Source organism: Streptomyces rubellus, from assembly GCF_036323805.1.
In the GTDB taxonomy this organism is placed as follows: Bacteria; Actinomycetota; Actinomycetes; order Streptomycetales; family Streptomycetaceae; genus Streptomyces.
Map to the genome: position 1 here is coordinate 170,118 of NZ_JAZDCX010000011.1, position 56,291 is coordinate 226,408.

Below are 56,291 nucleotides of genomic sequence, written 5' to 3' on the forward strand. Positions count from 1 at the left end.
TGACGGTGTCGGTGGTGCGCAGGACGTGGTCGGCGACGCACAGCAGGGTGTTGGTGTCCGGCGGCAGGTAGACGCGCACCACGTCCGGGCTCTTGTTGAGGACGTGGTCGACGAAACCGGGGTCCTGGTGCGAGAAGCCGTTGTGGTCCTGCCGCCAGGCGTGCGAGGTCAGCAGGAGGTTGAGGCCGGGCACGGGGGCCCGCCAGGGCACCTGGCGGGCGCTCTGCAGCCACTTGGCGTGCTGGGTGACCATGCTGGCGACGACGGGGGCGAACCCCTCGTAGGAGCTGAACAGGCCGTGCCGCCCGGTGAGCGTGTAGCCCTCCAGCCAGCCCTCGCACAGATGCTCCGAGAGCACCTCCATCACCCGGCCGTGCGGCCCCAGGTGGCGGTCCGTCGGCAGCGTCTCCCCCTGCCAGGCGCGGTCGGTGACGGCGAAGACCTCCCCCAGGTGGTTGGACTCGGCCTCGTCGGGCGCCATCACCCGGAAGTCGCGCCGCTCCTCGGTGTCCTCCAGGATCCGGCGCAGCATCCCGCCCAGTACCCGCGTCGGCTCGTGGGAGGAGGCGCCCGGCCGTTCCACCGGCACCGCGAAGGGCTCCGGGCCGGGCAGCGGCAGGGACCGCCGCAGCCGCCCGCCGTCGGCGTGCGGGTTCGCCCCCAGCCGCCGGTCCCCGCGCGGCACGCAGGCCAGCACCTCGGGACGGGGACGGCCCCGCTCGTCGAACAGCTCGTCGGGCCGGTACGAACGCAGCCACCGCTCCAGCGCGCGCAGCCGTTCCGGGTCCTCCCGTGCCCCGGCCAGCGGAATCTGGTGGGAGCGCCAGGTGTCCTCCACCGGCTCGCCGTCCAGCTCGTGCGGACCGGTCCAGCCCTTGGGGGTGCGCAGTACGAGCACCGGCCAGCGCGGCCGCCCGGTGCCGCCGCCCGCCCGGGCCGCCCGCCGCGCCGCGGCGATCCGCTCCAGGGCCTCGTCCAGGGCGGCGGCCAGCGCGCGGTGCACCCGGTGCGGCGGGGTGTCCGGCTCGGCCGTCACGTGCAGCGGCTCGTGCCCGTAGCCGCGCAGCAGGGCGTCCAGCTCCTCCTCGGGGAGCCGGGCGAGCACGGTCGGGTTGGCGATCTTGTAGCCGTTGAGGTGCAGAACGGGCAGCACCGCACCGTCGTGCACCGGATCCAGGAACTTGTTCGCGTGCCAGGAGGCGGCCAGCGGGCCCGTCTCGGCCTCGCCGTCCCCAATGACGCAGACGGCCAGCAGGTCCGGGTTGTCCAGGGCGGCCCCGTAGGCGTGCGCGAGCGCGTACCCCAGCTCACCGCCCTCCTGGATCGAACCGGGCACCTCCGGGGCCGTGTGGCTGGGCAGCCCGCCGGGGAAGGAGAACTGCTCGAACAGCCGCGCCATCCCGGCCTCGTCCCGTCCCATGTCCGGCCACCGCTCCCCGAAGGTGCCCTCCAGCCAGCTTCCGGCCAGCACCGCGGGCGCGCCGTGCCCGGGCCCCCACACGCACAGCGCGTCCAGGTCACGGGCCGAGATCACCCGGTTCAGGTGGGTGTGGACGAGGGCGAGCCCCGGGCAGGTGCCCCAGTGGCCCAGCAGCCGCGGCTTGACGTGCTCGGGCCGCAGCTCCTCGCGCAGCAGCGGGTTGCCGCGCAGATAGAGCTGGCCGGCGGCCAGGTAGTTGAGCGCGCGCCAGTGGGCGTCCAGCTCCGCGCACTCGCGGTCGGTGAGCTTTCGCTGCGTCTCCATCGGTCTCCTGGTGGGGGATCGCTTCTCGGCCCGTGGTGGTCTCCCGCCGCTCCGGGGAAGGCCGGTTCGGACCGGACCGCGCCTTCGGGCCCGGAACCCTCCTCCCCGGGCGGGGAGCGGGGCCCACCGGGCCGCCTTCCGCCGTGACCCGCACCGGCACCCGCGCCGGGGCGGGTGCGAGCGGTGCCTCAGGGGGCGTGTCCCCGTTGACCGGTGTGTCACACCCGTACGCCCCGGATGGCCCGCCCCACGCCCTCCGCCGGTGTCCGTCCCGCCGGTGGTGCCGCGGTGTGTCGCGCGCGGGAGTGCGCGCCCCCGTGCGACACACCGTGCCGGTCCTCCTGTTGCCGTGGCACCGCCGGCGGCGGCACGGTGGCCGGCGTGCTCACTCCACGGCCGGTGCCGGAGGCGGGCGCCGAGCGGCTGTCCCCGCGGGCGGCGCGACGCCCGGGAGCGGGGCGCGGAGCGGCGCCCTCCCGGAGGAGCCGGGTGGTACGGCAGGGACGCGGCGCGGCCTGCCTGACGGCGGGCAGGCCGCGGGCGGCGTCCCGGCAGGTCCCGGCGTGCGCCGGACGTCCGCCGCCCGTCGTACCGCCTCGGGCCCGCGGACGGACGCTTTGTGGATGTCAGCCGAGGACCTCGAAGGGATCCCCCGTGCGCAGGACGCCGGTGTGCTCGGGGATCAGCTTCTGCCCGAAGACCAGCGCGTCCCCGAAGCGGCGGTGCCGCGCCAGGGTGCGCAGCGGTTCCTTGCCGCGCTCGCCGGTGGTCTGGTCGGTGGTGGTCACCACGCAGCGGGCGCAGGGCTTGACGACCCGGAAGGATACCTCGCCGATCCGCACCCGCCGCCAGCCGTCCTCGGCCCACGGCGGGGTGCCCTCGACGACGGCGTTGGGCCGGAAGCGGTTCATCGGGAGCGGGCCCTCGTCCGGGTGGTCCCCCTGAGCTATCAGCAGGTTGAGCGCCTCCAGCGAGGACGCCGTGGTCAGCAGCAGCGGGAACTCGTCGGCGAGGTTCACCGTCTCGCCGGGGCGGCTGTACTCCGGATCGACCGGGCGCCGGTGCCCGGGCGCGTCGAGGTGGACCAGCCGTGCCCCGGTGCCCAGATACGCCGTCAGCCAGGTGTGGGCGCCGGGCGCCGCCTCCACCACCTCCACCTTGGTGCGCCACATCCGCGCCACGACCGTGCCGGTGGCCGGATCCGGCACCTCGACGGTCAGCGGCGGCATCCCCGGGCCGGACAGCCGGAGGCCGCCGCCGGGCAGCGGCTCGGCGGCGGCCAGCGCCAGACGCGGGTGCTCCCGCTGGGTGAGCAGCGTGCCGTCCGGGCCGGTCACCATCCAGCGACGGTCCCCCGACAGTCCCCAGGGCTCCACAGCGGCACGGGCGGTGTCGGCACCCGCGAGCGACTTCACCGGGTAGCGGACGAGTGCGGCCAGCACAGGCATGGTCATACGACCACCCTGCCACCCGGGTCGGACAGTCGGGTCAGTAACCACGCCCCTGGTACGGGTGGCCGTACGGCTGCTCCTCGTAGGACCCCGGGTACGGGGCCGGGGCGGAGGCGGGAGCGGGCATCTGCCGCGGCGGCACCGGACGCGGGGCGACCGGACGCATCTGCGGCTGCTGCTGGTTCGGGTAGCCGTAACCGCCCCGCGGCGCGCCGGCCTGCTGCGGGATGTACGGCGCGGGCGCCTGCTGCAGCGGGGCGGGCTGCTGGACGGGCGCGGGCTGCTGGTAGGCCGGAGCCTGCTGGTAACCCCGCGGCGGTGCCGCCGCCTGCGGCTGGTAGCCGGAGGGCCCGGACGGCAGCGCGGGCAGCGCGGCCGGGAGGGCGGGCAGGTAGTCCGGGGTCTCGTACGGGGACGACGGGACCCGGATGGGCGCGATCTGAGGTTTACCCCGCTCGGCGACCAGGCTGTCGTAGATCGGGGTGTCAGCGAAGGACGGCGTGGAGTAGTAACCGCCGCCGTAGGTGCTGCGGGGGGACGTCATACTCATAAGTTAAGCCCACGATGTGCCAGTTGGGGAGACCGTTAGGAAGGTCATTTCCCGGGTTCTCCGGGGTCATGAGCCGCCGCTGTGGACAAAGGGGGATTTGAGCACCCATCCCGCCCGTGGGCCGGGAGGCGGGAACGGCCTCCGCGGAAAACGGCGGTCCCCTTCCGCTTCCTCTGCGGGCTCTCCCGTCCCCGTCCGGCTCCTCCTGCCCTCTTTCCCCGTCCTTCCCCGTCCTTCCCCGTCTGCCCCCGGCCTCCTCCTCCGCCCCTGCCGGCGGTCCCGTCCGCCGTCCTGCCCCGCCCCCCGCCTCCGTTTCCCGCCGTGACGTCCCCGGGGGCAGAGCCGGGTGCAATAAGTTGTGGCTCGGCAGAGCGTCCGAAGTGCGCGAGGGCCCGGCAGCGAGGGGGAAGCATGAGCATGCTCAAAGGCACCAACGTCCCGGTCGGGGCGGAGGCCGTACGGGTCGAGGTGGGATGGCGCAGCGAGCCGGGCGTACCGGACGTGGACGCCTCCGCGCTGTTGCTGGTCTCGGGACGGGTCCGTTCGGACGGCGACCTCGTCTTCTACAACCAGCCCGGACACGCCTCCGGCGCCGTGCGCCACGAGGGCAAGCGGTCCGTGCCCGCGGAGGGGGCCGGCGGCGCCGTCACCGACACCCTCGCCGTGGACCTGGCGCGGGTGGAGCCGGCCGTCGAGACGGTCGTCGTCGCCGCCTCCGCGGACGGCGGCACCTTCGGCCGGGTGCCCGGCCTGTACGTACGGGTGGTCGACGCGGGCAGCGGAGCCGAACTGGCCCGCTTCGACAGCCGGGACGCCACCGTCGAGACGGCCTTCGTCCTGGGCGAGCTGTACCGGCGGCAGGGCGCCTGGAAGTTCCGGGCCGTCGGGCAGGGCTACGACAGCGGACTGGCCGGCCTCGCCACCGACTTCGGCATCACCGTCGACGAACCGCGGGACCCGGCGCCGGCGCCGCCCGCACCCCCGGCCGCCGCGCCCGCACCCCCGGTGCCGCCTCCGGCGCCCCCCGCGCCCCCCGCGGCACCAGCCCCTCCCGCACCTCCGCAGCCCGTGCGGCTGACCAAGGTCACCCTGACCAAGGAGGCGCCGAGGATCTCCCTCGCCAAGCAGGGCGGCACCTCCGGTGCGATGCGGGTCAACCTCAACTGGCAGGTGCACAAGCAGTTCAAGGGCTGGGGCGCCAAACTCGGCCGGGCCATGGCCATGCACGCCGACCTCGATCTGGACCTGTGCGCCCTGTACGAGCTCGCCGACGGCAGCAAGGGCGTCATCCAGGCGCTCGGCAACGCCTTCGGCGCCCTCCACCGGCCGCCGTACATCCTCCTCGACGGCGACGACCGCACCGGTGCCGTCGAGGCCGGTGAGAACCTCACCATCAACCTCGACCACAAGGAGGCCTTCCGGCGCGTCCTGGTCTTCGTCACGATCTACGAGGGCGCCCGCAGCTTCGCGGGCCTCAACGCCACCGTGACGCTCACCCCGCAGCACGGAGCGCCCGTCGACTTCTCCCTCGACGAGTGCACCGTCCCCTCGACCGTCTGCGCGCTGGCCCTGATCACCAACAACGGCGGCGACCTCGTCGTCCAGCGCGAGGCGCGCTACCTGATCCCCGAGCGGGGAGTGAGTCCGCAGCGCACGGTGGACCACGCCTACGGCTGGGGCATGCAGTGGACCCCGGGCCGCAAGTGACGCACTCCGGGCCCCGCGGGCCGTCCGCCGGAGCCGGTACCCGTCCGGACTCCCGCGGGCGGTCCGGGAAGCCGCTGCCCGTACCCTGTTCCCCGTGAAGATCGCGCTTGTGGACTCCGGCCTCGGGCTGCTGGCCGCCGCCGCCGCGGTACGCCGGGCCAGGCCCGACGCCGACCTGGTGCTGTCCAGCGACCCCGACGGCATGCCCTGGGGGCCGCGGACCACCGAGGACATCACCGCCCGTGCCCTGGCCTGCGCGCGGGCGGCTGCCGCGCTGTCGCCCGACGCGCTGATCGTCGCCTGCAACACCGCCTCCGTGCACGCCCTGCCGGTGCTCCGCGCCGAGCTGGAGCCGGCCGTCCCGGTCGTGGGCACCGTGCCCGCCGTCAAGCCCGCCGCCGCGGCGGGCGGCTCCGTCGCCGTCTGGGCCACCCCCGCCACCACCGGCAGCCCCTACCAGCGCCGCCTCATCGCCGAGTACGGCAACGGCACCGAGATCACCGAGGTGCCCTGCCACGGCCTGGCCGACGCCGTGGAGCGCGCGGACGAGTCGCTGATCGACGCGGCCGTGGCCGCGGCCGCCCGGCTCACCCCGGCCGGCGTGCGGGCCGTGGTGCTGGGCTGCACCCACTACGAGCTGGTCGCCGACCGCATCCGCACCGCCGTGGGGCCCCCCGGCGCGTTCGGCCCGGAGCCCGCCCTGTACGGCTCGGCCGCCGCGGTCGCCGCCCAGGCGCTGCGCCGGATCGGCGCGGAACCGGCTCCGGCCGCCCCCGCCACCGGGAGCCTGGCCGTCCTGCTCAGCGGCCGTCCGGCGGCGCTGACCGCCCCCGCGCACCGCTACGCCGAGGGCAGACTGCTGGCCGCGGCGGACGGGACGGCGGACGGGTCCGGGCGGACACCGGCCGAGGTGGCGGAGTAGCGGCAGGGAGCGGGGCGAGCGGGGGAGGCAGGGAAGCCGGGGAGAAGCCGTTCACGGCAGTCCGCCCTCGGACGGCCGGTGGGCCGTCGCCACCCCCGCCAGCAGGCCCGCGCCCACGGTGACCTGGTTGAAGCTCAGCGCGTTGCCCGCGCTCGCCAGCACGGCCAGCGCGGTGAGCGAGGCCCCCGCCACCAGCACCGCCGGTGTCGGCCGCGGGGACCGGTACAGCGCCAGCAGCAGCCAGCCGAAGGCGCCGCCCAGCAGCAGCACCCCGGGCAGTCCCTGCTCGGCCGCCAGTTGCAGCGGCGCCGAGTGCGGCTTGCCGTCCGCCGCCGGGTCCTGGGCCGCGGTCGGGCTCAGCTCGCCGAACCGGTCGGGACCCGCCCCGCGCACCGGGTCCGCCGCCGCCAGCGCCAGCGCGTCCTCCCAGAGCCCGACCCGGTACGTGCCGAGCCGGTCCTCCAGCACGTTCTCCACCGGACGCAGCCCGGGTGGCGCGGTGTCGTCGGCCACCACCCAGACGGCGGCCGACGCGGCGGCCGCGACCGCCGCCAGCACGGCCAGCACCGGAAGCCGGCGGTGCGCCCGGCCCGCGGTCAGGGAGAACAGCAGCACCCCGAACGCCGCGGCGCCCCCGGCCGGCGAGCCGAGCACCGGTGCGGCCACCGCGATCGCCAGGGCCAGCAGGTGCAGCAGCCGGCGCGCCGGGCCGGTCCGCGCGGAGTGGGCCGCACAGCAGGCCGCGCCCGCCGAGAGCGCCAGCAGGGCGGCGTCGGCGCCCATCCGGCCGTCCGGCCCGGTGGCGTACGGGACGCCCAGCGGGGAGTACCCGGAGGCCAGTACGATCACCGGTCCGGCCACCGCCGCCCCGGCGGGCAGGGCGGCGGGGAGCAGGGAACCACCTATCCGCCCGCAGGCGTAGCCGGCGGTCACCGCCAGCACCGCGAGCAGCAGCCCCTCCGGGCGGGCGTCCCGCCCCGCCGCGCAGATCAGGACCCAGCCGACCCAGCAGCTCAGTACCGCGGTGCCCACGGCATGCGGTGAGCCGTTCCGCTCCGGTGCGACGGACACTGTTCCGAGCGCCGGTGACGCCATCGTCTGCGAACCCCCGATACAGGCGGTCCCGCGGTGGCCGCCGGGGAGTGTCCGGGCGGCGGCGCGGGCCGTGACTTCGGAGGCCACCGTAGCCGCTGGGACCCGTCCGCGGGTATGCGCCGGCGCCGAAAAGGGTCGACAACCGGTGTCCGGCCGGTCACCCGAAGGCATGAAGGGGGCACGTAGGCTCACCGCATGGCGATTCCCGACTTCATCCGCGAACTGCGTGCGAGTGCGGGGCGGCAGTTGCTCTTCCTGCCCGGGGTCAGCGCCGTCGTCCTCGACGACGGGGGCCGGATCCTGCTGGGACGGCGGGCCGACACCGGGCGCTGGGCGATCATCGGCGGCATACCCGACCCCGGTGAGCAGCCCGCCGACGCCGTGGTCCGCGAGGTGTACGAGGAGACCGCCGTGCGGGCCGTACCGGAGCGGCTGCTGCTGGTGCAGACCCTGGACCCGGTCCGCTACCCCAACGGGGACGTGTGCCAGTTCGTGGACATCGCCTTCCGCTGCCGCGCGGTCGGCGGGCAGGCACGGGTCAACGACGACGAGTCCCTGGACGTGGCGTGGTTCGCGCCGGACGCCCTCCCGCCGCTGGACGAGTTCGCGCTGACCCGCATCGCCCGGGCGACCGAGGACGGCCCCGCGTGGTTCGAGACCGCCGTGCCGGACCCGCGCACGGGCGCCTGACACGGCGGCGCGGCCCGCCGGGCACCGCCGGGCGCGTGAAAAAGTGTGCCAAGCAGTGAGGGAAACGGCTCGCCCGCCACCCGGTGCGTCAGCCGCGTGGACGAATCCGGTCAGTACGGGCCGGGCCCGGCGGGGAAGTCGCCGCCGAACGCCAGCACCGAGGACACCCTGCCGTCGCGGCGCCGCAGTTCGGTGAGGCGGGGGACCAGGTGCGTGTCGCCGTCGTGGGCGGTGTACTCGGCGTAGCCGCTGACGAAGGCGCGGTCGTCCACGACGGTCACGCCGACGTGGTCGTGCCGTACCGCGGCGTGCCGGCGGGCCACCGTCTCGACCGCGGCGACGGCGGCGGCCCGTCCGGTGGTCTCGGGCCCGTCCCCGAGCCGGAACCGGCAGTCCTCGGTGAGCAGCCCGCCCAGCGCGGCGGTGTCCGCCGCGTCGAGCACGCCGAAGAACTCGGCTGCCCAGCCGGGGATCCGCACGGGGTGCTCGGCGAGGTGCTTCAGGTGGAGCACGCCCTCGCGGATCATCCGGGCCGCCTCCTCGTCCGGCAGGGGGTCGGTGCCCGACCGGGGCCGCCAGTCCATGCGGTACCCGAGCGTCACGCCGTCGGGTCCGCGGCGCAGCGTGTTGTGGAACGCGCCGGTGTAGGTGGCGTTGTCGACGTGCTCGAACACCACGTCGACGCCGTCGTCCAGCGGGATCTCGCGGATCCTCTCCCGGATGGTCAGCGGTACCGGGAAGGGCTGGAACATCTCGCGCAGGAGGTGGTCGCCGGTCCGCTCCAGGATCCTGCTGCGGGTCACCGGCACGTACTTGCGCGGCCGGTCGATCTTGTCGGTGAGCAGGGCGCGGACCTCCTCGTAGGAGGCGTCGACGACCGTGCTGTACGAGGCCTGGGGCATGGGGTGCTCCTTGTCCGTTCGTCCGCTGTGCCGGAGGGGGCGGCAGGGCTCCCGCAGCCGGTCCCGCGAGCTGTGGGGGGTGGCTCTCTCCGGTTTTTGTGTAACGCACTTTATAAATTACTTTACACGATGCGGTGTGGTCGCCGGACGCGGATGGCATAGGGTTGCCATGATCGAAGGGGAGGGTGAGATGGCCGTCCAACCGACCACGAGGTTTCCGTACCTGGTCTGGATGCTGTCGAACACGCTCAACCAGCAGATCGAGCGGGCGCTGCGGCCGCTGGGCCTGACGCAGGCGCAGCTGGCCGCCCTCGCCCAGCTCTCGCTGGAGTCCGGCGGACTGTCCGGCGCGGAGCTCGGCCGGCGTGCCGGAGTGACGCCCCAGGCGATGTCCGCCTCGCTGGCGTCGCTGGAGAAGCGGGAACTGGTCCTGCGCGGCCCGCACCCGACGCACGGCAGGGTCATCGAGGTGCGGATCACCGATGCGGGCCGTGAGCTGCTGGAGCGCGCGAAGGCGTGCACGGAGCCGGTGCACGAGCGGGCGGTGGCGCTGCTGGACGGGAAGGAGCAGGGGGAACTGCGCCGACTGCTGCTCCGGACGATGGCGGCGCTCGACATCCCGTACCCGCGGGACCTCCCGGAAGGCGGCTGAGCCCCGGCGGCGGATCCCCGCCGCACCGCCCCCGTCCGCCGGGTGCCGGTGGAGCCCCTGGCGGCGATCGCCGGCAGGGGGCGTAGGAGCGGACCGACTCGTCGAGCCGGGGGAGACCGGTCGTCCGGCCGGCCGTGCCCCGCGCGGGCCGGAGGTGAACCGCATGCCGAACTCCCGCGTCGGGCGGGTGGGTCCGCCATGCCGCCGGGTCCGTCGGGGCGCTGGGGGCCCGGCCGGAGCGGTCGGGGACGACCGTGCGCTGTTCATGTCCCCACGCTGCCGCCCCCGCGCGCAGCGGCGGGAGCTGTGGCGGCCACCGCGCGCGTCGGCGCGGGCCTTACGCCGCCAGCCGCGCGAGGTCGTCGGCGACGGCGATGCCCAGCGGCGCCTCGGTGGGTTTCCCGTTGTGGGTGATGATGACGGCGGTCAGCGGCCTGCCCTCCTCGGCGGCGGTGGCGAACCGCCAGACCACCTCGGGGGCGGTCGTCCCGCGGGACAGGTGCTCGACCCGCTCGATGCCCTCGGAGAACCGGAGCGCCTCCTGCACGGGGGCGTCCTCGGCCAGGCCGTCGTGCCGCCGCATCTGGTCGGCCACCCACCGGGCGACCGTGTTCGTCGTCAGCAGTCCGACGTAGGCGCTGCCGTCGTACACCGGTACCTGGGAGAAGTCGTTCTCGTACATCTTCTCCAGCACCCGGCGCACGGACTCGCCGGGGGCCACGGTCACCGGCCGGCCGCGCTGCCCGAGGGCGGCCAGCACGAGCTTCGGGCCGAGGAGTTCGTCCCGGAGCCGCCGTACGGCCGCCACGGCGGCCTCGGTCGGTTCCGCCAGCGGCTGGTCGTTCAGGTGCCGGCCGTGGGTGAGGGCGTTCCGGAGCTCCGCGAGCGGCAGGAGCTCCCGGTACTGCCTCGGGTTCAGGCGTCGGCCCCGCTTCGCCTGGTACTCGTCGAGCATCGCCCGGAAACCCTGGTATCTGTCCTCCTCCCGGTACAGGCTCTGCCGGAGGTGCGCCTCGATGTCGTTGAAGGCGGACATGAACAGGTCGTACGGGCGCTGCGCCATGGGGAGTCTCCTCCTGCCGTGCTCACCGGCCGCCTCCTGGTGCCGGGCGGCCGGACATGGAGCGGAGGCTATTCCTCCGGTCTTTCTCGCGGTTCACCGGCCCGGTGCCCGCCGGGGCCGGGGAGGGCGCCTTCCCCGGTGGCCGCGCCGAGTACGCGGAGCACGCTGGTGCGCAGGGCGTGCTCCGCCTCCGGGGCGGACAGGCGGCCGGTGTCCTGTTCCTCGCCCGCGGTGTGGGCGAGTCCGATGGTGACGGCGACCAGCCAGTCGAGTGGGAGCCGGTCGTCGAACTCCCCGGTCTGCCGACCGCGCCGGAGCACCGCACTGATCCGGTCGGCGATGGGTGTGTGCCGGTCCCGGTCGGCCTGCGGGCCGACCAGGAGTGTGCTGATCTGCCGCAGCAGCGCGGGGTGGCGGCGGGCCGCTCGGCCGGCTGCGTCAAGCAGGCGCAGCAAGGCGTCCGCGGCCGGCCCGGTGTGAGGGTCGGCGGCGTCCATCACGGCGGCGACCTCCTCGGTGATCCGGTCGGCGACGGCCAGCAGCAGCCGTTCCCGGGAGGGGAAGTGGGCGTAGACGGTCTGCCGGGTCACGCCCGCCGCACCGGCGATCGTCTCCAGGCTCGCGTCGGGCCGGGCGTCGAGAACACGTAGGGCGGCGTCCAGGATGGCGGCCCTGCTGCGGCGGGCGTCGGCACGGCGGTTGTGAACCGGGGAGGAGGGCATCTCTTACACCTTGTCAGAATTGCCGGGCGGCGCATGTCTTACAGGTCGTAAGAGATCGCAGGGGCCAACTGAACAGGAGTGCCATGCGCCCACGTGTCGGCACCGATCCGAAGCGGTTCATCGCCGACTTCTACACCTCCTTCACCGAGGAACTGCTGCGGAGCGACGAGGACGCGGCGCTGATCGTCGACCGCTACCACACTCCGGACGTCATCCAGGTCGCCGACGGACACCGGATCGACCGCGACAAGCTCATCGCGCACACCCGTCCCGTGCGCAAGAACCGGCCCGGCAGCCGAATGGAGGTGCACGAGGCCCTCGCGGACGGCGACCGGATCGCCGCCCGCTACACCCTGCACGTGCGGCAGCGCGGCAAGGATCTCGTGATCGAGGTCTGCTTCTTCGGGCGGTTCACCGAGGACGGACGGATGCGCGAGGCGCACCTGCTCATCCGTACCGCCCCCACTGCGGGCCCGGGACAGCCGACCCCTGACGCGCCGGACGGGAAGAACACACCGGGGGACCCGGCGACCGGCACCTGAGCACCCGCCCCGGCCCTCGTGCCCCTGCACCGCCCCTGTGCGACGGAGGTTGCCGTCCCGGAAGGCCCTGCCCGCGGCCGTTCGCGAGGCGCGCGTGCGGGGCGGTAGCCTCACGCGGCGGGAGCGGGCCGCGACCGGGGGACGAGACGCGGGGGTGCGGGTGGGGAACGGGCTGCGCGCCGCGTGGATCGCGGCGCTGACCGTCGTGGTGAGCGCTGCGGGTCTGCTGGTCGCGCTGGCCGCCAATGCCGCAACGGGGCAGGAGCGCTGGCCGGGTGTGCTGGACGTGCTGCGGCGGCATCCGTGGCCTGCCACCGGTCTCCTCGCCGCCGTCCTGGTGGCGGGTATGGTGGCGCTGTGGTGGTTCCAGGACCGTCCCGGCGCCGTGCCGGACGGCGACCCGCCGCCCCCGCCGCCCCCCGAGGTGCCCGGCTGGGTGGTGGACCGCGCCGAGAGCGCCCGCGTGGTCGCCGCCGTGTGCGACGGGCGCCGCACGGTGGGCATCACCACCACCCTGCACGGCGCGGGCGGCTTCGGCAAGACGACGCTGGCGCGGGTGGTCTGCGCCGACCGCCGGGTGCGGCGGCACTTCCGCGGCCGGGTCTACCTGGTCACCCTGGGTCGGGAGGTGCGGGGACGGGCCGCGATCGCCGCCAAGGTCGCCGAGGTCACCGCGTTCGTCACCGGCGACACCGCCGCCTTCGACGACCCGGACACGGCCGGCGCCCACCTGGGGCGCCTGCTGGATGCCCGCCCCCGCACCCTGCTCGTCCTGGACGACGTGTGGACGCCCGAGCAGCTCGCCCCCTTCCTCTCCGGGGGCAGCAGGTGCGTGCGCCTGATCACCACCCGCGTTCCCGCGGTCCTGCCCGGCGGCCCCGGCGACGCGTCCGTCCCGGTCGACGAGATGTCGCTCGCCCAGGCCCGGAAGGTGCTCACCCACGGCCTGCCCTCCCTGCCCGAGGAGACGGTGCGGGCCCTGCTGACGGTCACCGGCCGCTGGGCGCTGCTACTGCGCCTGACCAACCGTCTGATCGCCCAGGAGATTGCCGCCGGCCTGCCCCCGGCCGGTGCCGCGTCCGGCGTGCTGGAGCGCCTGCGGCGCGGTGGGCCGGCCGCGGTGGACGGCCCGTGGACACCGCTGGACCCGGACGATCCCGCCCAGCGCGCCACGGCGGTACGCGCCACGCTGGAGGCGGCCACCGGCCTCCTCCCGCCCGGCGGCCCCGAACGCTTCGCCGAACTGGGCGTGTTCGCCGAGGACGAGGCGGTCCCCGTCCCCCTCGTCGCGAAGCTGTGGCGGGCCACCGCGGGACTGGCGGAGCACGAGGCGCGGGAGCTCTGCCGCATCCTGCACGGACTCTCCCTGCTCGGCCTCGACCCGGCCGACGGCGGACGGATCACCCTGCACGACGTCATCCGCGATTACCTGCGCGCCGGACTCGGCCCCGACCGCCTGGCCGCCCTGCATGGCACCCTGGTGGATGCCGTCGAGGCCGCCCTGCCCCCGGCCGAGCCCCTCACCCCCGCGCTCCACGCCGCCTGGTGGACACTGACCGACGACTACCTCCTCGACCACGCCGTCGCCCACCTGCTGGCCGCGGACCGCACTGTCCGGGCCGAGGCACTCGCCGCCGACCTCCGCTGGATCGAAGCCCGGCTGCACCGGCGCGGCCCCTCCGCCCCCTGGTCCGACCTGGATCGCATTCCCACCCATGAGGCCGCCGCCCGAGCCCGCGACCTCGCCCGGGCCGCCCACCTGCTCACCCCCACCGACCCCGCCCACGCCCTTACCGCCGTCCTGCACAGCCGCCTGGAGCCGCTGCCCCGCTGGCACGCCCAGGTCACGGCCCGGCGCAACCAGCCGGACCAGATGGAGCACCCCGCCCTGGTCAACCACTGGCCCCCGCCCGACCTGCCTCCCCGGGCGCTTGTTCGCACTCTGGCTGCGGGCCCCAGTTCGGTGACAGCCGTGGCGTTCTCCCCGGATGGAAACCGGATTTTTACCAGCAGCATTAACGGGGTGGTACGGATCTGGGATCGGGCCACTGGTGCTCTCGTTAGCACCCGCAGACGCAATAAAGCCAACAGGGTCGAGAAATCAGGGAGAGTGGCGGCATTCTCCCCGAATGGAACCTGGCTGGCCGTTGCCGACCGGAATGGAACGGTGCGGCTCCGGAATTGGGGGAGCGGTGATGATGTCGCTGTCTTGGTTGGACACACTAAACAAGTGGATGCGGTGGCCATTGCTCCAGATGGCACCTGGTTAGCCACCGCAGGCAAAGGTGACAAGGTCGTTCGCCTTTGGGACCGGAACGCGAAATCTCAAATTGCCGCTTTTGGTGTGTATGTCAGATCATTGACTATCTCCCCGGATGGGGGGATCTTGGCTGCTGTCGATCGGAATGGCGCGGTGCATTTCTGGGACCGACGGGGCAACCCCAGCCCTGCTCCCTTTCCCGCCGCCGGAGTCGGGGAGAGAGTTGCCGCGCTGGCGTTTTCTCCGGATGGGGAATCGCTGGCTGTCGCTGCTTGGAACAAGGAAGTGCGAATCTGGAACCGGCGGACGGGCGAGATCACCGCAGCTCTCGATGGACCCGTCGGCAGAATAAGAGGGCTGGTCTTCTCTCCAGACAGCTACTGGCTGGCCGCCGTCGATGGAAGCAGAATGGTGCGAGTTTGGAATTGGATCACGGGCAGGTCCGTCACTGTTCTTCCTATGCCTTCCGCTCCGGTGCAATTGCCAGCCTTCTCACCAGACAACACCTGTCTGGCCGTTATCGCCTGGGATGGGACGGTGCGGATTTGGGCACCGGCGGTTGGTGAGGCTGACGCAACTCGCGACCGGCCCTTCGTTCCGGTGCGGGCAGTGGCGGTTACTCCAGACGGGGCGCGGATTATCGGAGTCGCCAGAGATGGAACAGTGCGGGTTTGGGATCGAGAGAAAGGTCGTGTTCTTAACACCTTCGAGCGGGCCACTGGGTGGAAAACGGAGAGGGTGCTGGCGCTCTCTCCGGATGGGGTATGGCTGGTTACTGTTGGCCTGGGGCGAGTAGTCCGTGTATGGAACTGGGCGTCCGGTGAGGTCGCCGCCAATTTCGATATAGCCGTTCGGCAGATAAGGAGACCGGCATTCCTCCCGGACGGCTCCTTGGCTGTCGGCTACGACGAGGAGGGGAGACTGCGGATATGTGACCGGGAATCCGGTGAGGTCACCACCGTCCTTGGTGAGCCCAATGGTCGAATACGGGTACTGGCGTTCTCCTCGGATGGTCTATGGGGCGCTGGTGGCGATGGCATTGGACCGCTACGGGTGTGGGAACGGAGGAGTGGCGGCACCGTCGGAGTCCTCGGTAGAGGAGTTGGTTCGGTGACCGCGCTGGCGTTCTCCCCAGACGGCGCCTGGCTCGCCGTCTGCCGCAGCGGAGGAACCCTTCAGATCTGGGACCGGTTGCGGCGGCGCTTCGCCGCCCTGATGCGGGTTGACGACCGGCTGCGGGACTGCGCCTGGACACCCGACGGCCGGGAACTGGTGGCGGGTGGCGACCGGGGTCTGTACTCCTACGAGTTCCGCCCCGCCGCCCGCCCGTCGGACACCGGCGGCGTCCCCGGCTGACGGACGGGTGGCCGGCGTCCGGACTGTGCGCGACGGGCGGCTCGGCGTCACCCCGTTCCGCTCCCCGGCAGCCCCGGAGCGGGGCGCCGTCCACACCGAGGCCCGGGCCCTGGCCGCCTTCCTGGACGAGGGCGTCGACGACGTGCGCGTCACCGCCGCCGACGGCTGAGCACGCGGTGCCGGTCCGCCGTGGAGTCGGCGGGCCGGGGAGGCTCAGCCGGTCTCCCGCCCGTCGTGGGCCGTGCCGCCGGACGGGGACAGGCAGCGGCGCACCAGGTCGAGGGTGCGGTCGGTCACGGTGCCCGGCGGGGCGCCACGCTCCACGGCGGCCAGGGCCGTGTGCAGCATCCCGGCGATCAGGTCCGCAGTGAGCGCGGGGTCGGGGACGCCGATCTCCCGTACGGCGGCACGGAACGGCTCCACCTGCTCCAGGTGGAGTTCCATCAGCCGTTCCTGGCAGGCGGGCGGCAGACCGGCGCCCATGAGGGCGGCGGCCGGACGGTGCGCACCCTCGGCGCCCAGCCGCAGGCTCTCCCGGAAGAACGCCTCGACGCGTTCCACCGGCCCGCTCGCCGCCGCCATGGCCGCGGCGAGTGCCTCGTTGGAGCGCCGGAACGCCTCTTCGGTGATGGTCGCCAGCAGGGCCGCCGAGGAGTCGAAGTACTGGTACACGCTGGAGCGGGCCAGCCCCGCCCGGGCGCCGACCGCCGCCGGGGTGACGGCGGCGGCGCCCTCGTGCACCAGGAGGTCGATCGCCGCCCCGATCAGCGCCTCCCGCTGCCGGGCGCGGTGTTCGGCGACGGTGGAGGCGTTGATCTTCGGCATGCGCGGCGGACTCCGGGGTGGCGGGCGGGGCAGGGAGCGGTACGCGCGGCCCACGGCCCCGGTCAGGACAGGCGGCCGTCGACCATCTCGTGCACCCGGTCGGCGGCGTTCATTATCGCCGTGTCGTGGGTGACCATGACCGTGGCCGTGCCGTGCTTACGGGTCTGCTCGGTGATCAGCCGCACGGCCTCGGCCGAACGCACCAGGTCCAGCGCGGAGGTGGGCTCGTCCACCAGCAGGACGGCGGGGGAGGTCATCAGCGCGCGGGCCAGCCCCGCGCGCTGGCGCTCGCCGCCGGAGAGCTGGTGCGGCCGGGAACCGGCGCGGTGCGTCAGCCCGACCGCCTCGACGAGTTCGTCGGCCCGGGTCCGGGCCGCGCCGTCGAGGCGCCCGTCGATGTGCAGGGGCAGCAGGAGCTGTTCCCGGACGGTGAGGGAGGCCAGCAGGTTGGACTGCTGGAAGACGAAGCCGATGTGGCGGCGGCGGGCCGCGGTGCGCTCCTTATCCGACAGCGCGGTCAGTTCGGTGCCGGCGACGCGGACCGTGCCCGAGACGGGCCGCTGGAGGCCCCCGGCGACGGCGAGGAGGCTGGACTTCCCGGCGCCCGACGGGCCGACGACGGCGACGAACTCCCCGGCCGCGACGGCCAGGCTGACGTGGTCGAGGGCCGTGACGGAGGCGTCGCCGTCCCCCAGGGTGAGGGTGACGCCGGTCAGCAGCAGCCCGCCGGAGTCCGTGGCGCCCGGGGTCGGCCCGGTGGCCGGCGGCGGTGGAGGACGTGGTCATCGGGCGGCTCCCAGAGCGGTCAGGGGATCGACGGCGGTGATACGGCGGACGGCGACGACGGCGCCCACGGTCCCGAACCCGATGAGGAGCCCGGAGGAGGTGGCGACGGCCGGGGCGGACAGGGAGAACGGCGCCTTGCCGGTCATCGCGCTCCCCAGCGCCAGGCCGACGGCGGTGCCGACGGCCGTCGCGCCGACGAGGACGGCGACGACCTGGGCGAGCGCGTCGCGCAGCACGTACTCGGTGGGCGCGCCGAGCGCCTTCAACAGGGCGATCTCGGGCTTGCGCTGCACGGTCCAGACGGTGAAGAAGGCGCCGACGACGAGCGCGGAGATGGCGTACAGGAATCCCTTGATCAGGGTCATCGTGCTCGACTCCGCCGTGTAGCCCGGGGACGCGCCGTAGGCGGCCTCCTTGGTGTCGGCCCGGGTGCCGGTCGCCTTCTCCACGGCCGTCACGGCCGAGGCGTCGGCGCCGTTCTCCAGGGTCAGGGCGACGGCCGTGGCCTGCTGCCGTGCGGCCTCGGGCAGCTTGCCCGGCAGGCCGTAGTGCAGGTGGCGCCAGGTGTCGAGATCGGTGTAGGCGACGCCGATGTGACCGTAGGAGACGGTCTCGTCGACCAGGCCGACGACGGTCAGCCGCACCTCGCTCTTGTCCGCTGTGAGGACGTCCCCGATCTCCACCCCCAGGTCGGTGATCTCCCGGGTGATGACGATGCCCGAGCTCCCCTCCGCCAGGCTCCCGCCCTCGGTGGGGTCCGGGGCCAGCGGGGAGTCCGGCACCATGCCGAAGACGGCGAGATTGACCTGCTCGCCCTTTTTGGCGCCCTCGGTCACCTGGGCGTTGGCCAGGGTGTTCCCGAACGGCTCCGCCCGCTCCACGCCCGGTGCCGCCGACCACGCCCGCCAGTCCTCCCGCTCCACGGTGGAACGGGAGAACTGCTCGCTGGTCGCCTCCTCGTCGAAGGCCATGTGGGTCACGGGCAGGGCGCGCAGACCGGATATGCCGGCGTCCGCCAGTCCGGAGGCCAGCCCGGACAGGAGCACACCCAGTACGGCGATGAGCGCGACCACCGCGCCCATCAGGGCGAAGCGACCACGGGCGAAGCGCAGGTCGCGTAGGGCAAGGAACACGGGAACTCCGAGCGAAGAGGGGTGATGAGGGCACGGCGGCAGGGCACACCGCCGCCTGTTGCTTTGCCGAACCTTGACGACGCGAGTGTCGGCACCCTGGCGTGCGGCCGGGGGACGCGGGTGGGGGGCGGGTGAGTGCACTGAGGTCACCATGAGCCGGCGTAAGTCCAGCTACAGCACCGGGACGGGCGGCGGGTGCGTCGAGGGTCACCGACTGCCCCGGCAACGTCCACGTGCGGGACTCCAGGGACATGTCCCGGCCCGGCCTGACGGTCGCCCCGGGCGCCTGGGCGTCCTTCCTCGGCCTGGCGTCCAGCTCCGACGTCTGACCTCGTGCAACGCACCCGCGCTCTGTGCCCCTTACGATCGCCTGCCATGGCCACCTTGATCGTGACCGTCGTGCTGGCGTTCGTCGGCTACCTGGCGACCTACCTCAACAGCCTGCGGCTGTCGCAGAGGCAGGCCCGGCTGGAGCGCGTCAACAAGCAGCTCAGCGAGTTCTACGGACCGCTGTTCGCGCTGGTGGAGGTCAACACCCGTATCTATCGGGCCTACTACGAGAAGCACGTGCGCTCCGACGGCCGTCACTTCACTCTCCACGACACACCTCCCACGGAGGAGGAACTGGCGGAGTGGCGTACGTGGACGACGACCGTCTTCATCCCCAGCATCCGGGCGATGCGGGAGGTGGTGGTCACCAAGGCCGACCTCCTGATCGAGGAAGAGGTGCCGCAGGTCCTGCTCGACCTGTGCGCGCACGCCTCCGGCTACGAGATCACCGCCGCGCGCTGGGAACGAGGGGACCGCACGGAGTACCTGGCGGTCATTCGCTATCCCGGCGACGAACTGCGGGAGTACGTCCGCGACCGCTTCACGTGGCTCAAGAGCGAGCAGGCGAGGTTGCTGGGCCACTCGGCCACGGGCCGCCGACGTGGGGTCATCGGCCGTCGTTGATGACTCCCGCAGTGCATGGCTGCTGCCGGTGCAGTTCTCACGCCGCCTTCGAGTCGATCACGATCTGTGCACCAGAGGGAGTGGCGAGATACGGCAGAATGTCCGCCTTGGTCGCATAGTCGCGATCTCCTTCGCCCACTCGCCATGCGCCGCTCAGAGGCCGCAGGCGGGAAGCTCAGTTGGACTTCCCCGTGCCGTTCTCTCTGGCGATGCAGGTGAACGGGTCGAAATCGACGGCCAGTTCCAGCAGGTTCTTGAAGCCGTGGGCTTCCAGTCCGGTGAGCATCAGGGACCTGCCTCCGGGGAGTCCTGCTGCGGGCGGGACATCGGCTTGGGATTCCCGGCGGCCTGGGGTGGCGTCCACCGCCCGGCCGTGATTCTGGCATTCAGCCACAGCCGCGCCCGGAAGTGTGCGTGCCCGGCGCGTGGGGACGGTCCCCTGTGGGTGACCGGACGCCCCGGGGGTTCATGACGGCCACCCGGAACGTTCATGTCGCAAGAACTCCATGGATTTCCGGTTGTTACGGAAAACCTCCCCCGCGACGGAAGTGATGGGTCATCATGAGCATGCACCGACAGTAGTGGTGCACCAACGGGGGGTTGGTGTGAAGTTCGCCGAAATCATGCGTCAGACGCCGTGGGCCGTGGTCTCCCTGGTGGTCCTGGCGATCGTGCTGGCTGTTCTCCCCGTCACGCTGCTCCCGGGCGGCGCGTCGGCGGTGCACACGGTCATCGCCTCGATCGGCAGCATCGTCCTGCTCGTCTTCGCCCTGTTCAGCCTGGTGCGCGACACCTTCACGGCCTGGCAGCTGGTCAGCGCGCTGAGCCTGCTGGTGGTCGTGCTGTCGGGTGCGCTGCTCGTCTGGCGGTACGTCGAGCAGTCACGTTCCCTGACCGTGACCGACAGGGTGAAGCTCACCTCGGTCAAGGGACAGCAGGCCGGTCCGGAACGGATGGAGAACGGCTCGGTAGCCCACCTCGCCGTGCGGGTGCCCCGGCCCCGCGACCGGCTGCGCCTCACCATCGGCGCCGACGAAGTGGGGAACGGGCAGTGCGCCCCCGTCAGTTCCCTGCGGCTCACCGGGGCCGGGATCGACGGACACCAGGAGACCCGCCCCGGCCGGGAGGCGCTGATCGGCCTCGACAGGAGTGAGCGGCGTGCCGACCTGAAGGTGGAGCTGAAGACCAGATCCGGATGCCTGCTTTCGCTCCATGTGACGAAGGCCGTCCTCGAGAACCACTGATCCACGGGAGTCATGATGAGATCGATGATCCGGCTCGCCGCCGCGGCGCTGTGTGGGGCGCTCACGCTGACGGCCGCCTGCACCCCCGGCGAGAGCCCGGACGACCGCCCCTCGGAATCGTCCGTCCCGGTGCCCCCTTCCCCGGAGCGGTCCGGATGGAGGGGAGTCAACATCGCTGTGAAGTACGACCAGCCCGGCTTCAACGTAGAGGACAACAACACGCGGAACCGGGCCGGTTTCGAGAACGACCTGGCGCACTTCCTCAGCCAGGAGCTGGAGTTCGAGGGCATGGCCTTCACCGACGTTCCCTCCAGGGAACGCGAGAAGGTCCTGGCCCAGAGCACGGCCGATCTGGTGATCGCCACCTACTCCATCACCGCGGACCGCGACAAGGAGATCGACTTCGCCGGACCGTACTTCCAGACCCGGCAGGGGCTGCTCGTCCGCTCCGCCGACGACTCCATCAGGTCCTTGAAGGACACCGACGGAAAGATCATCTGCACCGTCCAGGGCTCCACCTCCGACACCCACAACTCCAAGCCCTCGACCCGGGAGCAGCTCGCCAGGCTGATGCCCGATGCGACGATCCGGCCCGAGCAGGACTACTCCGACTGCGTCCGGCAGTTGCGCAGGGGGAACATCCATGCGGTCTGGACGGACCAGGCCGTCCTGTACGGGTTCATGGAGGTCCACGACGACGTCAAGGTCGTCAAGGGCCTGGAGATCGGCTCGCCCCAGCTCTACGGAATCGGCATCCCGGAGGGCCGGGAGAAGGAGTGCAGGCAGGTCGCCGAGAAACTGCGCGAGTTCATCACCTCCGCCCACTGGCGGGGGTCCTTCCGGAACCACTTCCCCAAACTGGCCGACGAGGACAAGCAGTTCGAGCAGCACTACAAGCCGGCCGTCTCCGACATCGACGCCTACTCCTGCTCGAAGGACTGAAGCCGCGCCGCCCTCGTTCCTGGTCCGTTTTACCAAGAAAAGTGTGCCAAGCGGTGCACAGAACGGAGACGAACGGGCAAAAACTCCCGGCTCCGGGACGGGTCGTGCCCTCTGAGTGAAGCGCGCCGACGGGGCGGAGACGGCCGCGAGGCTGCTGCTCGACCTGGCCGGCCGGGCCGGGCCGCCGGCCGGGCTCCGCCGCCGGCTTGGTACGGTGCGCGGGTGGCGTCGTCCGAAGGCCGTGTGCGGTGCCCGACGGGAGGGCCGGGCGGCGGTGCGGGCGTCGGAAGTACCACGTGCGATGGCCGCGGCCGTGTCGACCGCCGCGTCACTCGGCCTGGCGGCCGACGACGCGATCGTCCTCCAGGACTCGAACAGGCTCACGCTGCGTCTGCTGCCCTGTGATGTCGTGGCCCGGGTGGCGCCCGTGGCGCAGCAGGCCGCGCGGTTGGAGATCGAGCTCGCCCGGCGGCTCGCCGGAGCAGGGTGCCCGGTGGCCGCTCCCGAACCCCGGGTGGGGCCACGCGTCCATGAGTGGGACGGCTTCGCGGTCACCCTGTGGACCTACCACGGACCCGTGGCATCCCGGGAGATCTCGCCGGCCGACTACGCCCGCGCGCTTGAGCGGCTGCATGTCGGCATGCGGGGACTCGACATCCCGGTGCCGCACTTCACGGACCGGGTCGAGCAGGCCCGACGCCTCCTGGCCGACCCCGACCGCACCCCGGCCCTCGCCGACGCGGACCGGGAGCTGCTCGGCGACACGCTGCGAAGCCTGGGACGGGCGATCGGCGAGCGCGGCGGCGCCGGGCAGCCGCTGCACGGTGAGCCGCATCCGGGCAACGTGCTCGGCACGGGGAACGGGCCGCTCTTCATCGACCTCGAGACATGCTGCCGGGGACCTGTCGAGTTCGATCTCGCCCACGCGCCCGAGGAAGTCGGCGCGCACTACCCGGGGGCCGACCGGGCCCTGCTGCGCGAATGCCGGATCCTCGTACTGGCGATGATCACGACATGGCGCTGGGACCGGGACGACCGGCTCCCCGGCGGGCGCGAACTGGGCACGCAGTGGCTCGGCCGGATCCGGTCGGCGCTCGGCTGACCGTCCTCGTCTCCGCGCGGCCGCCCGCTCCCGGGCGCCGGGGCGCTCGCCGGGGCCGGGGTGTCCGGCAGCGGGCGGGGGCGCCGCCGCGGTGCCCCCACCCGGGCGGGGACGCTACCCGGCCGGTTTGAGCGGGTCGTGCCCGAGCGTCATCAGCCGGTGGCGCCAGTTGGACTGGCCCGCGGTGGGCTCCATGTCGGCGCCCCGCTCGGCGGTGACGGTGTCGACGACCTTGCGCATGACGCGGAGGTCGTCGTCGGTGAGGTCCACCCGGCGCTTGCCGAGGATCTCCAGTACCCGGCGGCCGTTCTGGGTGCCCGCCTGGTCCGGCAGTTCCTCGGTGGTCTCTCCCGCGGACCGGGTCATGAGCCACTCGTTCAGCTCGCGCGAGGTCATGTTCACCACGGTGTGGAACTCGCCCCACAGCTCGTCCAGCTCCTGAGTCGAGATGTCGGCCACTTCTGTCTCCTTTCATCCCGTACCGTCCGGTTTTCCGGCTGCGGCGGAAGGAAACGGGTCCGCCACGTCCGCCGGGACGTCCGCTCCGCCGGTATGTCCGCCCCCGGCGGAAAGCGGGGGAGTCGCCGGGGGAGTCAGGAGTGAACGGGGAAGTCCCGGGTACAGAGCCCGACCGGTGGGGCATCGCCGGGAGCGGGATATTCTCCCTGCGTCCGCGTTTCTCGGGCCATGATCGCTTGTCGGGAGCGCTTGTCAGGAAGTGACACTGTGGGGGATGCCAGGTTCGACCTGTCCGCCTTGAGCCTCAGCGAGATGGTGCGCTGCGGTGCGGAACTGCGGAAGGCCGCCCGGGAGGCCGCGTCCATGGAGGAGGCGGCGCAGACCGTGGCCGACTTCCTGTACCGCGGCATGACCGACGCCGGGGGCCGCCGGGTCTGCCCTCTGGTGCGGCTGTTCGTGACGCGGCGCTGGGACGCACTCGGCCCGGAGGACCGCGCGGCGGCGCTGGTCCGGTCGGCCCGGCCGGGCACGGGCCCTCCCGCGCCGGACACCCGCTGCCTGGCCCTGGTCGCCTCCCGGGGCTCCTACCCTCCCTGGCAGGACCCGGACACCGGCGCCGAGCGCTTCGCCCTGCCGGTGTCCTCCCCGGAGGCCCTTCAGCAGGTGCCGCTGCTCTCCCGGCTCATCGAGCGGATCGGCACCGGCGGCGGTCCGGAGCAGGGGGAGGGGGCCGGCGGCCCGCTGCCGTCCCGCGACCGGTTCGAGGCCCTGCAGATCACCGACGACGCCCGTACCCGTGAGCTGTGGGGCCGGGAGTTCGTCGCGGAGTACGGCATCCGCTCCGCCCTGGCCTTCGGCGGCCCGCTGCCGGACGGCGAACTGTTCGCCGTCCTCGTCTTCTCCCGCGTCCCGCTGCCCCCGCGGACCGCCGAACTGCTCCGCACGGTCGCCGTGAGCACCCGGATGGCGCTCATCCCCGGTGGCCCTCAGCCGCCGGGCGGAACCGGCGAGCAGCCGGTGCGCGAGCGTGCCGCCGCCACGGAGGCGCTGCTCGGAGCGCTGGAGGAGTCCGTCCAGCGGCAGGCGGCGCGGCTGGAGACGCTGGTGGCGGAACTGAGCGCCACCGCGCGGGAACTGCGCGACTCGCAGCGGGAGCTGCAGCGGCGCGAGGAGCAGCTGCGGGAGGAGGCGGACATCGTCGAGACCCTGCAGCAGGTCGGGAACGCCCTGGCCGCGGAGCTGGACCTCGACCTCCTGGTGCAGCACGCCTCCGACGCCGCCACCCGGCTGACCGGGGCGGCCTTCGGCGCCTTCTTCTACAACGTCACGGGCGAGACCGGGGAGTCCTACCGCCTGTACGTGGTCTCCGGGGAGGACCGGTCGGCCTTCGACCGCTTCCCGCTGCCCCGCAACACCGAGGTGTTCGAGCCGACCTTCCGCGGTGTGGGCGTCCTGCGCTCCGACGACATCACCGCCGACCCGCGGTACGGCCGCAACGCGCCGTACCGGGGCATGCCCGAGGGCCACCTGCCGGTCCGCAGCTATCTCGCCGTCCCCGTGGTCTCCCGCGGCGAGGTGCTGGGCGGTTTCTTCTTCGGCCACCCCGAACCCGGCATGTTCACCGAGCGGCACGAGCGGCTGGCCACCGGGGTGGCCGCGCAGACCGCCGTGGCGCTGCAGAACGCGCGGACGTACCGGCAGGAGCGCGCTGCCGCCACCGAGCTGCAGCGGCACCTGCTGCCGGTGCTCCCCCAGGTCGAGGGCCTCGTGCGGGCCTCCCGCTATCTGCCCGCCACCCGCGGCACGGAGGCCGGCGGGGACTGGGTCGACCTGATCCCCCTGTCCGGCGGGGAGGTGGCCCTGGTCGTCGGGGACGTGATGGGCAAGGGCATCCGGGCCGCGGCCGTCATGGGGCAGATCCGTACCGCCTGCCGCGCCTACGCGACCCTCGGGCTCGCCCCGGCCGAGGTGCTGCGGCAGCTCAGCACCCTGGTGGACGACATCGCCCCCGGACGCATCACCACCTGTGCCTACGCGACGCTGGACGCGGACCGCGGCCGGCTGCGGGTGGCCGTCGCCGGTCATCTGCCGCCCGCACTGCGCGACGCGTACGGCGCGGTGCGCCTCCTGGACGAGCGGATCGGCCCGCCGCTGGGCGTGGGCAGGCACGGTTACACGGAGCAGGAGGTGCCGTTCCCGCCCGGTGCCCGGCTGCTGCTGTACACCGACGGCCTCGTCGAGCGCCGGGAGCGGCCCATCGACGCGGGGCTGGGGGAGCTGCGGGAGCTGCTGGCCGGGGCGACCGGGGAGATCGAGGCCGACTGCGACTCCTGGCTGGAGGCCCTCACCCGCGGCGGCCGGCACGACGACATCGCCATGCTCTGCGTCCACCGGCCCGCCGCCGCGGAGGAGGACGGCCGGGCCGTGGTCGTCCGCGAGTACCCGCCGGTGTCCGACGCGGTCCCGGTCGCCCGCCAGGTGGTGTCCGACACCATGCACGGCTGGGGTCTGGGGCGGCTGGCGACCGACATGATGCTCATCGCGGACGAACTGGTGGCCAACGCCGTACGCCACGCCAGGACGCCGCTGCGCATGGAGCTGCGCCGCGCCGAGGACAGGATCGTGCTCGAGGTCACGGACAGCAGTTCCGAGGAGCCCCGGCTGGTGACCTCCGCGCCCGGGGAGTTCGGGCACCGGGGGATCTTCCTGGTCGACGCCATCGCGGCCCGCTGGGGGACCCGCCGGGTGGCGGGCGGCAAAGTGGTGTGGGCGGAGGTGGCCGCGTGAGCGGTACCGCGGGGTCGCCCCGCCGTCCGGAGGAGGGCGGACGATCCGCCCCGGCGCTCCCGGGCGCCGAGCACAGAACGGACATGTCGGGCATGGAACCGCCGAGTACGGAACCGAGCATGGACAGACCACCGGCCCGCCGGCCGCCGGAGCCCGCCGCGCCCGCCGTTCCGGCCGGCGCCGGACCGCTCCCCAGCGGTCCCACCCTGACCCTCGACTCCCGCGCGGGCGAGGGGCACACCGTCGTCGCCGTCGACGGCCCCCTCGACTACCACACCTCGCCGCAGCTGCTGGGGCACCTGAGGTCGAAGGAACTGCGGCGGACGCCGCTGGTGGTCCTGGACCTGTCCCGGGTGGCGTTCTGCGACTCCAGTGGGCTGGGGGCCTTCGTGGAGGTCTTCCGGCACCGTTCCGAGGAGGGCCTGCGTCTCGCGCTCGCCGGTCTCCAGCCCGAGGTCCGGCGGGTCATGGAGCTCACCCGCCTGGTGGACGTACTGCCGCTGTACGCCACCGTGGCCGACGCGCTGGCAGACCGCCGGGCCGGCCCGGACCGGGCGGAACGGGACTGAGCGGGCCCGCGGCACCGGCCCGCCCGGTGTCCGCGGCGGGAGTCCGCGCCGGGCGGGCCGGCGGTGTGCCGCAGCGCGGGACGGCCGGACCGCGCGGTCCCGGATCCCGGACGATCCCGACCGCGGCACCGGCCCGCGGGCGGCCCTGGACCGGATCCGACCGGTACCCGTGATCGTGCTCGCCGCCACGGGGATGCCGGTGGGGCGCCGGGGACTCCACGGCGGTGCGCCGCCACGGCGCGGCCGGCCGCGGTGACCTGCCGAGGCACCGGTCCTCCGCCTCGCCGTCCGGACCGGGGAGCGCGGTACGGCCCGGGGCAGCCGGCGGGAGGCGGACGCGGACCCGGACGCGGGTGCCGCGGCGTCGTCCGGACGGTCCGGGAGGACCCCGGCGCCGGGCGGTTCCCCGCCCGGTGCGGATCGGGGAGACTGTACGCCCGTCCGGTGGACGGTGATCGGCTTCCGGAATCGGGCGAGCGGGACAGACGGAGCAGGGGGCGGCGTGGGGGAACTCCTCGTCCGGCGGGCGTGGGCGCACCGGTCGCTGGTGGTCGCGGTGCTGTTCACCGTCACCCTCACCTGCTGCGCGCTGACCGTGACGGCGGTGTACGGGGACGCCGTCGCCGACGCGGGACTGCGGCGGGTGCTCCAGGACCGGTCGGCCGCCAGGGCGCTGCTGGAGGCGGAGTCCGGTACCGTCGCCGCCGCGGACGACCGGGCCCGGTTGGACGCGCTGGTGCGCGACACCGCGCGGGACGCCTTCGGCGGACTGCCGGTCCGCGTCGCCTCCACCGTCCGGTCGGGTTCCTACCAACTGCCCTCCGGCGAGCGGCCGGCAGGCGGGGACCCGGCCGATCCACTGCTGACCCTGCTGGCCACCCTCGACGTCTCCCGGGTGTCCTTCACCGCCGGTGCCCGGCCCGGTCCGGCGGGGGACACCGGTGCCGTCCCGGTCGCGGTGCCGGAGGCGGTCGCCCGGGTCCTGGGCGTACGCCCGGGCGAGCGGATGACCCTCGCCGACCGCAGCCAGGGCCCGCCGCTGCGGGTCCTGGTGACGGGCGTCTACCGCCCGGCGGACCGGAGCGATCCGTACTGGCGGCTCGACCCGCTGGCCGGCCGGGGGGCCCGCACGCTCGGCTTCACCACCTACGGGCCGCTGCTCGTCCGCACCTCGGCGTTCACCGGCGGCCGGGTCGCCCCGGCCGCCGCCGCCTGGCAGGCGCGGGCGGACTTCTCGGCGGTGACCACCGCCCGCACCGACCGGCTCGGGGCCGGCGTGCGCCGCGCCGTGGACCGGCTCGAGGGCGCCCCGGGGATCACCCGGGCCACCAGCGGCCTTCCCGCCCTGCTGACCGAGACGGAGCGGTCACTGCTGGCGAGCCGGTCGGCGCTGCTGGTGGGCGCGGCCGAACTGGCGGTCCTCGCCGGATGCGTGACGGTCCTGCTGGCCGGGGCGCTGAACGAACGGCGCTCCGGGGAGAACGCCCTGCTCACCGCGCGCGGCGGCACCCGCCGACGGCTCGCGGCCCTCACCGCCGGCGAGGCGCTGCTGCTCTCGGCTCCCGCGGCGGCCGTGGCCGCCCTGTCGGCCGGCCCCCTGGCGGAGCTGATGGCGCGGCACGGTCTCCCGGCCCACGGTGACATGCGGATCCCCGGTGCGGCGGACGGCCGGGCCTGGGCGGTCGCCGTCGCGGTGGCCCTGGGGTGCGCGGCGGTGCTGACCGCGCCGGTCCTGCGCCGCGGCGGCAGCTACGCGGGGGAGCGGGCCGCGCGGATACGCCGCCCCGTGCTCGGCGCCACCGTACGGGCCGGGGCCGACGTGGGACTGCTGGCCGTCGCCGCGGTCGCCTACACCAGGCTGGCGGGGCACGCGGACGGCGGTGCGCCTCCGGGCGGCGACGGGACGCTCGGGGTGGACCCCGTACTCGTCGCCGCTCCCGCGGTCTGCCTGCTGGCCGGCGCGGTGCTGGCGGTCCGGCTGCTGCCGGTGGTGGCGCGGGTCGGCCGGTGGGCGGCGGGCCGGGGCCGCGGCATCGTCCTGGCCGGCGCCCACTGGCAGCTGTCACGGCGCACCGGACGGATCGCGGGGCCGCTGCTGCTGGGGGTCCTGGCCGTGGCGACGGCCACCCTCGCCGCGGGCCAGGGGGCGAGCTGGGACCGGTCCCGGCAGGACCAGGCCGACTACGCGGTGGGGGCCGATCTGCGGGTCACCGGGATGTCGACCCCGGTGTTCGGTCAGGGGGGCGTGTACGACGGGCTGGCCGGGGTCTCCGCCGCCACCCCGGTGGTACGGGAGCAGGTGCTCCTCGCCGGGAACCGCACGGCGACCCTGCTGGCGATGGACACCGGCCGGGCGGCCGCTGTCGTACGGCTGCGCGGGGACCTGGCGGACCGGCCCGGGGAGCGGCTGTTCGCCCCGCTGCGTACCGCGGACCGGCCGCCCGCCGGCTGCGTCCTGCCGGACGGGGCCCGTCGGCTGCTCGTCACCGCCCGGCTGCGGGCCGGGGAAGGGCCGGGCGCCGGTGAACCGCGGGAGCGGTTGCGGGCCGTCGTCCGGGACCGGTACGGCGTCCCCCACACCTTCCTCCTGGGAGAACTGCCCGCCGACGGCGAACCCCACGTGCTGGAGGCGGACCTCGCCGCCGCGGCCGGTCCCGCCGGAGTGCCCGCGGGTCCGCTGCGCCTGACCCGGCTGACGGCCGGCCATCCCCTGCCGGAGCACCCGGTCGATCTGCGGCTGACCGTCACCGGGCTGCGGGCCGGGACCGCCGGCGGCGGCACAGTGGCGGTCCCCGTGCCGCCGGGCACCGGCTGGGAGGCACGGGCCCGCGTCGACGACCCGGACTTCCGGTCCGCGCCGGAGCGCGGCTACGTGGACGTCCGCGCCGGCAACCCGGCCGCGGTCCGGGACGGGGCCCTGCCCGACGTGCGCTACGGCAGCGGGGCGCAGCCGCCGCCCGGGCCGTACGGCGACCGGTTCGGCGGCGAACTGACCCTGCGCGCCGTCCGCTCCGGCGTCCCCGACGGCCCCGGGCCGCGCCCGGCGGCCGTCGCCACCGACGCCTTCCTGCGGGCTCAGGGGGCCGAGGTCGGCGACACCACCGTGGTCGACCTCTCCGGGACCCGGCTGGAGGTCCGTATCACCGGCTCGGTGCGCGGCCTGCCCACCACGCCCCTGTACGGCGGCGGTGGAGAGGAAGGTGCCCTGCTGATGGACCTGCGCGGTCTTCAGGACGCCCTGCTCGCCCGGTCCGCCCCGGGGGCACGGCCCGGCGAGTGGTGGCTGGCCGCCGAGCCGGGCGAGGACCGGCGGGTGGCCGAGGCGCTGCGGGCCAGACCGGACGGCGTGACACTGCTCGCCCGCGACGAGGTGGCCCGGGAACTGGCCACCGACCCGCTGGCCGCCGGTCCCCGTTCGGCCCTGCCGGCCATCGGGCTCGCCGCCGCGGTCCTCGCCCTGTCCGGGGTGGCGGCCGTCACGGTCGGGGCCCTGCGCGAACGCGCCGCCGACACCGCCGTCCTGCGCGCTCTGGGCGCCCCACGCCGGCGGATCGCCGCCTCGGTCGCCGTCGAGCAGGGTTTCCTGGCGGTGGCGGCCGTCGGCCTGGGCGTGCTGGCAGGAGCCGCACTGGCCCGTGTCGTCGTGCCCCTGACCGCCGTGACCCCGCGGGGGGACCGGCCCGAGCCGGCGGTGGAGACGGTCTTCCCCGGCGGGCTCCCCGCCGTACTGGCGGCCGTCGTGGTGGCGGTACCCGCCGTGATGGCCGCTGCCGCCGCCGTGCGCCGCACGAATCCGGCGGACCCGCTGCGCGGAGGGGATGACTGACATGGCGGCGACCGGGCGGCCGCGGGCGGCCGTGCCCTGGGTCCGCGCCCGGTTGCGGGCGTCGGCGGGCGGCGCCCTCGCACTGGCCCTGCTGGTGGGGGTGACCGCCTTCCTGGCGGCCGCCGTACCGCGGCAGACGGCGGCCCAGGAGGACGCCGCGCTGCGGCAGGCGTTCGCCCGGGCGCAGCCGGAGGAGCGTACGGTGACGGTCACCGCCCCCGCCTCCCACCGGGAGGTGCCCGAGGCCGGCGGCGACTTCCTCTCCCCGGCGCGGCTGGCGGAGACGGCCCGGGCGCTGTGGGACACCGCGCGCCCGCCGCTCGTCCCGGACCGGCAGGCGGCGGTGTACGGGCTGCGCAACAGCGGTCCGGTGGCGGTCCGCGGCGACGGGCTGCCCAGGCCCACGGGCCTGCACCCGCAGTTGACCCTCCACACCCGGCCGCAGGACGACGCCGCGCGGCTGAGGCTGGTCTCCGGCCGGATGCCGTCGCCGGACGTCCGCGGCACCACCGTCGAGGCCGTGGTCACCACCCGCACCGCCGAGGTGATGAACCTCGCGGTCGGCTCCACCTTCCACTTCCCCGACGTCACCGCCGCCCGGGTCACGGTGCGCGTCAGCGGACTGGTCGCCCCCCGCGACCCGGACGCCGACCACTGGCGGACCGAGCCCGCCCTGCTGGAGCCCGAGCTGCGGACCGTGCCGGCCACGGTGCCGCCCCCGAACCAGTACTGGTACTTCTCCGCACTGATCGACAGCGGGGCCCGCGCGGTGCTGCTGCGCTGCAACGGCGGTGCCATGGCCTACTGGCACCATCCGGTGCGCACCGCCGGCCTCACGGCGGCGGATGTCCCGGCCCTGCGGTCCGCGCTGGCCGCGCTGTCCGCCGGGCCGGACGAGGCGGAGGTGCGGGACCGCTCACCGGTGTCCGGCACCGATGTCACCGCCGACGAACTCATCGCCCTGCTGGAGGGGTTCGAGGAGGAGCGCCGCACCTCCCGCTCACTCGCCCTGACCGCCGTCACCGGTGTCGGCGCGTCGGCGGCCGTGGTGCTGGTGACGGCCGCGGTCCTCACGGCCGCCGGACGGCGACCGGAGCTGGTGCTGCTGCGGGCCCGGGGCGCGAGCCTGACCGGCATCGGGTTCGGTCTGCTCGGGGAGACGGCCGCCGTCGCGGTACCCGCCGCCGCGGTGGGCACCGGCTGCGCCCTGCTGTGGGTGCCCGCCTCCCGGGGCGCGCTGCCGGTGTCGCTGGCGGCGGGCGCGGTGGTGGCCGCGGTGGCGTGTGCGGCGCTGCCCGTCCTGGCGGCGGCCGCCCACCGCCGGCTGCGCCCGGACGTCCGCGGCGATGTCGCGACCGCCCGTCCCACCCGGCGCCGCGCGGTCGCGGAGTTCACGGTCGTCGTGCTGGCGGTGGGAGGGCTGGCCGCGGTCCGGCGGGCCGACACCGCTTCCGGCGGTACCGATCCGCTGGCCGCGGCCGTACCGGTACTGCTGGCGGTGGTGGCCGCGCTGGTGCTGCTGCGGGCGTACCCGCTGCCGCTGCGGACGCTCGCGCGTCCGGCCGCCCGGTCGCGGGGGCTGGTCCTCCCCCTCGCGCTGATCCGGCTCGGCCGCGCCCCGGCCGTGTCGGTGCTGCCGCTCCTGGCGGTGCTGGTCGGGCTGACCGTGTCCGCCTTCGGCGGCGCGGTGCTGACCGGGGTCGCCGAGAGCCGCGCCCGCGCGGCACTGGCCGAGGTGGGCGCCGATGCCCGGGTGGAGGCGTCGGACGCCCTGCCCGGCGGCCTGGCGGACCGGGTCCGCCGGGTGCCGGAGGTGGACGGGACGGCCGCCGTGCGGATCGAGTACGGGCAGCGGCCGGAGGGCACCGGGGGACCGGCCTTCGCGCTGGTCGCCGTCGATCCGCGTTCCTACGCGCGGCTGGCCGGCCGCACCGGGCTCGACGGCGGCGAGCCCTTCCCCGCCGGGAAGCTCGACCGCGCCCCGGGCACCGGTCCGCTCCCCGCGGTCGTCTCCCCGGGCCTGGCCGAGGCTCTCGGGGACAGGGGCACGGCCGCCGTCGACACCGCGGGCGGCCGCGCGACCGTCCGCGCCGTCGCCGTCCGCTCCGAGACGCCCGCCGTCACCGGGGAGTTCGCCGTCGTGTCGGCTGCGGCGCTGCCCGTGGGGCGCGGCGGCGCACCGCCGCGCCCCACCGTGCTGCTGGTGAGCGGCCCCGGGCTCGACGGCCGGGCCCTGGCGGACGCGGTCCGCCGCACGGCGGACGGCCTGACGGTGAGTCTGCGCTCCCGGCAGGAGGCCGAGTACGGCGCCGGCCCTCTGCGGGAGGGCACCCGGCGGACGCAGTCGGCCGCCGCGGTGGCCGGGGCGGGCTACGCCGCGCTCGCGCTGCTGCTGTGGCTGCTGCAGTCGGCGGCCGAGCGCCGGACCGCCCTGGCGCGGCTGCGGGCGGTGGGGATGAACCCGCGGCAGGGCCGTGCCCTGGTGTGGGCCGAGACGCTTCCCCCGGCGGCGCTGGGCGTACTGGGCGCAGTGGTGACCGCGCTGGGGGCCGTGGCGCTGCTGCGCCCCGCCGTGGACCTGACCCCGCTGGCGTTCACGGCCCGGGCGCGCGCCGCCGGGGAGGAGACCGTGCGGGCGGCTCTGGTGACCGACGCGGGGGCGCTGCTGTGGCCCTCGTCGGGCCTGCTCGCCCTGGCCTGCGTGGTGGCGGCCGTGCAAGCCTGGCCGGGCGGCGCGTGCGAGGAGGGCGGGCGGTTGCGGAAGGGGGAGCGGGAATGAGCCGTTCGACGGTGCCGGTGAGCCTGGCCGAGCTGGAACGGCGGGCCGCGGAGGAGCGGAGCGAGGACGGGCGCGGCCCGGACGCGCTGATCGTCTGCGACCGGCTGGTGCGCATCTTCACGGCGAGCGGTGTGGAGGTCCAGGCCCTGCAGGGCCTGGACCTGGTGGTGCGGACGGGCGAGCTGACCGCGCTCGTCGGGGCCTCCGGCAGTGGCAAGTCCACGCTGCTGAACGTCCTCGCCGGGCTCGACGTGCCGTCGGCCGGTACCGCGTCGGTCGCCGGATTCGACCTCACGGCGATGGACGCGGCGGCCCGGCTGCGCTACCGGCGGGAGGTGGTGGGGTTCGTCTGGCAGCAGGCGGCCCGCAATCTCCTGCCCTTCCTCACCGCGGCCCAGAACGTGGCGCTTCCGATGCGGCTGGGCGGCGGCCGGATACGGCGGCGGCAGCGGGCCGCACGGGTACGGGACCTGTTGGACCTGCTCGGCGTGGGCCACTGCCACGACCGCGTACCGCACCGGATGTCGGGCGGTGAACGGCAGCGCACCGCCGTCGCCGTGGCGTTGGCCAACGCCCCCGCGCTGCTGCTGGCGGACGAGCCGACCGGTGAACTGGACTCACGGGCGGCGGAGGAGGTCCTCACGGCCCTGCGGACGGTCAACGAGGAGCTGGGCACCACCGTGCTGATCGTGACGCACGACGCGGCGGTCGCCTCGGCGGTCCGCCGTACGGTGGCCATCCGCGACGGGCGGACCTCCTCGGAGGTGCTGCGCCGTGCGACCCGTGACGGGAAGGGCGCCGAGACCGTGGTGACCCAGGAGTACGTCACGGTCGACCGGGCCGGGCGGCTGCAGTTGCCGGCCGAGTTCGCCGAGAAGCTGGCGATCCGCGACCGGGCCCGGCTCACGCTCCGGCCGGACCACATCACCGTCCACCGGGACGACGCCCGGGAGGCCCGGGAGAGCGCACCGGAGGACTCGCGGGATGCGTAGGCGGACGGCGACCGGGTCAGCCGCCGGGAAAGCGGCGCGGAAGGACGCGGAAGGGGACGGACACATGCCGGTGACCGGCACCGGGGCGCCCGCACGGCACGCGGCGGACGGGGCGGGACCGGAGGCGATGGTCGCCGTCCGGGACGTGGTGCGCACCTACGGCGGCGGCTCCGCGGCCGTGCGTGCTCTGCGCGGGGTGACCTTCGAGGTCCCGCGGGGAGAGCTGGTGGCCGTGCGGGGGCGTTCGGGCGCGGGGAAGACCACGTTGCTGAACCTGGTCGGAGGCCTGGACCGGCCCGATGCCGGCCGGGTCACCGTGGACGGTGTCGACCTGGCCGGGCTCGACGAGCGGCGGCTGCTGGAGCTCAGGCGCGAGCGCGTCGGCTTCGTCTTCCAGACGTTCGGCCTCATCCCCATGCTGACCGCGGCCGAGAACGTGGGCGTGCCGCTGCGGCTGCGCCGCGTCCCCCGCCACGAGCGCGAGGAGCGGGTGGAACTGCTGCTCTCCCTCGTCGGACTGCGGGAGCACGCCGCCCAGCGGCCTGGAGAGCTCTCCGGAGGCCAGCAGCAGCGGGTGGCGATAGCCCGCGCGCTGGCGAACCGGCCCGCGCTGCTGATCGCGGACGAGCCGACGGGACAGCTGGACACCCGGACCCGTGAGACGGTGCTGGAGCTGCTGCGCGCCGTGGTGGACAGCGAGGGCGCCACCGTCCTGCTGACCACGCACGACGACGAACTGCTGCGCCGCGCCGACCGGGTGTTCGAGTTGCGGGACGGTGTGGTCACCGCGGGCGGCCCCCCGCCGCCCGCGGTGACGGGGGAGCCCGGAGCGCCCGGGACGACGGGCGGTCAGGTGCCGGGGTCCGCCCGCCGGTAGTCGAACCAGCCGAAGGCGGCGCTGCCCTCGGTGACGTACACGCCGACGACGCGGCCGGTGCCGGCGGTGCCGGCCTCGGTGGACAGCCGGCGGCCGCCCGGCTCGGCCGGCCGGGCCTCCTCCGGTGCCCCGGCGCCGGGTGGCCCGTCGTCCCGCCGGGCGACTGCCGTGTCAGGGGCCTGCCCGGCCGGAGACACCGGGAAGGCGCCGGGAGACCGCCCGAGGGCCGCCGCCGGTACGGGCAGGAGCCGTACCGGCGGCGCCCCGGAGGAGGCGAAGAAGGGAGGGGGCGCGGCGCGGAGGTCAGCCCTCCCGGGCCGGTGCGGGGGTGGTGAACTTCTTGCGCCAGGCGAGGGCGACGTAGACCAGGGCGATGAGGACGGGGACCTCGATGAGGGGGCCGACGACGCCGGACAGTGCCTGGCCGGAGGTGACGCCGAAGGTGGCGATGGCGACGGCGATGGCCAGTTCGAAGTTGTTGCCCGCGGCGGTGAAGGCCAGGGTGGTGGTGCGTTCGTAGGCCAGGCCGATGGCCTTGCCCAGGGCGAAGGTGCCGAAGAACATGATCGCGAAGTAGACCAGCAGGGGCAGGGCGATGCGGGCGACGTCGAGGGGCTGGGAGGTGATCGTCTTTCCCTGGAGGGCGAAGAGGATGACGATGGTGAACAGCAGGCCGTACAGGGCCCAGGGGCCGATCTTCGGCAGGAAGCGCTGTTCGTATCCGGTGCGGCCCATCTTCCTCTCGCCCAGGTGGCGGGTGAGGAAGCCGGCCGCCAGCGGGATGCCGAGGAAGATGACGACGTTGAGGGCGATCTCCCACATGGAGATGTCCAGGGCCTCGCCGTTGCCCAGGCCGAGCCAGCCGGGGAGCAGGTCGAGGTAGAACCAGCCCAGCAGGCCGAAGGCGAGGACCTGGAAGACGGAGTTGAGGGCGACCAGGACGGCGGCGGCCTCGCGGTCGCCGCAGGCCAGGTCGTTCCAGATGATGACCATGGCGATGCAGCGGGCCAGTCCGACGATGATCAGGCCGGTGCGGTACTCGGGCAGGTCGGGCAGGAAGATCCAGGCCAGGGCGAACATCACGGCCGGGCCGATGAGCCAGTTGACGACCAGTGAGGTGACGACCAGTCTCCTGTCGCCGGTGACGGCGTCGAGCTTGTCGTAGCGGACCTTGGCCAGCACCGGGTACATCATGATCAGCAGGCCCAGCGCGATGGGCAGGGAGACACCGCCGATCTCGACCTTGGCCAGGACGTCGTTCAGGCCGGGGATCATCCGGCCCAGCCCCAGGCCGGCGGCCATGGCGAGCAGGATCCACACCGCCAGGAAGCGGTCCAGGGTGGAGAGCCTGGCGGCGATGCCGCCGGCTTCGTCCGCCGGTCTGGTGGTCTCGTCGGCGGTGGTCATGGGCAGGGCCTCTTCGTCTCGGCGGCGCGGGTTGTCCGGGCGGTGCGGGCCAGTTCCTGCAGGGAGCGGCCCAGCGACTCGATGATGTCCGGGCGCAGCCGGTAGTAGGTGAACCGGCCGCAGGGCTCGGTCTCCACCACACCCGCCTCGCGCAGCACCCGCAGATGGTTGGAGAGATTGGTCTGCTTGGCCCCGGTCTCCGCCACCAGGTGGGTGGTGCACAGCGTCTCGGTGGCCAGCAGGGTCACGATCCGCATGCGGAGCGGGTCGGCGAGCACCCGGATCAGGTCAGTATCGACTGACGTCATCATGCGCTGATACTCTCACATCAGTCGGGGGTGATGCCACTCCCGGGAGTCGTCGTGAGGCAGGGAGTCCGTGATGTCCGACAAGCCGTCCGTGCTGTTCGTGTGCGTCCACAACGCCGGCCGCTCCCAGATGGCCGCCGCCTGGCTGACCCGTCTGGCCGGCGACCGCGTCGAGGTCCGCTCGGCCGGATCCGCCCCGGCTGACGCGGTCAACCCCGCCGCGGTGGAGGCCATGCGCGAGGTCGGCATCGACATGTCGGCCGAGGTGCCCAAGGTGCTGACCGTCGAGGCCGTCCAGGCGTCCGACGTCGTCATCACCATGGGGTGCGGGGACACCTGCCCGGTCTTCCCCGGCAAGCGCTACCTCGACTGGAAGCTCGACGATCCCGCCGGGCAGGGGGTCGAGGCGGTCCGCCCGATCCGTGACGAGATCAAGGCCCGTATCGAGGGCCTGATCGCCGAGATCGCCCCGGAGCCCGTCCGGTGACCGCCATGTGCGGTCCGCCGGGGCGCGGCCGCGCCCTGCCTCCGGCGTGTCCCCGGAGCGGCCGGAGCGCCGGGGAGCCGTAAGGGTTCCGTCATCCTCCGAACGGCCCGCGGGTGCCGCCGGCCGCGTTGAATGGTGTGCCGGACCGAGGCACGGACCAGGAGGAGAACGGGATGGGGCGTGTGCGCCAGGTGCTGGGCAGGCCGGTGGTCGCGGGGGTGGCGGTGCTGGCCGTCGTGGCGGCCGGGGTGGGGCTGTACTGGTTCCAGCCGTGGAAGCTGTGGCAGGACGAGACCGTCCAGGAGGCGCTGCCCGCCGCCGCGGACACGGCGGCCCCGCCGACGGCCTCCGCGCCGTCCGGGGACGCCTCCCCGGTGCCGTCCCCGTCGTCCACGCCGTCCGCACCGCAGGAGCCGCGGACGCTGGCGGGCGGCGATCTGATCAGCCATGAGCACACCACCTCCGGTTCCGTGCGGCTGCTCCGGCTGGCCGACGGCTCCCATGTCCTGCGCCTGGAGGGCCTCGACACCAGCAACGGCCCGGACCTGTACGTCTGGCTGACCGACGCGCCGGTGAAGGAGGGCCGGGCGGGCTGGAGCGTCTTCGACGACGGGAAGTACGTCAGTCTCGGCAAGCTCAAGGGGAACAAGGGCGACCAGAACTATCCGCTGCCCGACGACGTCGACCCGGCCGGGTTCACCAGTGTGAGCATCTGGTGCGACCGCTTCGACGTCTCCTTCGGCGCGGCGGAGCTGACCCGCGCCTGACGGGTGGCCGGGCGCGCCCGGCGGCGACCGGCCCGGTCCCCGGGTAAGCACACGAAGAGACCGAAAGCCCTGAAAGGGGCACAGCGGACAGAAAGGCCGAATAACTCACGAAGGGGTGCGGTCGTTTTCCGGTATTCTCCGGAGAGGTGCGCAAAGTTCCTGATCGGGTGATGTAAAGAAAACCGTCCGGCGGATGTGTCGGGAATCACTCCTCCATTTCACCGGCGGTTGCCTCCTGGGAAGAGGACCCGTCCCCCGCCGCCGATTCCCCGATTTCCGCCGGACTTTGGCCGATCGGCGGGCCGGGTGACCTCTCACTCCCGGGAGGAGATCGGCCACGTACCGTGGCCAACCACTACAGGCCTGCGGTGATCGTGTGACCCGGCGGATTTTTGGTCCCTTGTTTCCGGGAATTGGTTGTGTTTATGTTTCCTGGCCTCCGGTCCCAGGGCGGAGGCCCCACCGCCGGTACGCCGAATCCTGCCGCCCGGTCGGGGGGACGGACCGCAGTCGAACGCGGCAGGAGCGGGGAAACCACATATCCGCCGTACCGTGCTTTCCGCCGGTACGGCTCGGGGTGAAGCCACTCCCCGGCGCGCCTCGGCGCACCGGGAACGGCCGGGCAACTCCAGCCCGAATCCGACAGCTAACCTCGCAGGCGTAGGAGAGGACATCCCCCCATGTCTCGAGGCCGACACCGTCGCCCGCGCACGCCCGTGATCTCCCGTCAGTTCTCCCGTCTCTCCGTCGTCCTCACCGCCGGTGGCGCGGGCGTGGCCGCGCCGCTGCTCACCGCGGGCAGCGCGAACGCCGCCTCCGTCGCCGTGTGGGACGAGGTCGCCGAGTGCGAGAGCGGCGGCGACTGGTCCATCAACACCGGCAACGGCTACTACGGCGGACTGCAGTTCTCGCAGTCCAGCTGGGAGGCCGCGGGCGGCACCCGGTACGCGCCGCGCGCCGACCTGGCCGGCAAGGCGGAGCAGATCGCCGCCGCCGAGAAGCTGCTCGACATGCAGGGGCCGGGCGCCTGGCCCACCTGCGGCCCCGCGGCCGGCCTCAGCCGGGACGGCGGTACGCCGGACGCCGGAGCCGCCGACCGGCAGCGCTCCGAGGTCCGCACCCAGACCGGGAAGACCCAGCAGACCCAGCAGACCCAGCAGGTCCAGAAGAGCCGGCAGGGCGAGAGAGCCGCCGCGGCGGAGCGGAAGTCCGCCGGCCCCGGCACCTACACCGTCCTCAGCGGTGACACGCTCTACGGCATCGCCACCGGCCACGGCGTCGAGGGCGGCTGGGAGGCGGTCTACGAGGCCAACCGGAAGACGGTGGGCGACGACCCGAACCGGATCTTCCCCGGCCAGCGGCTGACCCTCGACACCGCCCGGTCCGGCGCCACCCCGAGCGCCGCGCCGAAGAAGGCCGCGCCGAAGAAGAACGAGGCCCGCCCCGCCGCGCAGGCCCGGCAGTCCGCGCAGCCGCAGTCGGCGAAGGCCTACGCCGACAACCTGGACGGCTGGATCCGCGAGGCCCTGGACATCATGCGGGCCCACGGCATCCCCGGCAGCTACCAGGGCATCCACCGCAACATCATGCGGGAGTCCAGCGGCAACCCGAACGCCGTCAACAACTGGGACATCAACGCCCAGCGCGGCACTCCCTCCATCGGCCTGCTGCAGGTCATCAAGCCGACCTTCGACGCCTACCATGTGCCGGGCACCGCCAACAGCCAGTACGACCCGGTCGCCAACATCGTCGCCGCCTGCAACTACGCGGCCGACCGCTACGGGTCGATCGACAACGTCAACGGACCGTACTGACCGTACCGGCCCGTCCCCGGGGACGGGCGGGGGCCGCCGGGCGTCCGCCCGGCGGCCCCCGCCGTGTCCTGCGGCGCCCGTGCCGCCGGCGCGGCTCCCCGCCGAGGGGGAATCGGGTGGGGAGCCGGGAAGCAGTGGAGGAGAGCGGAGGGGAGAGTCGAAGGGAGCGGGGCCCACGAGATATCTTGATGTCGAGCAATGTTGCAGACGTGGAGCGGAGAGCACCCGGTGACTGACTCGACCATCATCTACACGCACACCGACGAGGCCCCTGCCCTGGCGACGTATTCGTTCCTGCCCGTGGTCCAGGCGTACGCCTCGAAGGCCGGGGTCACGGTGGACACCCGGGACATCTCCCTGTCCGGGCGGATCATCGCGGTCTTCCCCGAGTACCTCAGGGAGGACCAGCGTATCGGCGACGCGCTCGCCGAGCTCGGCGAGCTGGCGAAGACGCCCGAGGCGAACATCATCAAGCTGCCGAACATCTCGGCCTCCATCCCGCAGCTGAAGGCGGCCGTCGCCGAGCTGCAGGAGCAGGGCTACGCGCTCCCGGACTACCCGGACGACCCGAAGACCGACGAGGAGCGCGAGATCCGCGCCCGCTACGACAAGGTCAAGGGCAGCGCCGTCAACCCGGTGCTGCGCGAGGGCAACTCCGACCGCCGCGCCCCCGCCTCGGTGAAGAACTACGCCAGGACCAACCCGCACCGCATGGGCGCCTGGACCGCCGAGTCGAAGACGAACGTCGCCACCATGGGCCAGGACGACTTCCGCTCCACCGAGAAGTCCGCGGTCGTCGCCGAGGACGGCTCGCTCCGCATCGAGCTGGCCGGTGACGACGGCTCCACCACCGTCCTGCGCGAGTCGGTGCCGGTGCTGGCGGGCGAGGTCGTGGACGCGGCCGTCATGCGGGTGGCGGCGCTGCGCGAGTTCCTCAAGGCGCAGGTGTCCCGGGCCAAGGCCGAGGACGTGCTGTTCTCCGTGCACCTGAAGGCCACGATGATGAAGGTCTCCGACCCGATCATCTTCGGCCACGCGGTACGCGCCTTCTTCCCGAAGACCTTCGCCGAGTACGGCGAGACGCTCGCCGCGGCCGGCCTGACCCCGAACGACGGGCTAGGCGGCATCCTCAAGGGCCTGGAGTCGCTGCCCGAGGGCGCGAGGATCAAGGAGTCCTTCGAGGCCGAGCTGGCCGAGGGCCCGGCCCTGGCGATGGTCGACTCCGACCGCGGCATCACCAACCTGCACGTCCCCAGCGACGTCATCGTCGACGCCTCCATGCCGGCCATGATCCGCACCTCCGGCCACATGTGGGGCCCGGACGGCCAGGAGCACGACACCCTCGCGGTCCTGCCCGACAGCTCCTACGCGGGCATCTACCAGGCCGTCATCGACGACTGCCGGGCCAACGGCGCCTTCGACCCCGCGACGATGGGCTCGGTGCCCAACGTCGGGCTGATGGCGCAGAAGGCCGAGGAGTACGGCAGCCACGACAAGACCTTCGAGATCCCCGCCACCGGCACGGTGCGGGTGGTCGACCAGGCCGGCAACACGGTCCTGGAGCAGGAGGTCGGCGCCGGCGACATCTTCCGCATGTGCCAGACCAAGGACGCCCCGATCCGCGACTGGGTCAAGCTCGCCGTCACCCGCGCCCGCGCCACCGGCGACCCGGCGGTGTTCTGGCTGGACGAGACCCGCGCCCACGACGCGAAGCTGATCGAGAAGGTCCGGGCGTACCTGCCCGAGCACGACACCGAGGGCCTGCGGATCGAGATCATGGCCCCGGTCGACGCGATCAGGTTCTCCCTGGAGCGCATCCGCCGCGGCGAGAACACCATCTCGGTCACCGGCAACGTGCTGCGCGACTACCTGACCGACCTGTTCCCGATCCTGGAGCTCGGCACCAGCGCCAAGATGCTCTCCGTCGTCCCGCTGATGAACGGCGGCGGGCTGTTCGAGACCGGTGCCGGCGGTTCGGCGCCCAAGCACGTCCAGCAGCTGGTCAAGGAGAACTACCTGCGCTGGGACAGCCTGGGCGAGTTCCTCGCGCTGGCGGTCAGCTTCGAGCACTACGCGCAGACCACGGGCAACGCGGGCGCCCAGGTGCTCGCCGACACCCTCGACCGCGCCACCGCCACCTTCCTCAACGAGGACAAGTCGCCCAGCCGCCGCCTGGGCGGCATCGACAACCGCGGCAGCCACTTCTACCTGGCCCTGTACTGGGCGCAGGAGCTGGCGCGGCAGACCGACGACCCCCGGCTCGCGGAGGCGTTCGGTCCGCTGGCCGGGACACTGGCCGAGAACGAGCGGACGATCGTGGACGAGCTGGTCGCGGTGCAGGGCTCGCCGGCCGACATCGGCGGCTACTACCGGCCCGACCCGGCCAGGGCCTCGGCGGTCATGCGTCCGTCGAAGACCTTCAACCAGGCCCTGGAGACGCTGGGCTGAGCCACGGGACGGGGCACGGCAGGGGCCGGCACCCTCGGGCGCCGGCCCTCGCCGCGTCCCCGGCGGCGGCCGCCGGGACCTGCCGGGCTCAGAGCGGCCGGACGCCGGTGGCCTGCGGGCCCTTGGGGCCCTGCACCACCTCGAACTCCACCCGCTGGTTCTCCTCCAGGTTGCGGAAGCCGCTGCCCTCGATCTCCGAGTAGTGCACGAAGACGTCCGGTCCGTCCTCGCGGGCGATGAAGCCGAAGCCCTTGTCCGGGTTGAACCACTTCACGGTTCCCTGAGTCATCTCTCGCTCCTCACAGCGGTGGGCACGGATCCCGCACCACGCGGGTCCGGGCCGGTCCTGGACGCGGCTCCCCAGGAGACCCGGAGGAGGACGACGCGCCCGCGACGTCGTTCTTCGCGAGCGTGCGGAACGCACATACACATAAAAAATACAGCGATTCATGACAAACCGCACATCGATGTCCCGTCCCCGCCGGGCGAGGGAGCGAGGGGGCGGGGAAGACGGAGCCGGACACGGCGAGGCGCCGGCCAGGTCGGGGGAGTCCTGGCCGGCGCCGGTCCATGGGTGCGGGTGCGGTGGCGGCGGTCGCCTTCGCGGCGGAGGGCACTGCGAGGCTTCAGCCGAACGATCTTCCTCGCAGGCGGTGGGTGAGGCCCGGGGACACTGTCCCGCCACCGGCACCCGCGAAGGGTTCAACGGACACCCCTTACCGGGCATTCCGCCCCTGAAGGGGTGAATGTGTGTGATCCGCGTCACCGGTGCGTATCCGGACAACGGGTCTCCCGTCCGGGCCGGACACGCCGCGGCCGTGCCCCGCGACGGGGTGACCGTTCGGTGAACGGTTCCGCCGGGCGGGGTACGGGCGCGCGGGGGGCGGAAGGATCGGGGTGTCCGCCACCGCGCACCCATGAGGAGAACGATGCGACGACTGTCGGTCCCGCTGGCCCTCGTACTGGCGGCGAGCGCCGTCACCGTGGCCGGGCCGGGCGGCACGGCCCGGGCGTACAGCGCCCCGGAGTCCTACCGGAGCCTGCGGGCGGACGCCCACCCCGACTGGATGGCGGCCGTCCGCGGGGACGCGAGCCTGGCCGAGCTGTCCATACCCGGCACCCACGACACCCTGGCCGTGTACGGGGGAGTCGTGACCGAGACCCAGGAGCGGCGCGAGAGGGGCGACGGGAGGGGCGGCGGTTCCCTGGCCTTCCAGCTGCGGGCCGGTGTCCGGGCCGTCGACATCCGGGTGCGGATGGTCGCCGGCGAGGACGGCCGGGGCCGGTTCTCCGTCCACCACGGGGCCGTCTACCAGAACGCCAACTTCGACGACGTGCTCCGCGAGCTCGGCGCCTTCCTGCGCGAGCACCCCACCGAGACGGTCCTGCTCCACATGCACGGGGAGTGCGCGGGAGGAATCGGCGGCTGCCAGGACGCCGATCCGTGCCCGGAGTGCGGCACCGACCACAACCACCGGCGCCGGCAGATCTTCGACTCCTACGCCGAGGCCCACCGGGAGCTGTTCTGGCAGCCGTCGGTGACGGGGGCGGCCCCCGTACCGGACCTGGACGAGGTGCGCGGCAAGGTGGTGCTGGTCAACTGGAGCGGCCCGCACGGCGGCAACTACCCCGACTACGGCCTGGCCCAGCTCAACTACGCCGACTGGGCGGACGAGTGGGGACCGCAGAAGAACTGCTACGTGCAGAACTCCTACCGGGTGGACGGCATCTCCCGCATCAACGACAAGTGGGAGAAGGTCCACGCGCAGCTGGACCGCGCCAACCGGAGCGCCGACTGCCGGGACCCCGGCGCCCCGAACGGCGACAAGCTGTACGTCAACTGGGCCAGCGGGGCGAGCCTGCTCGCCCCGCCGTCCGTCGTCGCGGGCGGCACCCCGACCGCGACCGGTGTCAACGGCTTCCTGTACGAGTGCCTCACCGGCCGGAACAACCGGTGCGACACATCCTCCGTGCGGCGCACCGGCGTACTGATGACGGACTTCCCCGGCCACGGACTCGTCGACGAGATCATCCGCCGCAACCCCGCCCGGCACTGACCCTCGCCGGGGCCGGGCGGCTCAGCGGGGAGCGCGGCGGAGCGCGGCGGCGAGCTCCGCCAGGAACCCCGCGACCGGCCCCGCGGTGAGCAGGCCGCTGCCCGCCCCGGCCAGCTCCGCCGCCGCCGGGGCGAGCGCGTCCCGCGCCCGCTCCATCGCCGCCCGGTCCCCGAGGGCGACGGCGGCCCGCGCGACGAGGCACCACAGGGCCTCCAGCAGCAGGCCGCGCGGCGGGTCCGGGACCTCGCGCAGCGCCGCGGCGGCCGCCGCGCGGTCCCCCTCGGCCAGCAGCACCAGCGGACGGGCCCAGGGGGCGTACGGGCCGAAGTCGTCCGGCCCGCTGTCCGGCGCGTCGTCCGGTCCGGACGGCCCGGACGGTCCGCCGCCCCGCGCGGGCAGCCCGTGCTGGACACGCAGGCACAGCAGCGCAAGCGGCAGCAGGCCCTGCTCCAGCCCGGGCATGCCGCAGCCCGCCAGAGTGGCGGCCGCGTCCCGGTAGGCCGCCTCGGCCTGCCGCACCGTGCCGCCGGCCGCGGCGAGCCGCAGCGCGCCGTACCACCGGGTGAACACCCCCACCAGCGGCAGCTCATGGCGTCCGGCCAGCCGGTCGGCGGCGGCCGCGTGGTGGTCGGCCCCGGCGAAGTCCGCCAGCGCGCCGCGCGCCTGGAGGCGGACGAGCCGGCCGAGCACCTCGTACGTCACCAGACCGTGCCGGGCGGACAGAGTGACCAGCTCGGCGCCGACCGCGTCCCGGCGCGGCGCCAGACCGGCCCGGTCGAAGGTCTGCATGAACACCGCGTTCAGGGCGAACGCCAGCAGGGCCGGATCGTCCAGCCGGCGCGCGAGCTCCTCCGCCTGCCGGGCGGCCTGCGGGCCGCGGGCACCCCCGGTGCCGCGCGACTCCAGGGCGATCGTGGCCAGCAGCCGGGCCCGGGCCGCCGCATGGCCCGTGGCCGGCAGGGCGGCCAGGGCGCGCTCGGCCGCCGCGACCACCCGCGCGGCCTGCTCCGGATCGTCCAGCCGGGTCCAGACCGCCGGGACGTCGTAGGCGCCGATCACCCGGGCGGTCAGCTCCGGATCGCCCAGCTCCTCGGCCGCCTCGATCGCCGCCACCCGGTGCCGGCGGGCCGCGGGCAGGCCGCCGCCGCCCCCGGTCACCGCCAGCCCGCGCAGCAGGGCCACCGTCGACTCCAGCCGGACCCGTGCCCCGGCCGGTACGGCGCGGTCGTACGCGGCCGCCGCCCGCTCCCACACCCGTTCCGCCGCGCCGCCCCCGCCGGGGTCCAGCCGGTCGGCGTGGTGGAGGATGTCCGCCTCCAGGGCGCGCAGCCCGGGCCCCGGGTCCACGCCCAGCTCCTCGGCCAGCAGCGTGCGGGCCCGGCGCAGGACCGCCAGCGCGTCGCCCTGGCGGCCCGACCGGTACAGCGCCAGGGCCAGCAGCCGCCAGGCGTCCTCGCGCCAGGGATGCCCGGCGGTGTGCGCGTCCAGGTCCGCCGCCGCCTCGGCGGCCAGCCCCAGGGACAGCCGGGCCTCGGCCAGCCGCTCGACGGCGTGCAGCCGCAGCTCGGTGAGACGGGAGCGCTCCGCGCGGGCCCAGGGGTGGCCGGAGAGCCCGGCGTAGGCGGGGCCGCGCCACCGGTCCAGTGCCCGGGCCAGCCGCTCGGCGGCGTCCCCGGGCGGCAGCGCCGCGGCGGCGGCCACCGCCTGTTCGAAGCACCAGGCGTCCACCGTCTCCGGCGCGGCGCGCAGCGCGTACCCCGGCCCCTCGGTGACCAGCAGCCGGGCCGGGGAGCGGGGCGGCCGCTCCGGTTCCAGGGCGCGGCGCAGCGCGGCCACGAAGGTGCGCACCGCGCCCACCGCGTCGGCGGGCGGCTCCGCCCACAGGTCCTCCACCAGGCGGGTGACCGGGACGACGCGGCGGCGGGCGACGAGCAGCCGGGCCAGCACCGCGCGGTGCCGGGGGCCCTTCAGGGCGAGGGCGTCCCCGGTGCCGTCCTCCCAGGCCGTCACCGGCCCCAGCACACCGAACGAGACCCGCACCGCAGGCTCCCTTCCCGGTCCCGGCCACCTCCCGGCCGACCGGCCGTTCCGGAGCATCCTCCCAGGTCACGGTAGCGCGCTCATCCGGTGCTCATCCGCGCCCGGCAGGCTGGGAGACCCGGCGGTCCCGGGCACTCCGGAGCCGCCCCGAACCACTCGATCCAGCACGGAAGGGCGGACCATGTCGCCTGCCATCCCCGGTTTCGACCAGCGGCGCGTCCCCGTCGCCGACGGTGTGTCCCTCAACGCGGCCGTCGGCGGCTCGGGCACCCCGGTGGTGCTGCTGCACGGCTTTCCGCAGACGCATCTGATGTGGCGGCACGTCGCCGCCGACCTCGCGGCCGGGCACACCGTGATCTGCCCCGACCTGCGCGGCTACGGGGCCAGCGACAAGCCCGCCGACACCGACGGCACCGGCTACGCCAAGCGCACCATGGCCGCCGACATCGTCGCACTGGCCCGTGAACTGGGACACGACCGCTTCGCACTGGCCGGGCACGACCGCGGCGCCCTGGTGGCCTTCCGCGCCGGACTCGACCACCCCGGCCGGATCACCCACCTCGCCTGCCTCGACGTGCTCCCCACCGCGGACATGTGGGACGTCCTGCACGGCACCGCCGCCGCCGTGGGCTTCCACCTCTATCTGATGGCCCAGCCCCCCGGGCTGCCCGAGCGGATGATCGCCGCCTGTGCGGACGAGTTCTTCGGCCACTTCCTCGACGCCTGGACCGGCGACGCGCGCGCGATCCCCGCCGAGGTGCGCGCCGCCTACCTGGACGCCTGCCGGGCCGCGGTGCCCTCGATCACGGCCGACTACCGGGCCTCCGCCGGCATCGACGTCGAACACGACCTGGCCGACCGCGCCGCCGGCCGCCGGCTGGGGATGCCGGTCACGGTGCTCCAGCAGGACTGGGGCGCGGCGCTGGGCTACGACGCCGCGGCGCTGTGGCGGGCCTGGGCGCCCGATCTGGTCCACACCACCGTCACCTGCGGCCATTTCATGGCCGAGGAGGCCCCCGGCGAGGTCGCCGGGGCGCTGCGGAGGCTGCTGGCCCGCTGAGAGGCCCGGGCCGCCGGGGGCCGGAGCGGGCGCGGCGGGGCCCGGCGGGTCAGGCGGCCCGGTCCGCCGCGACCCGCCAGGCGTGGACGACCGCGCGGCGGGCCCGAGCGGTGGCGGTGACGACATCGCCGGACAGCCGCAGCGGCGCCCCGACGTGCACATGGACGTCGGGGCGCCGCAGCGGCGCGGTGACGAACCCGGCGACCTGCTTGGCGGCGGACCCGGAACTGATCCGGCGGGAGCCGGCCTGCCCGAGCGGGACGACCGCGGCACCGGTGGCCAGCGCCAGCCGGGCCAGTCCGCTGCGGAACGGGCCGGGCTCCGCCTCGGCCGCGTCCGGGCGGCGCGGCAGACCCCCCTCGCCGTAGATCAGGACGGTCTTCCCGGCCTCCAGCGCCGCGGCGGCGTCCCGCAGCGACAGGACGGCCCGCTCGGTGCCCCGGTGCACCGGCACATGACCCTCGCGGGTCAGCATCCGGCGCAGCACCGGCACCCGCCACAGCCCCGCGGTCGCCAGGACGACCGGCTCGGTGCCCAGCCGGTGGAGGGCGGCCAGGACGACCCCGGGGTCGACGAGCGAGGTGTGGTTCGCGGCGACGATGCTGCCGGGGACGATCTCGGCGTCCGGGTCGGTGGTGACCCGCAGACGGCCGAACACGGGAACGACGGTACGGGCGACGGTGCTGAGCACGAGAGGTCCCTCCGAGGTGTGCGGGCCCGACGGGGGGCGGTGCCCCCATCGTCGCCGCCGGGTGCCCGCCGGCGCCTGAGTACCCGTACTCATCACACCGCGCTCGTCACACCGCGCTCAGGGCTTGCGGGCCACCGCGGCGTAGCAGGCGGCCTCGGCGTCGGTGATGTTGCCGGTCCCGTCGACGGGATCGGGGCGCCATCGGTGGGAGGGGACGACACCCGGCTCCAGCAGCTCCCAGCCGTCGAAGAAGCGGGTGAACTCCTCCCTGGTACGGGCCTGCGCCGGTGTTCCGGCGGCGCGGTAGGCCTCGGTGGCGCGGGTGACGCCCTCCGGGTCGAACTCGGCGGTGACATGGCTGACGGCCAGGGTGCTGCCCGCGGGCAGGGCCGCCCTGAAGTGCTCGACGATCTCGTGCGCCCGGTGCTCGCCCGGCACGAAGTGCAGGACCGCGATGAGGCTGAGCGCCACCGGCCGGTCCAGGTCGAGGGTCTCGCGCACCTCGGGCGCGGCCAGCAGGGCGGCCGGGTCGGTGACATCGGCCTGGCAGTAGGCGGTGCGCCCGGCGGGATGGCCGCGCAGGAGGGCCTGGGCGTGGGCGAGGACGATGGGGTCGTTGTCCGCGTAGACCACCCGCGCCTCCGGCGCCACCTCCTGGGCTATCTCGTGGAGGTTCGGCGAGGTGGGGATGCCGGTGCCGACGTCGAGGAACTGGCGCATGCCCGCGGTGGCCAGGTGGCGGGTGACGCGCTGCATGAACCGCCGGTTGACGCGGGCGGCCGACAGGGCGGCGGGAAAGACCGAGATGGCCCGGCCGGCGGCCTCCCGGTCGGCGGGGAAGTTGGTGTGGCCGCCGAGGTAGTAGTCGTACATGCGGGCGGAGTGCGCCCGGTCCAGCTCCAGGTCGACCTCCAGATCGACCGGACCGCCGCCGACCGTCTCGGACATACGCTGCCTGCCCTTCGTCTCGCCGTCTCGTGCCGCCGCACCGCCCCGGTCCTGACCGAAGACCCGGGATCCCCCAACTCGCCCCGCAACAGGGGTGGTTATGAAGGGGGGATGTACTGTACCGTCCTCCACCACCCGTCGTGACGTTAGTCACACTATTACTCTCGGCTCTTTTTTCGGAAACCGGTATGCAGCAGGCCCCGCGATCGGATTGGCTGACGGACGAGAACCGAAACCCCGCACGACGGCGGCCGTCCGCACGGCGGAGTCCGCGGTGCCCAGCCGGTACAGGACGCCCGTGTCAGACGATCCCGACGGACCCCTCACGAAGCCGGGAACAACCCGTGGTGAACACCTCTGACGACACCCCTCTCGGACTGGACGACGACTGTCCGCACACCCCGGAGCCCCGCCGCCGGATGGCCCTGACCTTCGACGCCTTCCACGAACGCCACCACGGTCTCTGGCTGCGCTACGCCCGCACACAGGTGGGCCTGCGCGCCGGCGCCGAGGCGGTGGTGGACGCCACCTGCAGCCACCTGCTGCACAACTGGCCCCACGCGCTGGCGCAGGAGTCGGTCTCCGCCTACGCCTGGTCGGTGCTCAAGGAGCGGATACAGGACTGGCTGGACGAGCACGGCCGGGAACCGGCCCTGGCGGAGACGGCCTCCTTCGACGCCGTCTGCCGGGGACGGCTGCTGCCCGAACTGCGGGACGAGTTCGAGGTCCTGGAGAGCGGGATGAGCCTGTACTCGGCCATCACCCGGCTTCCCGAACGGCAGCACGACATCATCGTTCTGCGCTACGTTCTGGGCTGCACCGACGAGGAAGTGGCCGAGCACCTGGGCACGGTCCGGGCCACGGTGCGCTCGCAGGCACGGCAGGCCAAGCGGAAACTGGCGGCCAGGATGAACCTGCGCGGCGGCGAGAAGGCGGGGGAGCGGTAACGTGCGCGGCACCGAAGGACACCGGACGATCGACACCCTGCTGGCGGAGGCGGAGATCCCCGGCGAGGCGCCCTCCGGCCACGGCTGCGCCGTGACCCGCGGCCACGCGGTTCACGAGCCGCCCGCGTGGCCGCCGACGGCGGCCCGTGGATGGCGGTACCGCACCGCCCGGGAGCAGGCCGTCCACGACCTCGACCTGGCCATCGCCCTGATCGTGGGAGCGCCCGAGGCGGCGGCCGTCCTGGCGCGCCTGGTCGACCGGCGGCGCGCGGACCCCGAGGGCGCCCTGGTCTTCGCCTGCCTGCTCCACCTGATCGGCCACCGGGAGGCCGCCCAGTTCTGGTGGCAGTTCGCGGCCGGCGGCGGCAGCCGTACCGCGGCCTTCTGCCTGTACCTGTACCACCGGAGCCTGGCGGAGTTCCGGGACGCCGACCACTGGCGCGAACAGGCCGCCCGGCTGGCGCGCACTCCCGGCCCGCTCCGTACCGCCGCCACCGGACCCGCCCCGCGGCGCGGCTTCCTCCTGCCCGACGGCATCCGCCGGGACCTTCTCAGACAGTGCCACCGGGGGCGCCACCCCCGGCTGCCCGCGGCCGTGGAGGCCGTCCTCAACCGGCTGCGCGTCACCGGGGAGGACGAGGACTTCGGTGAGATCCCCCAGCCCGCGCCCGGGCTGCCCGAGGAACTGGCCAGGGCGCGGCCGCGCTGAGCGCGCGGAAGCGGTGGGGCCCTGCCGCGCGGGGCGCCGCTTCAGGAGAAGTGTGCCAAGCGGCCCGACAAGCGAGCGGACGGACAGCCGGACGGGCAGGGCCGGAAGGAGCGGGACCGGGACGGAAGGACGAAGAGGAGCGGGCCCCGTCGCGTGGGGGACGACAGGGCCCGCGGATCCGCGGCCGTACGGCTCGGCGCCCCGTACGGAAGCGGTGGCCTCCTGCCGCGGCGGCGTCCGCCGCCGCGGGCCTACTCGCCCGAGGGCTTGCGGCCCAGGCCGCCGGCGACCAGCAGGCCCGCGATGTCCAGCGGGGCCTTCACCGGCTCGTCCGGGTGCCAGTAGGGCAGGTACACCACGCCCGGCTCGACCATCTCCAGTCCCTCGAAGAAGCCGGCGATCTGCGCCATGCTCCGCAGCCGTCCCCGGCCGAGGGCCTGGCGCAGCACCGACTCCAGGCCGCGGGCCTCGGGCGTGGAGGAGCAGAAGTGGGTCAGCAGCAGGTAACCGCCCGGCGGCAGCCACTTCTTGTAGGTCTCCACCAGGTCGTCGGGGTTCTCCTCGTCGAGGAGGTGGTGGATCACGGCGTTCATGATCAGGCCCACCGGGCGGGTGGTGTCCAGCATCCCGGCCACGTCGGGGTGGTTCAGCAGGAAGTCGGGCTCCCGGATGTCGGCGGTGACCACGACGGTGCGGTCGTCGTTCTCCAGCAGCGCCCGGCCGTGGGCGAGGACTATCGGGTCGTTGTCGACGTAGACGACCCTGGCCTCCGGATTGACCTCCTGGGCCACCTGATGGGTGTTCTGCGCGGTGGGCAGCCCCGAGCCGATGTCGAGGAACTGGTCGATGCCCTGGCGCGCCAGGTAGCGGACGGCGCGGACCAGCAGCCGGCGGTTGGTTCGCGCGCCCTCCCCGCCGTCGGGGAAGGACTTGGCCGCCTGGTCGGCGATCTCCTGGTCCACCGGGTAGTGGTCCTTGCCGCCCAGGAAGGCGTCGTAGACCCGGGCGATGCTGGGGACGGAGGTGTCGATCTCCACCGGCTCCCGTCCCGACGGAGTCCGGGTCCAACTCATGTCGTCGGCCATGCGCTGTGCTCCTCCAGTTCGTGTGAGTGAACGTCAGTATGCAGGCCGTGCACGGCCGCCGGGGCGGGTTTCGGCCTCCGGCGGCCGTCGGTGCGGGAATCCCGCGGCGGGCAGGCCTGGCACCCGCCGCGGGACCCCTCCGGGGGCGTCAGGAGAGCAGGAAATCCGCCTGTCCGGCCTTGGCGCCCCGGATGAACGCGCTGATCTCCCCGAGGGTGTAGATCAGCGCCGGACCGTCGGGATCGGTGGACTGGCGGAACGCGACCCGTCCGTCGGGAAGCTTCCTGACCTCGACGCAGTTGCCGCCGTTGCCGCCGCTCCACGGCCTCCGCCAGCCCTCGGTGCCGAGGTCGCTGGCTCGCATGCCGTTGTATATGCGGTCCATCACAGCTCCTTGCGGAAACCCCGCAGGATCTCCTTGGTGCGGCGGGCGGTCGCGGCCTGGGCCGACATGCGGTCCAGCAGTTCGAGGTGGGAGGCCACCTCGTTGCGCTCGTCCAGATAGACGGCCCCCGTCAGGTACTCCACGTAGACCATGTCCGGGAGTTCGGGGAGGCCGAAGCGGAACAGGACGAAGGGTCCGTAGGTACCCGGGTGGAACCCCGAGGAGAACTCGGCGATCTGCAGGGTGACGTTCGGCCGCTCGGCGTCCTCCAGCAGCCGGTCGACCTGGGCGCGCATGACGGCCGGGGAGCCGACGGGACGGCGCAGCGCGGTCTCGTCCACCAGGATCCACAGGTGCGGGGCGTCGGGTCTGGCGAGCAGGTGCTGACGCTCCATCCGCAGCGCCACGAGCCGCTCGACCTCGCGTGGATCGGAGCGGCCCACGGCTCCGGTGCGCAGGATGTGCCGGGCGTACTCCTCGGTCTGGAAGAGGCCGGGGACCACCTGCGGCTCGTAGGCCCGGATGACCTTCGCCGCGCTCTCCAGGCTGACGTGGACGCTGAACCAGTCCGGCAGGACATCGCGGAACCGCTGCCACCAGCCGGGCCTGTTGGCCTCCTCGGCGAGCGCGACGAACGCCTCGGCGTCGGCGCCGGTCACCCCGTACGCCTCCAGCAGCAGTTTCACGTACGGGATCTTCAGGGCGACTTCCGCCGTCTCCATCCTGCGGACGGTGGCGGAGGTGACATGGAGGATCCGGGCTGCCTCGTCGCGCTTGAGGCCGGCCTTCTCGCGCAGGTCCTGCAGTCTCCTGCCCAGTACGAGCTGGCCCACGGTCGGGGCGGAGCGGGGCTCACTCACCTTGCTTTTCTCCTGGCCATGTCCCGCAGTGTGCCATGTCGTCCGCAGTGCGAACACCCTGCATCCGCAACTATGCACTTTCCAGAGTGTCTCTTGCCAACTGGGTCGGCCTGGAAGCATAGTGATGTTGTGACAGGGTTCACTTCGCCGCGGTCCGGGGCGGTTCTCGCGCCCCGCGGCCGCCGTCTTCCCCGCTCCACAGGACCGGCCGTGGCATCCGACGACACCGGGCCCCCCGCCCCGGGGCCCGTCGGGCTCCCGCCGTGGCGGGACGGCTTCGTCCTGCCGGCGCGTGCCGAGTCGGCGGGGGAGGCGCGCCGCCGGCTCCGCGGCCTGCTGGGCCGCCGGGGGGTGGGCGAGGGGATCCGCGACACGGCCGTACTGGTGGTGTCGGAACTGTTCACCAACGTGGTGGTGCACACGGACAGCGAATCGGTGGCGTGCGAGGTGCGCGAGGAGCGCGCGGCGGGTGGGGGAGAGAGCTCGGTGCACATCGAGGTGTGCGGCCACGCTCCGGGCCGTCCGGATCCGTGCGCCCGCTTACCGGAGGAGGAGCACGGTCGCGGGCTGCTCCTGGTGGAGGCCGTGAGCACCGCATGGGGAATCCGCGACGGGGGGCCCGGCCGTGGCTGGTCGGTGTGGGCCCGTCTGCCGCTGGCAGTGGAAGGGGGCCGTTGATGTACGGACAGCCGGTGGGTGCGCAGCCGACGGGTGCCGCGGGAGCGGGCACGGGGAGAACGGGGAGAGGAGACGGAAGGGCCGGAGGGGCCGGGAGGGGCAGCGGAAGCGGAGAAAGGGGAGGCGGGACGCGGAGGAGGACCGGGCACACGGTCCCCGTGCCGCCGCACCGCGGCGGTCCGGTGCCGTTAGCCCCCGGCACGCCGTGCTGAGGCCGCACCGCGGCCCCGGTCTGCTGGCCAGGTTCACCCGTGGTCTGCCCGGTCTGTCCGGGCCGGGCCGCGGGGCCCCGGCGGGACAGCGCGGGGAACGTCTGCGGCTGCCGCCCGCCCTGCCCGCCCCGCTCGGGTACGACGCCGTCGGGGTGAGCGCCGGTCTCGGCCTGAGGGTCAGGCGCGCCCTGCCCCGGACGGGGTGCGTCTTCACCGACACCGAACGGTGGTGGTGGATCGTGCCGGCGCAGGCCGACGTCGGCATCGCCTGGTCGGCGGTGGCGCGTTACTCGGTCGGCGCCTTCGTCACCGTCCCCAGGGCCGCGCACCCGGGGCCGCGGCTGACCCACTGGCCCGACGACGATGTGCCGTACACCCATCCCGTGATGCTCTACATCGCGCTGTGCAGCGCCGTGGGCATCCGTCCGGACTGGGGAGGCAGCACTCCGGTGGACGCGTTCCCCGTGTCGAGCCGCTGAACGGCCCGGCACCGCTCGTTCCGTTCTCCCCGGCTGCGGCGTGCCCGGGGCGGGTAGGTTCCGTCCATGGCCGATGTCGTGGACGCAGACGAACTCCTCCGCCGTATCCGGGTCGCCCGGGACTGGGCCGCCGACCAGGCGGCCGGCTCCGGTGAGGACGGCGACCCGGGGGAACCGGCGGCCGTGCGCCGTGCCGCCTTCGCGGCGGTCCGCGCGGTACTGGACGAGATCATCAGCCCCGGGACCCACGCGGGATGAACGGGACAGGCCCCTCCGGCCCGGCACCGCCCGCCCGGCGTCCGGCGTACCCGGGGGGCCAGGCGGCCGGGCTCCGGGTGCGCCGGCCCCGGCCGCCGTTCAGAGCTTGCGGTAGCCGTACGCCTCCGTCGCGGTCGCCGCCACCGCGTCCAGGTCGGCACCGGTGGAGGCGGTGACCACGGCCGCGACCGCGCCCTCCACGAAGGGCGCGTCCACCAGGCGGGTGCCCTCGGGCAGCTCGCCCTCCTCGGCCAGCAGGGTGCGTACCGTCAGCACCGCGCTGCCCAGGTCGGCCAGCACCACCACTCCCGCGCCCCGGTCGGCCCGGCGGACCGCCTCGGTGATCAGTTCGGAGCTGGTGCCCAGCGCCCCGTCCTCGGTTCCGCCGGCGGCCTCCACCGGGAGCGCGGTGACGTGGCCGACGAGCCCGAGGGCGAGCCGGGCGACGGATTCGGCCACCTGCCTGCTGTGCGAGACCAGTACGATGCCGACCGGTCCGGTACCGCTTTCCGTGCCGCTCATGCCGCCCTCCCGGAATCCCCGTGATCTCCTGCTCCGCCGGAGCCGGTGTCCGCTGTCTCGGCGAGCGCGGCGAACAGCAGCGCGGCGGAGGTGGCACCGGGATCCTGGTGGCCGACGCTGCGCTCGCCCAGATAGCTCGCCCGCCCCCTGCGGGCCCGCATCGGCACGGTGGCGGCGGCGCCCTCCTCGGCCGCCGCACGGGCCGCCCGGAACGACCCGGCCGACCCGTCCAGCGCCTCGACCGCCGGGTACAGCGCGTCCAGCATCGTCTTGTCTCCCCGGGCCGCCGAGCCCAGCCGGGCCACCGCGTCCACCCCCTCCCGCAGCGCGTCCCGCAGTCGTACGGCGTCCACGGCCGCGCCGTCGCCCAGCGCCTTGCCCGTGCGCCGCAGCAGTGTCCCGTACAGCGGTCCCGAGGCGCCGCCGACGGTGGAGATCAGCCGCTGTCCGGCGAGGGCGAGTATCGTGCCGGCGGCGGCGGGTGCCTCCTCGTCCAGGGCGGCGAGGACGGCGGTGAAACCGCGCCGCAGATTGCCGCCGTGGTCGGCGTCGCCGATGGCGGAGTCCAGCTCGGTCAGCAGCCGCTCCTCCCGGGCCACGGCGGCCGCCGCCGCGGACATCCAGCGGCGGAAGAAGTCGGCGTCCAGTGCGACGGTCACCACGGTCTCCTCGCGTCGTTCCTGCCGGTGCCCGGCCCCCGGCCGGCTGTCCGGGGGCCGGGACACGCCCCGGTGTCCTTCCCCGCCGGACCCCGCTCACATGCCCCAGCGCAGCGCGGGGGTGCGTACGGGCGCGTCCCACAGCCGCAGCAGGTCCTCGTCAGCCTGGCACAGCGTCACGGAGCAGCCGGCCATGTCGAGCGAGGTGACGTAGTTGCCGACGAGGGTGCGCGCCACGGCCACGCCGCGCTCGGCCAGTACCCGGTGCACCTCGGCGGCGAACCCGTACAGCTCCACCAGCGGAGTGCCGCCCATGCCGTTGACCAGGGCCAGGACGGGACCGCCGGGGCGCAGGTCCGTCAGGACCGCGTCCACCGCGAAGTCGGCGATCTCGCCGGAGGTCATCATGCCCCGCCGCTCGCGCCCGGGCTCGCCGTGGATGCCCACCCCCAGCTCCAGCTCGCCGGGCGGCAGGTCGAAGGTGGGGCCGCCGGTGGCCGGGGTCGAGCAGGCGCTCAGCGCGACGCCGAAGCTGCGCG

General features: G+C 74.3%; 50 protein-coding genes, 4 pseudogenes and 1 riboswitch (2 of these 55 cut by a window edge). Of the genes and pseudogenes, 29 read left to right on the top strand and 25 right to left on the bottom strand.

The genetic code is table 11. The features are described from left to right. From V1L54_RS15450 to V1L54_RS15460, 3 genes are all read right to left on the bottom strand, one after another. Nucleotides 1-1,744, bottom strand: partial view of a phosphoketolase family protein gene (locus V1L54_RS15450; RefSeq protein ID WP_330118563.1) — the 5' portion only. 638 nt of this gene lie to the left of the window's left edge; only the first 1,744 of its 2,382 coding nucleotides appear in the window; it begins with the start codon at nt 1,742-1,744; its stop codon lies off the left edge, out of view. Between the two features lie 626 nt (nt 1,745-2,370). Then, entirely contained in the window at nt 2,371-3,198 is an 828-nt protein-coding gene (locus V1L54_RS15455) for an MOSC domain-containing protein (protein ID WP_330118564.1), read from the bottom strand. Nucleotides 3,199-3,232: 34 nt separating this feature from the next. Then, a complete protein-coding gene (locus V1L54_RS15460; protein ID WP_330118565.1) occupies nt 3,233-3,739 on the bottom strand; it encodes a DUF6643 family protein in 507 nt (168 codons plus the stop codon). A gap of 417 nt (nt 3,740-4,156) precedes the next feature. On the opposite strand from V1L54_RS15460, the gene V1L54_RS15465 reads away from it, so the two are divergent. Both V1L54_RS15465 and V1L54_RS15470 read left to right on the top strand, forming a co-directional pair. Continuing rightward, nucleotides 4,157-5,452, top strand: coding sequence for a TerD family protein (locus V1L54_RS15465; RefSeq protein ID WP_330118566.1), 1,296 nt, complete (start codon nt 4,157-4,159; stop codon nt 5,450-5,452). A gap of 94 nt (nt 5,453-5,546) precedes the next feature. After that, the gene (locus tag V1L54_RS15470) at nt 5,547-6,374 is read left to right on the top strand and encodes a glutamate racemase (RefSeq protein WP_330118567.1); all 828 of its coding nucleotides are present in this window, start codon (nt 5,547-5,549) and stop codon (nt 6,372-6,374) included. A 51-nt stretch (nt 6,375-6,425) separates the two neighbouring features. Here V1L54_RS15470 and V1L54_RS15475 read toward each other — a convergent pair whose 3' ends face one another. Further along, nucleotides 6,426-7,445, bottom strand: coding sequence for an O-antigen ligase family protein (locus V1L54_RS15475; RefSeq protein ID WP_330118568.1), 1,020 nt, complete (start codon nt 7,443-7,445; stop codon nt 6,426-6,428). 219 nt (nt 7,446-7,664) lie between these two features. Between V1L54_RS15475 and V1L54_RS15480 the strand changes: the two genes are divergently transcribed. Beyond that, nucleotides 7,665-8,159, top strand: coding sequence for an NUDIX hydrolase (locus tag V1L54_RS15480; RefSeq protein WP_330118569.1), 495 nt, complete (start codon nt 7,665-7,667; stop codon nt 8,157-8,159). Nucleotides 8,160-8,269: 110 nt separating this feature from the next. On the opposite strand, the gene V1L54_RS15485 is transcribed toward V1L54_RS15480, so the two are convergent. Further along, nucleotides 8,270-9,061 (bottom strand): nuclear transport factor 2 family protein, encoded by a 792-nt coding sequence (locus tag V1L54_RS15485; protein ID WP_330118570.1) that lies wholly within the window; start codon nt 9,059-9,061, stop codon nt 8,270-8,272. 190 nt (nt 9,062-9,251) lie between these two features. Between V1L54_RS15485 and V1L54_RS15490 the strand changes: the two genes are divergently transcribed. Then, on the top strand, nt 9,252-9,713 hold the full coding sequence (locus V1L54_RS15490; protein ID WP_330118571.1) for a MarR family winged helix-turn-helix transcriptional regulator: 462 nt from the start codon (nt 9,252-9,254) through the stop codon (nt 9,711-9,713). 337 nt (nt 9,714-10,050) lie between these two features. Here the strand turns inward: V1L54_RS15490 and V1L54_RS15495 are convergent, their stop codons facing one another. Further along, nucleotides 10,051-10,776, bottom strand: coding sequence for a CBS domain-containing protein (locus V1L54_RS15495; protein WP_330118572.1), 726 nt, complete (start codon nt 10,774-10,776; stop codon nt 10,051-10,053). Between the two features lie 68 nt (nt 10,777-10,844). Continuing rightward, nucleotides 10,845-11,498 (bottom strand): TetR/AcrR family transcriptional regulator, encoded by a 654-nt coding sequence (locus tag V1L54_RS15500; RefSeq protein ID WP_330118573.1) that lies wholly within the window; start codon nt 11,496-11,498, stop codon nt 10,845-10,847. A gap of 83 nt (nt 11,499-11,581) precedes the next feature. Between V1L54_RS15500 and V1L54_RS15505 the strand changes: the two genes are divergently transcribed. The 3 genes from V1L54_RS15505 (at nt 11,582) to V1L54_RS15515 (ending at nt 15,825) form a co-directional block, all read left to right on the top strand. Then, nucleotides 11,582-12,040 (top strand): nuclear transport factor 2 family protein, encoded by a 459-nt coding sequence (locus tag V1L54_RS15505; protein ID WP_330118574.1) that lies wholly within the window; start codon nt 11,582-11,584, stop codon nt 12,038-12,040. Between the two features lie 160 nt (nt 12,041-12,200). Beyond that, nucleotides 12,201-15,656 (top strand): NB-ARC domain-containing protein, encoded by a 3,456-nt coding sequence (locus V1L54_RS15510; RefSeq protein ID WP_330118575.1) that lies wholly within the window; start codon nt 12,201-12,203, stop codon nt 15,654-15,656. A gap of 25 nt (nt 15,657-15,681) precedes the next feature. Next, a complete protein-coding gene (locus tag V1L54_RS15515) occupies nt 15,682-15,825 on the top strand; it encodes a hypothetical protein (protein WP_330118576.1) in 144 nt (47 codons plus the stop codon). A gap of 44 nt (nt 15,826-15,869) precedes the next feature. Here the strand turns inward: V1L54_RS15515 and V1L54_RS15520 are convergent, their stop codons facing one another. The 4 genes and pseudogenes from V1L54_RS15520 to V1L54_RS29495 form a co-directional block, all read right to left on the bottom strand. Continuing rightward, nucleotides 15,870-16,481 (bottom strand): TetR/AcrR family transcriptional regulator, encoded by a 612-nt coding sequence (locus V1L54_RS15520; RefSeq protein WP_330118577.1) that lies wholly within the window; start codon nt 16,479-16,481, stop codon nt 15,870-15,872. A 62-nt stretch (nt 16,482-16,543) separates the two neighbouring features. After that, nucleotides 16,544-17,267 (bottom strand): annotated as a pseudogene (locus V1L54_RS15525) (ABC transporter ATP-binding protein). Between the two features lie 2 nt (nt 17,268-17,269). Next, nucleotides 17,270-17,632, bottom strand: a pseudogene (locus V1L54_RS29490) (FtsX-like permease family protein); the annotation flags it as partial. Between the two features lie 96 nt (nt 17,633-17,728). Continuing rightward, nucleotides 17,729-18,553, bottom strand: a pseudogene (locus V1L54_RS29495) (ABC transporter permease); the annotation flags it as partial. A 56-nt stretch (nt 18,554-18,609) separates the two neighbouring features. Here V1L54_RS29495 and V1L54_RS15535 point away from each other — a divergent pair. The 5 genes and pseudogenes from V1L54_RS15535 to V1L54_RS15555 form a co-directional block, all read left to right on the top strand. Further along, nucleotides 18,610-18,729: pseudogene (locus V1L54_RS15535) on the top strand (DUF397 domain-containing protein); the annotation flags it as partial. A 46-nt stretch (nt 18,730-18,775) separates the two neighbouring features. After that, the gene (locus V1L54_RS15540) at nt 18,776-19,354 is read left to right on the top strand and encodes a hypothetical protein (RefSeq protein WP_330118580.1); all 579 of its coding nucleotides are present in this window, start codon (nt 18,776-18,778) and stop codon (nt 19,352-19,354) included. Between the two features lie 623 nt (nt 19,355-19,977). Then, nucleotides 19,978-20,598: a hypothetical protein gene (locus V1L54_RS15545; protein ID WP_330118581.1), complete on the top strand. Its 621-nt coding sequence runs from the start codon at nt 19,978-19,980 to the stop codon at nt 20,596-20,598. 15 nt (nt 20,599-20,613) lie between these two features. After that, complete coding sequence (locus V1L54_RS15550) at nt 20,614-21,540, top strand: transporter substrate-binding domain-containing protein (protein ID WP_330118582.1); 927 nt, start codon at nt 20,614-20,616, stop codon at nt 21,538-21,540. A gap of 301 nt (nt 21,541-21,841) precedes the next feature. Then, entirely contained in the window at nt 21,842-22,642 is an 801-nt protein-coding gene (locus tag V1L54_RS15555; RefSeq protein ID WP_330118583.1) for a phosphotransferase enzyme family protein, read from the top strand. A gap of 114 nt (nt 22,643-22,756) precedes the next feature. Here the strand turns inward: V1L54_RS15555 and V1L54_RS15560 are convergent, their stop codons facing one another. Continuing rightward, nucleotides 22,757-23,092 carry a DUF3140 domain-containing protein gene (locus V1L54_RS15560; RefSeq protein WP_443076646.1) on the bottom strand — a complete coding sequence of 112 codons (336 nt, stop codon included), beginning with the start codon at nt 23,090-23,092 and terminating at the stop codon, nt 22,757-22,759. A 276-nt stretch (nt 23,093-23,368) separates the two neighbouring features. Here V1L54_RS15560 and V1L54_RS15565 point away from each other — a divergent pair, with 276 nt between their 5' ends. The 6 genes from V1L54_RS15565 (at nt 23,369) to V1L54_RS15590 (ending at nt 34,931) form a co-directional block, all read left to right on the top strand. Then, nucleotides 23,369-25,888, top strand: a complete 2,520-nt coding sequence (locus V1L54_RS15565; RefSeq protein ID WP_330118585.1) for a SpoIIE family protein phosphatase — start codon at nt 23,369-23,371, stop codon at nt 25,886-25,888. 119 nt (nt 25,889-26,007) lie between these two features. Further along, the gene (locus V1L54_RS15570; protein ID WP_330118586.1) at nt 26,008-26,457 is read left to right on the top strand and encodes an STAS domain-containing protein; all 450 of its coding nucleotides are present in this window, start codon (nt 26,008-26,010) and stop codon (nt 26,455-26,457) included. A 502-nt stretch (nt 26,458-26,959) separates the two neighbouring features. Further along, entirely contained in the window at nt 26,960-30,283 is a 3,324-nt protein-coding gene (locus V1L54_RS15575; protein WP_330118587.1) for an ABC transporter permease, read from the top strand. Next, nucleotides 30,276-33,062: a thioesterase domain-containing protein gene (locus V1L54_RS15580; protein WP_330118588.1), complete on the top strand. Its 2,787-nt coding sequence runs from the start codon at nt 30,276-30,278 to the stop codon at nt 33,060-33,062. Before V1L54_RS15575 ends, V1L54_RS15580 begins: the two co-directional genes overlap by 8 nt. Beyond that, entirely contained in the window at nt 33,059-34,054 is a 996-nt protein-coding gene (locus V1L54_RS15585; RefSeq protein WP_330118589.1) for an ABC transporter ATP-binding protein, read from the top strand. The genes V1L54_RS15580 and V1L54_RS15585 overlap by 4 nt, the downstream gene beginning before the upstream one ends. A 64-nt stretch (nt 34,055-34,118) precedes the next feature. Next, nucleotides 34,119-34,931 carry an ABC transporter ATP-binding protein gene (locus tag V1L54_RS15590; protein ID WP_443076642.1) on the top strand — a complete coding sequence of 271 codons (813 nt, stop codon included), beginning with the start codon at nt 34,119-34,121 and terminating at the stop codon, nt 34,929-34,931. On the opposite strand, the gene V1L54_RS15595 is transcribed toward V1L54_RS15590, so the two are convergent. From V1L54_RS15595 to V1L54_RS15605, 3 genes are all read right to left on the bottom strand, one after another. Next, nucleotides 34,904-35,128, bottom strand: a complete 225-nt coding sequence (locus V1L54_RS15595; protein WP_330118590.1) for a hypothetical protein — start codon at nt 35,126-35,128, stop codon at nt 34,904-34,906. The genes V1L54_RS15590 and V1L54_RS15595 overlap by 28 nt on opposite strands. A gap of 106 nt (nt 35,129-35,234) precedes the next feature. Further along, nucleotides 35,235-36,338, bottom strand: coding sequence for an ACR3 family arsenite efflux transporter (gene arsB, locus V1L54_RS15600; protein ID WP_330118591.1), 1,104 nt, complete (start codon nt 36,336-36,338; stop codon nt 35,235-35,237). Further along, a complete protein-coding gene (locus tag V1L54_RS15605; protein WP_330118592.1) occupies nt 36,335-36,649 on the bottom strand; it encodes an ArsR/SmtB family transcription factor in 315 nt (104 codons plus the stop codon). The genes arsB and V1L54_RS15605 overlap by 4 nt, the downstream gene beginning before the upstream one ends. Before the next feature lie 70 nt (nt 36,650-36,719). Between V1L54_RS15605 and V1L54_RS15610 the strand changes: the two genes are divergently transcribed. The 4 genes from V1L54_RS15610 (at nt 36,720) to V1L54_RS15625 (ending at nt 42,162) form a co-directional block, all read left to right on the top strand. Next, the gene (locus V1L54_RS15610; RefSeq protein WP_330118593.1) at nt 36,720-37,133 is read left to right on the top strand and encodes an arsenate reductase ArsC; all 414 of its coding nucleotides are present in this window, start codon (nt 36,720-36,722) and stop codon (nt 37,131-37,133) included. Nucleotides 37,134-37,306: 173 nt separating this feature from the next. Then, the gene (locus V1L54_RS15615; RefSeq protein ID WP_330118594.1) at nt 37,307-37,900 is read left to right on the top strand and encodes a DM13 domain-containing protein; all 594 of its coding nucleotides are present in this window, start codon (nt 37,307-37,309) and stop codon (nt 37,898-37,900) included. Between the two features lie 461 nt (nt 37,901-38,361). Continuing rightward, a riboswitch (cyclic di-AMP (ydaO/yuaA leader) is annotated at nt 38,362-38,574 on the top strand. Nucleotides 38,575-38,580: 6 nt separating this feature from the next. Further along, nucleotides 38,581-39,714: a transglycosylase family protein gene (locus tag V1L54_RS15620; protein WP_330118595.1), complete on the top strand. Its 1,134-nt coding sequence runs from the start codon at nt 38,581-38,583 to the stop codon at nt 39,712-39,714. A gap of 228 nt (nt 39,715-39,942) precedes the next feature. Continuing rightward, nucleotides 39,943-42,162, top strand: a complete 2,220-nt coding sequence (locus V1L54_RS15625; protein ID WP_330118596.1) for an NADP-dependent isocitrate dehydrogenase — start codon at nt 39,943-39,945, stop codon at nt 42,160-42,162. A gap of 88 nt (nt 42,163-42,250) precedes the next feature. Here the strand turns inward: V1L54_RS15625 and V1L54_RS15630 are convergent, their stop codons facing one another. Continuing rightward, on the bottom strand, nt 42,251-42,451 hold the full coding sequence (locus V1L54_RS15630) for a cold-shock protein (protein WP_330118597.1): 201 nt from the start codon (nt 42,449-42,451) through the stop codon (nt 42,251-42,253). 640 nt (nt 42,452-43,091) lie between these two features. On the opposite strand from V1L54_RS15630, the gene V1L54_RS15635 reads away from it, so the two are divergent. After that, on the top strand, nt 43,092-44,219 hold the full coding sequence (locus V1L54_RS15635; RefSeq protein ID WP_330118598.1) for a phosphatidylinositol-specific phospholipase C: 1,128 nt from the start codon (nt 43,092-43,094) through the stop codon (nt 44,217-44,219). A 21-nt stretch (nt 44,220-44,240) separates the two neighbouring features. Here the strand turns inward: V1L54_RS15635 and V1L54_RS15640 are convergent, their stop codons facing one another. Beyond that, the gene (locus V1L54_RS15640) at nt 44,241-46,259 is read right to left on the bottom strand and encodes an AfsR/SARP family transcriptional regulator (protein WP_330118599.1); all 2,019 of its coding nucleotides are present in this window, start codon (nt 46,257-46,259) and stop codon (nt 44,241-44,243) included. Nucleotides 46,260-46,440: 181 nt separating this feature from the next. Here V1L54_RS15640 and V1L54_RS15645 point away from each other — a divergent pair, with 181 nt between their 5' ends. Beyond that, nucleotides 46,441-47,319: an alpha/beta fold hydrolase gene (locus V1L54_RS15645; RefSeq protein ID WP_330118600.1), complete on the top strand. Its 879-nt coding sequence runs from the start codon at nt 46,441-46,443 to the stop codon at nt 47,317-47,319. A 49-nt stretch (nt 47,320-47,368) separates the two neighbouring features. On the opposite strand, the gene V1L54_RS15650 is transcribed toward V1L54_RS15645, so the two are convergent. Beyond that, entirely contained in the window at nt 47,369-48,010 is a 642-nt protein-coding gene (locus V1L54_RS15650; RefSeq protein WP_330118601.1) for a lysophospholipid acyltransferase family protein, read from the bottom strand. 117 nt (nt 48,011-48,127) lie between these two features. Further along, on the bottom strand, nt 48,128-48,958 hold the full coding sequence (locus V1L54_RS15655; protein ID WP_330118602.1) for an SAM-dependent methyltransferase: 831 nt from the start codon (nt 48,956-48,958) through the stop codon (nt 48,128-48,130). A gap of 347 nt (nt 48,959-49,305) precedes the next feature. Here V1L54_RS15655 and V1L54_RS15660 point away from each other — a divergent pair, with 347 nt between their 5' ends. Then, nucleotides 49,306-49,905, top strand: a complete 600-nt coding sequence (locus V1L54_RS15660) for an RNA polymerase sigma factor (protein ID WP_330118603.1) — start codon at nt 49,306-49,308, stop codon at nt 49,903-49,905. Nucleotide 49,906: 1 nt separating this feature from the next. Next, nucleotides 49,907-50,614, top strand: a complete 708-nt coding sequence (locus V1L54_RS15665; protein ID WP_330118604.1) for a hypothetical protein — start codon at nt 49,907-49,909, stop codon at nt 50,612-50,614. Between the two features lie 251 nt (nt 50,615-50,865). Here V1L54_RS15665 and V1L54_RS15670 read toward each other — a convergent pair whose 3' ends face one another. The 3 genes from V1L54_RS15670 to V1L54_RS15680 all read right to left on the bottom strand — a co-directional run bounded on the left by V1L54_RS15670 (nt 50,866) and on the right by V1L54_RS15680 (nt 52,944). After that, entirely contained in the window at nt 50,866-51,699 is an 834-nt protein-coding gene (locus tag V1L54_RS15670; RefSeq protein ID WP_330118605.1) for an SAM-dependent methyltransferase, read from the bottom strand. A 148-nt stretch (nt 51,700-51,847) separates the two neighbouring features. Beyond that, nucleotides 51,848-52,084 carry a DUF397 domain-containing protein gene (locus V1L54_RS15675; RefSeq protein ID WP_100200977.1) on the bottom strand — a complete coding sequence of 79 codons (237 nt, stop codon included), beginning with the start codon at nt 52,082-52,084 and terminating at the stop codon, nt 51,848-51,850. Beyond that, nucleotides 52,084-52,944 (bottom strand): Sco1979 family transcriptional regulator, encoded by an 861-nt coding sequence (locus V1L54_RS15680; RefSeq protein ID WP_330118606.1) that lies wholly within the window; start codon nt 52,942-52,944, stop codon nt 52,084-52,086. Before V1L54_RS15680 ends, V1L54_RS15675 begins: the two co-directional genes overlap by 1 nt. A 210-nt stretch (nt 52,945-53,154) precedes the next feature. Between V1L54_RS15680 and V1L54_RS15685 the strand changes: the two genes are divergently transcribed. The 3 genes from V1L54_RS15685 to V1L54_RS15695 all read left to right on the top strand — a co-directional run bounded on the left by V1L54_RS15685 (nt 53,155) and on the right by V1L54_RS15695 (nt 54,571). After that, nucleotides 53,155-53,622: an ATP-binding protein gene (locus V1L54_RS15685; RefSeq protein ID WP_330118607.1), complete on the top strand. Its 468-nt coding sequence runs from the start codon at nt 53,155-53,157 to the stop codon at nt 53,620-53,622. Between the two features lie 205 nt (nt 53,623-53,827). Continuing rightward, the gene (locus V1L54_RS15690; RefSeq protein ID WP_330118608.1) at nt 53,828-54,313 is read left to right on the top strand and encodes a hypothetical protein; all 486 of its coding nucleotides are present in this window, start codon (nt 53,828-53,830) and stop codon (nt 54,311-54,313) included. A 66-nt stretch (nt 54,314-54,379) separates the two neighbouring features. Continuing rightward, the gene (locus V1L54_RS15695) at nt 54,380-54,571 is read left to right on the top strand and encodes a hypothetical protein (RefSeq protein ID WP_330118609.1); all 192 of its coding nucleotides are present in this window, start codon (nt 54,380-54,382) and stop codon (nt 54,569-54,571) included. Between the two features lie 99 nt (nt 54,572-54,670). Here the strand turns inward: V1L54_RS15695 and dhaM are convergent, their stop codons facing one another. From dhaM to dhaK, 3 genes are all read right to left on the bottom strand, one after another. Then, a complete protein-coding gene (gene dhaM, locus V1L54_RS15700) occupies nt 54,671-55,093 on the bottom strand; it encodes a dihydroxyacetone kinase phosphoryl donor subunit DhaM (protein WP_330118610.1) in 423 nt (140 codons plus the stop codon). Further along, nucleotides 55,090-55,713 (bottom strand): dihydroxyacetone kinase subunit DhaL, encoded by a 624-nt coding sequence (gene dhaL / locus V1L54_RS15705; RefSeq protein ID WP_330118638.1) that lies wholly within the window; start codon nt 55,711-55,713, stop codon nt 55,090-55,092. The genes dhaM and dhaL overlap by 4 nt, the downstream gene beginning before the upstream one ends. A gap of 135 nt (nt 55,714-55,848) precedes the next feature. Continuing rightward, nucleotides 55,849-56,291, bottom strand: partial view of a dihydroxyacetone kinase subunit DhaK gene (dhaK, locus tag V1L54_RS15710; protein ID WP_330118611.1) — the final stretch only. It continues 550 nt past the right edge of the window; only the last 443 of its 993 coding nucleotides appear in the window; its start codon lies off the right edge, out of view; it ends in the stop codon at nt 55,849-55,851.

Coding starts and splice junctions, on each gene's coding strand:
- V1L54_RS15635 (WP_330118598.1), top strand. CDS start 43,092: ATGCGACGACTGTCGGTCCCGCTGGCCCTCGTACTGGCGGCGAGCGCC.
- V1L54_RS15465 (WP_330118566.1), top strand. CDS start 4,157: ATGAGCATGCTCAAAGGCACCAACGTCCCGGTCGGGGCGGAGGCCGTA.
- V1L54_RS15670 (WP_330118605.1), bottom strand. CDS start 51,699: ATGGCCGACGACATGAGTTGGACCCGGACTCCGTCGGGACGGGAGCCG.
- V1L54_RS15495 (WP_330118572.1), bottom strand. CDS start 10,776: ATGGCGCAGCGCCCGTACGACCTGTTCATGTCCGCCTTCAACGACATC.
- V1L54_RS15630 (WP_330118597.1), bottom strand. CDS start 42,451: ATGACTCAGGGAACCGTGAAGTGGTTCAACCCGGACAAGGGCTTCGGC.
- V1L54_RS15620 (WP_330118595.1), top strand. CDS start 38,581: ATGTCTCGAGGCCGACACCGTCGCCCGCGCACGCCCGTGATCTCCCGT.
- V1L54_RS15550 (WP_330118582.1), top strand. CDS start 20,614: ATGAGATCGATGATCCGGCTCGCCGCCGCGGCGCTGTGTGGGGCGCTC.
- V1L54_RS15545 (WP_330118581.1), top strand. CDS start 19,978: ATGCGTCAGACGCCGTGGGCCGTGGTCTCCCTGGTGGTCCTGGCGATC.
- V1L54_RS15610 (WP_330118593.1), top strand. CDS start 36,720: ATGTCCGACAAGCCGTCCGTGCTGTTCGTGTGCGTCCACAACGCCGGC.
- V1L54_RS15505 (WP_330118574.1), top strand. CDS start 11,582: ATGCGCCCACGTGTCGGCACCGATCCGAAGCGGTTCATCGCCGACTTC.
- V1L54_RS15520 (WP_330118577.1), bottom strand. CDS start 16,481: ATGCCGAAGATCAACGCCTCCACCGTCGCCGAACACCGCGCCCGGCAG.
- V1L54_RS15490 (WP_330118571.1), top strand. CDS start 9,252: ATGGCCGTCCAACCGACCACGAGGTTTCCGTACCTGGTCTGGATGCTG.
- V1L54_RS15570 (WP_330118586.1), top strand. CDS start 26,008: ATGGACAGACCACCGGCCCGCCGGCCGCCGGAGCCCGCCGCGCCCGCC.
- V1L54_RS15585 (WP_330118589.1), top strand. CDS start 33,059: ATGAGCCGTTCGACGGTGCCGGTGAGCCTGGCCGAGCTGGAACGGCGG.
- arsB (WP_330118591.1), bottom strand. CDS start 36,338: ATGACCACCGCCGACGAGACCACCAGACCGGCGGACGAAGCCGGCGGC.
- dhaM (WP_330118610.1), bottom strand. CDS start 55,093: ATGAGCGGCACGGAAAGCGGTACCGGACCGGTCGGCATCGTACTGGTC.
- V1L54_RS15555 (WP_330118583.1), top strand. CDS start 21,842: ATGGCCGCGGCCGTGTCGACCGCCGCGTCACTCGGCCTGGCGGCCGAC.
- V1L54_RS15580 (WP_330118588.1), top strand. CDS start 30,276: ATGACTGACATGGCGGCGACCGGGCGGCCGCGGGCGGCCGTGCCCTGG.
- V1L54_RS15485 (WP_330118570.1), bottom strand. CDS start 9,061: ATGCCCCAGGCCTCGTACAGCACGGTCGTCGACGCCTCCTACGAGGAG.
- V1L54_RS15655 (WP_330118602.1), bottom strand. CDS start 48,958: ATGTCCGAGACGGTCGGCGGCGGTCCGGTCGATCTGGAGGTCGACCTG.
- V1L54_RS15645 (WP_330118600.1), top strand. CDS start 46,441: ATGTCGCCTGCCATCCCCGGTTTCGACCAGCGGCGCGTCCCCGTCGCC.
- V1L54_RS15540 (WP_330118580.1), top strand. CDS start 18,776: ATGGCCACCTTGATCGTGACCGTCGTGCTGGCGTTCGTCGGCTACCTG.
- V1L54_RS15605 (WP_330118592.1), bottom strand. CDS start 36,649: ATGATGACGTCAGTCGATACTGACCTGATCCGGGTGCTCGCCGACCCG.
- V1L54_RS15480 (WP_330118569.1), top strand. CDS start 7,665: ATGGCGATTCCCGACTTCATCCGCGAACTGCGTGCGAGTGCGGGGCGG.
- V1L54_RS15460 (WP_330118565.1), bottom strand. CDS start 3,739: ATGACGTCCCCCCGCAGCACCTACGGCGGCGGTTACTACTCCACGCCG.
- V1L54_RS15500 (WP_330118573.1), bottom strand. CDS start 11,498: ATGCCCTCCTCCCCGGTTCACAACCGCCGTGCCGACGCCCGCCGCAGC.
- V1L54_RS15455 (WP_330118564.1), bottom strand. CDS start 3,198: ATGACCATGCCTGTGCTGGCCGCACTCGTCCGCTACCCGGTGAAGTCG.
- V1L54_RS15615 (WP_330118594.1), top strand. CDS start 37,307: ATGGGGCGTGTGCGCCAGGTGCTGGGCAGGCCGGTGGTCGCGGGGGTG.
- V1L54_RS15590 (WP_443076642.1), top strand. CDS start 34,119: ATGCCGGTGACCGGCACCGGGGCGCCCGCACGGCACGCGGCGGACGGG.
- dhaL (WP_330118638.1), bottom strand. CDS start 55,713: ATGTCCGCGGCGGCGGCCGCCGTGGCCCGGGAGGAGCGGCTGCTGACC.
- V1L54_RS15675 (WP_100200977.1), bottom strand. CDS start 52,084: ATGGACCGCATATACAACGGCATGCGAGCCAGCGACCTCGGCACCGAG.
- V1L54_RS15695 (WP_330118609.1), top strand. CDS start 54,380: ATGGCCGATGTCGTGGACGCAGACGAACTCCTCCGCCGTATCCGGGTC.